The organism is Streptomyces sp. CB02980 (genome assembly GCF_014451325.2).
GTDB lineage: Bacteria > Actinomycetota > Actinomycetes > Streptomycetales > Streptomycetaceae > Streptomyces.
Genome location: NZ_JACSCH020000030.1, coordinates 1 through 57,671, shown reverse-complemented (window position 1 = coordinate 57,671; position 57,671 = coordinate 1). Strand labels below are relative to the sequence as shown.

At 73.7% G+C, this 57,671-nt stretch carries 46 protein-coding genes (1 of these 46 running past the window's edge); 27 read left to right on the top strand and 19 right to left on the bottom strand.

What is annotated here, in order from left to right:
• The 3 genes from E0F75_RS38115 to fxsA form a co-directional block, all read left to right on the top strand.
• Positions 1 to 635 carry the 3' end of an amidohydrolase gene (locus tag E0F75_RS38115; protein WP_229315599.1) on the top strand. It extends 1,009 nt beyond the left edge of the window, so 635 of the gene's 1,644 nt are visible here — the last part of the coding sequence; the start codon falls outside the window, past its left edge; the stop codon is at positions 633 to 635.
• A 535-nt stretch (positions 636 to 1,170) separates the two neighbouring features.
• Positions 1,171 to 1,947: a polyprenol monophosphomannose synthase gene (locus tag E0F75_RS38110; RefSeq protein ID WP_229315598.1), complete on the top strand. Its 777-nt coding sequence runs from the start codon at positions 1,171 to 1,173 to the stop codon at positions 1,945 to 1,947.
• Between the two features lie 74 nt (positions 1,948 to 2,021).
• Positions 2,022 to 2,615, top strand: a complete 594-nt coding sequence (fxsA, locus tag E0F75_RS38105; RefSeq protein ID WP_229315597.1) for an FxsA family membrane protein — start codon at positions 2,022 to 2,024, stop codon at positions 2,613 to 2,615.
• Positions 2,616 to 2,732: 117 nt separating this feature from the next.
• On the opposite strand, the gene E0F75_RS38100 is transcribed toward fxsA, so the two are convergent.
• The 4 genes from E0F75_RS38100 to E0F75_RS38085 form a co-directional block, all read right to left on the bottom strand.
• Entirely contained in the window at positions 2,733 to 3,107 is a 375-nt protein-coding gene (locus E0F75_RS38100) for an RNA polymerase-binding protein RbpA (RefSeq protein ID WP_015032218.1), read from the bottom strand.
• Positions 3,108 to 3,362: 255 nt separating this feature from the next.
• The gene (locus tag E0F75_RS38095; protein WP_229315596.1) at positions 3,363 to 4,724 is read right to left on the bottom strand and encodes an MFS transporter; all 1,362 of its coding nucleotides are present in this window, start codon (positions 4,722 to 4,724) and stop codon (positions 3,363 to 3,365) included.
• Positions 4,725 to 4,794: 70 nt separating this feature from the next.
• A complete protein-coding gene (locus tag E0F75_RS38090) occupies positions 4,795 to 5,559 on the bottom strand; it encodes a glycerophosphodiester phosphodiesterase (RefSeq protein WP_229315595.1) in 765 nt (254 codons plus the stop codon).
• Positions 5,556 to 6,224, bottom strand: a complete 669-nt coding sequence (locus tag E0F75_RS38085) for a YitT family protein (protein WP_374115510.1) — start codon at positions 6,222 to 6,224, stop codon at positions 5,556 to 5,558. The genes E0F75_RS38090 and E0F75_RS38085 overlap by 4 nt, the downstream gene beginning before the upstream one ends.
• A 103-nt stretch (positions 6,225 to 6,327) precedes the next feature.
• Between E0F75_RS38085 and E0F75_RS38080 the strand changes: the two genes are divergently transcribed.
• Positions 6,328 to 7,827 (top strand): PLP-dependent aminotransferase family protein, encoded by a 1,500-nt coding sequence (locus E0F75_RS38080; protein WP_229315593.1) that lies wholly within the window; start codon positions 6,328 to 6,330, stop codon positions 7,825 to 7,827.
• A 79-nt stretch (positions 7,828 to 7,906) separates the two neighbouring features.
• On the opposite strand, the gene E0F75_RS38075 is transcribed toward E0F75_RS38080, so the two are convergent.
• Positions 7,907 to 9,532, bottom strand: a complete 1,626-nt coding sequence (locus E0F75_RS38075) for an ATP-binding protein (RefSeq protein ID WP_229315592.1) — start codon at positions 9,530 to 9,532, stop codon at positions 7,907 to 7,909.
• 37 nt (positions 9,533 to 9,569) lie between these two features.
• Positions 9,570 to 9,764: a hypothetical protein gene (locus tag E0F75_RS38070; protein ID WP_015032212.1), complete on the bottom strand. Its 195-nt coding sequence runs from the start codon at positions 9,762 to 9,764 to the stop codon at positions 9,570 to 9,572.
• 308 nt (positions 9,765 to 10,072) lie between these two features.
• Between E0F75_RS38070 and E0F75_RS38065 the strand changes: the two genes are divergently transcribed.
• The 6 genes from E0F75_RS38065 (at position 10,073) to E0F75_RS38040 (ending at position 19,472) form a co-directional block, all read left to right on the top strand.
• Positions 10,073 to 10,465, top strand: coding sequence for an ankyrin repeat domain-containing protein (locus tag E0F75_RS38065; protein ID WP_229315591.1), 393 nt, complete (start codon positions 10,073 to 10,075; stop codon positions 10,463 to 10,465).
• Positions 10,466 to 10,721: 256 nt separating this feature from the next.
• On the top strand, positions 10,722 to 12,137 hold the full coding sequence (locus E0F75_RS38060; protein WP_229315590.1) for a HEAT repeat domain-containing protein: 1,416 nt from the start codon (positions 10,722 to 10,724) through the stop codon (positions 12,135 to 12,137).
• A 243-nt stretch (positions 12,138 to 12,380) separates the two neighbouring features.
• Positions 12,381 to 13,502 (top strand): glycosyltransferase family 1 protein, encoded by a 1,122-nt coding sequence (locus tag E0F75_RS38055; protein WP_229315589.1) that lies wholly within the window; start codon positions 12,381 to 12,383, stop codon positions 13,500 to 13,502.
• On the top strand, positions 13,499 to 14,677 hold the full coding sequence (locus tag E0F75_RS38050; protein ID WP_229315588.1) for a glycosyltransferase: 1,179 nt from the start codon (positions 13,499 to 13,501) through the stop codon (positions 14,675 to 14,677). The genes E0F75_RS38055 and E0F75_RS38050 overlap by 4 nt, the downstream gene beginning before the upstream one ends.
• Positions 14,674 to 15,840 carry a GDSL-type esterase/lipase family protein gene (locus tag E0F75_RS38045; protein ID WP_374115508.1) on the top strand — a complete coding sequence of 389 codons (1,167 nt, stop codon included), beginning with the start codon at positions 14,674 to 14,676 and terminating at the stop codon, positions 15,838 to 15,840. Before E0F75_RS38050 ends, E0F75_RS38045 begins: the two co-directional genes overlap by 4 nt.
• A complete protein-coding gene (locus tag E0F75_RS38040) occupies positions 15,837 to 19,472 on the top strand; it encodes a hydantoinase B/oxoprolinase family protein (protein ID WP_229315587.1) in 3,636 nt (1,211 codons plus the stop codon). Before E0F75_RS38045 ends, E0F75_RS38040 begins: the two co-directional genes overlap by 4 nt.
• Before the next feature lie 136 nt (positions 19,473 to 19,608).
• On the opposite strand, the gene E0F75_RS38035 is transcribed toward E0F75_RS38040, so the two are convergent.
• The 3 genes from E0F75_RS38035 to E0F75_RS38025 are packed head-to-tail and all read right to left on the bottom strand — an operon-like array spanning position 19,609 to position 21,934.
• Positions 19,609 to 20,502, bottom strand: coding sequence for a biotin-dependent carboxyltransferase family protein (locus tag E0F75_RS38035; RefSeq protein ID WP_229315586.1), 894 nt, complete (start codon positions 20,500 to 20,502; stop codon positions 19,609 to 19,611).
• Positions 20,499 to 21,149 (bottom strand): allophanate hydrolase subunit 1, encoded by a 651-nt coding sequence (locus E0F75_RS38030; protein ID WP_229315585.1) that lies wholly within the window; start codon positions 21,147 to 21,149, stop codon positions 20,499 to 20,501. Before E0F75_RS38030 ends, E0F75_RS38035 begins: the two co-directional genes overlap by 4 nt.
• Positions 21,146 to 21,934: a LamB/YcsF family protein gene (locus E0F75_RS38025; protein WP_229315584.1), complete on the bottom strand. Its 789-nt coding sequence runs from the start codon at positions 21,932 to 21,934 to the stop codon at positions 21,146 to 21,148. The genes E0F75_RS38030 and E0F75_RS38025 overlap by 4 nt, the downstream gene beginning before the upstream one ends.
• Positions 21,935 to 22,054: 120 nt before the next feature.
• Between E0F75_RS38025 and E0F75_RS38020 the strand changes: the two genes are divergently transcribed.
• The 5 genes from E0F75_RS38020 (at position 22,055) to E0F75_RS38000 (ending at position 30,666) form a co-directional block, all read left to right on the top strand.
• Complete coding sequence (locus E0F75_RS38020; RefSeq protein WP_229315583.1) at positions 22,055 to 22,765, top strand: GntR family transcriptional regulator; 711 nt, start codon at positions 22,055 to 22,057, stop codon at positions 22,763 to 22,765.
• Positions 22,766 to 22,845: 80 nt separating this feature from the next.
• A complete protein-coding gene (locus E0F75_RS38015; protein ID WP_229315582.1) occupies positions 22,846 to 24,390 on the top strand; it encodes a hypothetical protein in 1,545 nt (514 codons plus the stop codon).
• Positions 24,387 to 24,962 carry a hypothetical protein gene (locus tag E0F75_RS38010; protein WP_229315581.1) on the top strand — a complete coding sequence of 192 codons (576 nt, stop codon included), beginning with the start codon at positions 24,387 to 24,389 and terminating at the stop codon, positions 24,960 to 24,962. The genes E0F75_RS38015 and E0F75_RS38010 overlap by 4 nt, the downstream gene beginning before the upstream one ends.
• On the top strand, positions 24,959 to 25,885 hold the full coding sequence (locus E0F75_RS38005; protein ID WP_229315580.1) for a hypothetical protein: 927 nt from the start codon (positions 24,959 to 24,961) through the stop codon (positions 25,883 to 25,885). Before E0F75_RS38010 ends, E0F75_RS38005 begins: the two co-directional genes overlap by 4 nt.
• An 80-nt stretch (positions 25,886 to 25,965) precedes the next feature.
• Positions 25,966 to 30,666, top strand: coding sequence for a hypothetical protein (locus E0F75_RS38000; protein ID WP_229315579.1), 4,701 nt, complete (start codon positions 25,966 to 25,968; stop codon positions 30,664 to 30,666).
• Positions 30,667 to 30,805: 139 nt separating this feature from the next.
• Here E0F75_RS38000 and E0F75_RS37995 read toward each other — a convergent pair whose 3' ends face one another.
• Entirely contained in the window at positions 30,806 to 31,174 is a 369-nt protein-coding gene (locus E0F75_RS37995; RefSeq protein ID WP_229315578.1) for a hypothetical protein, read from the bottom strand.
• Positions 31,175 to 31,609: 435 nt separating this feature from the next.
• On the opposite strand from E0F75_RS37995, the gene E0F75_RS37990 reads away from it, so the two are divergent.
• From E0F75_RS37990 to E0F75_RS37975, 4 genes are read left to right on the top strand one after another with little or no spacing between them, the layout of a single operon-like run.
• Positions 31,610 to 34,594 (top strand): nitrate- and nitrite sensing domain-containing protein, encoded by a 2,985-nt coding sequence (locus E0F75_RS37990; RefSeq protein ID WP_229315577.1) that lies wholly within the window; start codon positions 31,610 to 31,612, stop codon positions 34,592 to 34,594.
• A complete protein-coding gene (locus E0F75_RS37985; RefSeq protein ID WP_229315576.1) occupies positions 34,591 to 35,034 on the top strand; it encodes a roadblock/LC7 domain-containing protein in 444 nt (147 codons plus the stop codon). Before E0F75_RS37990 ends, E0F75_RS37985 begins: the two co-directional genes overlap by 4 nt.
• 11 nt (positions 35,035 to 35,045) lie before the next feature.
• Complete coding sequence (locus tag E0F75_RS37980; RefSeq protein ID WP_229315575.1) at positions 35,046 to 35,498, top strand: DUF742 domain-containing protein; 453 nt, start codon at positions 35,046 to 35,048, stop codon at positions 35,496 to 35,498.
• Positions 35,479 to 36,084: an ATP/GTP-binding protein gene (locus E0F75_RS37975; protein ID WP_229315574.1), complete on the top strand. Its 606-nt coding sequence runs from the start codon at positions 35,479 to 35,481 to the stop codon at positions 36,082 to 36,084. The genes E0F75_RS37980 and E0F75_RS37975 overlap by 20 nt, the downstream gene beginning before the upstream one ends.
• A gap of 220 nt (positions 36,085 to 36,304) precedes the next feature.
• Here E0F75_RS37975 and E0F75_RS37970 read toward each other — a convergent pair whose 3' ends face one another.
• The 3 genes from E0F75_RS37970 to E0F75_RS37960 form a co-directional block, all read right to left on the bottom strand.
• A complete protein-coding gene (locus E0F75_RS37970; protein ID WP_308189650.1) occupies positions 36,305 to 37,492 on the bottom strand; it encodes a lipid-transfer protein in 1,188 nt (395 codons plus the stop codon).
• The gene (locus E0F75_RS37965; protein ID WP_229315573.1) at positions 37,489 to 37,953 is read right to left on the bottom strand and encodes a Zn-ribbon domain-containing OB-fold protein; all 465 of its coding nucleotides are present in this window, start codon (positions 37,951 to 37,953) and stop codon (positions 37,489 to 37,491) included. The genes E0F75_RS37970 and E0F75_RS37965 overlap by 4 nt, the downstream gene beginning before the upstream one ends.
• An 83-nt stretch (positions 37,954 to 38,036) precedes the next feature.
• Positions 38,037 to 38,858, bottom strand: coding sequence for a M15 family metallopeptidase (locus E0F75_RS37960; RefSeq protein WP_229315572.1), 822 nt, complete (start codon positions 38,856 to 38,858; stop codon positions 38,037 to 38,039).
• Here E0F75_RS37960 and E0F75_RS37955 point away from each other — a divergent pair.
• From E0F75_RS37955 to E0F75_RS37940, 4 genes are all read left to right on the top strand, one after another.
• Entirely contained in the window at positions 38,857 to 39,417 is a 561-nt protein-coding gene (locus E0F75_RS37955) for an NUDIX domain-containing protein (RefSeq protein WP_229315571.1), read from the top strand. The two genes, E0F75_RS37960 and E0F75_RS37955, sit on opposite strands and share 2 nt — an antisense overlap.
• Before the next feature lie 87 nt (positions 39,418 to 39,504).
• On the top strand, positions 39,505 to 39,834 hold the full coding sequence (locus E0F75_RS37950) for a hypothetical protein (RefSeq protein WP_229315570.1): 330 nt from the start codon (positions 39,505 to 39,507) through the stop codon (positions 39,832 to 39,834).
• Between the two features lie 70 nt (positions 39,835 to 39,904).
• On the top strand, positions 39,905 to 40,672 hold the full coding sequence (locus E0F75_RS37945) for an AAA family ATPase (RefSeq protein WP_229315569.1): 768 nt from the start codon (positions 39,905 to 39,907) through the stop codon (positions 40,670 to 40,672).
• A gap of 6 nt (positions 40,673 to 40,678) precedes the next feature.
• Positions 40,679 to 42,712, top strand: a complete 2,034-nt coding sequence (locus tag E0F75_RS37940) for a hypothetical protein (protein WP_229315568.1) — start codon at positions 40,679 to 40,681, stop codon at positions 42,710 to 42,712.
• A gap of 115 nt (positions 42,713 to 42,827) precedes the next feature.
• Here the strand turns inward: E0F75_RS37940 and E0F75_RS37935 are convergent, their stop codons facing one another.
• The gene (locus E0F75_RS37935) at positions 42,828 to 45,242 is read right to left on the bottom strand and encodes a TIM-barrel domain-containing protein (RefSeq protein WP_229315567.1); all 2,415 of its coding nucleotides are present in this window, start codon (positions 45,240 to 45,242) and stop codon (positions 42,828 to 42,830) included.
• Between the two features lie 215 nt (positions 45,243 to 45,457).
• Here E0F75_RS37935 and E0F75_RS37930 point away from each other — a divergent pair, with 215 nt between their 5' ends.
• Complete coding sequence (locus E0F75_RS37930; RefSeq protein WP_229315566.1) at positions 45,458 to 47,428, top strand: acetoacetate--CoA ligase; 1,971 nt, start codon at positions 45,458 to 45,460, stop codon at positions 47,426 to 47,428.
• A gap of 90 nt (positions 47,429 to 47,518) precedes the next feature.
• Here E0F75_RS37930 and E0F75_RS37925 read toward each other — a convergent pair whose 3' ends face one another.
• Together E0F75_RS37925 and E0F75_RS37920 are read right to left on the bottom strand one after the other, a co-directional pair.
• A complete protein-coding gene (locus E0F75_RS37925) occupies positions 47,519 to 48,622 on the bottom strand; it encodes a CU044_5270 family protein (RefSeq protein WP_229315565.1) in 1,104 nt (367 codons plus the stop codon).
• Entirely contained in the window at positions 48,619 to 49,455 is an 837-nt protein-coding gene (locus E0F75_RS37920) for an RNA polymerase sigma factor (protein ID WP_229315564.1), read from the bottom strand. Before E0F75_RS37920 ends, E0F75_RS37925 begins: the two co-directional genes overlap by 4 nt.
• A 143-nt stretch (positions 49,456 to 49,598) precedes the next feature.
• Between E0F75_RS37920 and E0F75_RS37915 the strand changes: the two genes are divergently transcribed.
• Complete coding sequence (locus tag E0F75_RS37915) at positions 49,599 to 51,212, top strand: serine protease (protein WP_229315563.1); 1,614 nt, start codon at positions 49,599 to 49,601, stop codon at positions 51,210 to 51,212.
• A 113-nt stretch (positions 51,213 to 51,325) separates the two neighbouring features.
• On the opposite strand, the gene E0F75_RS37910 is transcribed toward E0F75_RS37915, so the two are convergent.
• Positions 51,326 to 52,645 (bottom strand): aminotransferase class I/II-fold pyridoxal phosphate-dependent enzyme, encoded by a 1,320-nt coding sequence (locus tag E0F75_RS37910; protein ID WP_229315562.1) that lies wholly within the window; start codon positions 52,643 to 52,645, stop codon positions 51,326 to 51,328.
• Between the two features lie 46 nt (positions 52,646 to 52,691).
• Here E0F75_RS37910 and E0F75_RS37905 point away from each other — a divergent pair, with 46 nt between their 5' ends.
• On the top strand, positions 52,692 to 53,978 hold the full coding sequence (locus E0F75_RS37905) for an MFS transporter (protein ID WP_308189649.1): 1,287 nt from the start codon (positions 52,692 to 52,694) through the stop codon (positions 53,976 to 53,978).
• A gap of 24 nt (positions 53,979 to 54,002) precedes the next feature.
• Positions 54,003 to 54,902 (top strand): hypothetical protein, encoded by a 900-nt coding sequence (locus tag E0F75_RS37900; RefSeq protein ID WP_229315561.1) that lies wholly within the window; start codon positions 54,003 to 54,005, stop codon positions 54,900 to 54,902.
• 71 nt (positions 54,903 to 54,973) lie between these two features.
• On the opposite strand, the gene ptsP is transcribed toward E0F75_RS37900, so the two are convergent.
• Together ptsP and E0F75_RS37890 are read right to left on the bottom strand one after the other, a co-directional pair.
• Complete coding sequence (gene ptsP / locus E0F75_RS37895; RefSeq protein ID WP_229315560.1) at positions 54,974 to 56,644, bottom strand: phosphoenolpyruvate--protein phosphotransferase; 1,671 nt, start codon at positions 56,642 to 56,644, stop codon at positions 54,974 to 54,976.
• Positions 56,645 to 56,724: 80 nt separating this feature from the next.
• Entirely contained in the window at positions 56,725 to 57,174 is a 450-nt protein-coding gene (locus E0F75_RS37890) for a PTS glucose transporter subunit IIA (protein ID WP_229315559.1), read from the bottom strand.
• Positions 57,175 to 57,671: the final 497 nt, after the last annotated feature.

Sequence of the window (57,671 nt, the reverse complement as noted above, 5' to 3'; positions counted from 1 at the left end):
CCGCCGTCGTCGAGGGGGTCAGGGCAGCCGCCGAGAAGCTCGGCCTGGCGAGGATCCGGGCCGCCCGGCACCGCGTCGAGCATGTCGAGATGCTCACTCCCGAGACCATCGCCGCCTTCGCCGAGCTCGGCCTCACCGCCTCCGTCCAGCCCGCGTTCGACGCGCTCTGGGGCGGCGAGGAGGGCATGTACGCCGACCGGCTCGGCGCCGAGCGGGCCCGCACCCTCAACCCGTACGCGGCGCTGCTGCGCGCCGGTGTCCCGCTGGCCTTCGGCTCGGACAGTCCGGTGACCCCGCTCGACCCCTGGGGCACCGTCAGGGCCGCCGCGTTCCACCGCACCCCCGAGCACCGGATCTCCGCCCGGGCCGCCTTCACCGCCCACACCCGGGGCGGCTGGCGGGCCGTGGGCCGGGACGACGCCGGGACGCTCGTCCCCGGCGCACCCGCCGACTACGCGGTCTGGCGCACCGAGGAGCTGGTCGTCCAGGCCCCCGACGACCGGGTGGCCCGCTGGTCCACCGACCCGCGCTCCGGAACGCCCGGTCTGCCCGATCTGTCCCCCGGAGTCGATCTCCCCGTGTGCCTGCGGACGGTCGTGCACGGACAGCCGGTGTTCGTAAGGCCGAACGAGTGATGTAGGGATATGTCCCACTCGGGACACCCCTTCCGCACGCTTGTCCCCGACCTGCGGATCTTCCCCTCCGGCCTGGCCTTTTGGGAAGTCTTCGCAGGTCAAGCGGGTGTTGACAGTCGACCGTCGGGGGCGGGTAGGTTCTCCGCGTCCACCACAGGACGTCCGACCGGACAGCATCTCCACGCATGCGCCGAACGCCGCCCGCGCCTCGGCCGCGAGGGAAGGTTTCTCCGGCGGAAGGTGCGACCCGGGTGGGGCCCGGACGTTCAGTAGACAACGGCTTTCGGTCGATCCGCCGCCAGCGGATCCCGGGTCGGACCGAAGGACGACGGGCCCCGCACCGCACCTCACACGTGTGGACGACCCCGCCGGGCCCCCGTCTCACCTGCGGCCCGGCCCCGCCCGGCCGCCGCCTCGCCCGCGCCTCCGGCCCCGCCCGGCCGCCGTCCCGCCCCTCACAGTCGACCCGCCGCGCCGGAGCACTCCGGGGACCTCGCTATGGTGGGGGTCTGTGTATGTATCCGAAGGGGCAGTAGTGAACGACGGTGGCCAGAGGCGTTACGGCCCGCTCGGCAAGGCCTTGGTGATCATTCCGACCTACAACGAGGCGGAGAACATCAAGCCGATCGTCGCGCGGGTACGGGAAGCCGTACCCGAGGCGCACGTCCTCGTCGCCGACGACAACAGCCCTGACGGCACGGGCAAGTTCGCGGACGAGATCGCGTCCGAGGACGACCATGTGCACGTCCTGCACCGCAAGGGCAAGGAGGGGCTCGGCGCCGCCTACCTCGCCGGCTTCCGGTGGGGCATCGAGCACGGCTACGGCGTCCTCGTCGAGATGGACGCCGACGGCTCCCACCAGCCCGAGGAGCTCCCGCGGCTGCTCACCGCCCTCAAGGGCGCGGACCTCGTCCTCGGCTCCCGCTGGGTGCCGGGCGGCCGCATCGTGAACTGGCCGAAGTCCCGCGAGTTCATCTCCCGTGGCGGCAGCCTCTACTCGCGCGTGATGCTCGACGTGCCGATCCGCGACGTCACCGGCGGCTACCGGGCCTTCCGCAAGGAGACCCTGGAGGGCCTGGGCCTGGAGGACGTGGCCTCGGCCGGCTACTGCTTCCAGGTCGACCTGGCCCGTCGAGCCGTCGCCGCCGGCTTCCATGTCGTCGAGGTCCCGATCACCTTCGTGGAGCGCGAGATCGGCGACTCGAAGATGAGCCGGAACATCGTGGTCGAGGCGCTCTGGCGGGTCACCGGCTGGGGCCTGTCGGCGCGGGCGGAGAAGGTCGGCAGGATGCTCGGCCGCAAGGCCTCCTGACCCCCTGCCGGTCGCGTCCCGTACTGATCCTTCCTTTACGACGTTCCGGCGGGGTGCCAGGCACACTGGGGACCATGACGACCGGCGCAACGCCTCCCCTCGCCCCCAAGCGCTCACGCGCGCGTACCCTCCTTCCGCTCGCCGTCGCCGCCTGGCTGGTCCTCGAGATCTGGCTGCTCACGGTGGTGGCGGACGCGGCGGGCGGACTGACCGTCTTCGCCCTGCTCGTCGGCGGCATCGTGCTCGGTGCCGCCGTCGTCAAGCGGGCGGGCCGCCGTGCCTTCCGCAACCTCAGCTCGACCTTCCAGCAGGCCCAGGCCGCCGCGCAGACCGGCACCGTGCCGTCGGCGCCCGAGCGGACCGGCGCGGAGGACCGCAACGGCTTCCTGATGCTCGGCGGTCTGCTCCTCATGCTCCCCGGTCTGGTCTCGGACGTCCTCGGCCTTCTCCTGTTGATCCCCCCGGTCCGCTCGCTCCTCGGGCGGTACGCGGACAGGGCCGCCGAGCGCCGGATGGCCGCCGCGCCTCCCGGCAGCCTCCAGGATGCCTTTCAGCAGGCTCGTATCCACCGCCCGGACGGCAAGGTCGTCCAGGGTGAGGTCATCCGCGAGGACGCCGCTCAGGGCCCTCGTCGGGCCGACGAGCCCCGCCCGCCCCTGACGTCCTGATTCCATCCGTGTCCCGCTCCCTCACGGCGGTGGGGGAGCGGGACACGGAAACGCCGCGGGGCCCGGTACACAGTTCGTGTACCGGGCCCCGCGGCGTTGTACTAACCGGTGCGTCCGCTAGGCGGACTTGCGGCTGTCGCGCGGATGCACGGCGATGTTCATGGCGCCGGAACGCAGGACGGCCAGCCTCTCGGCGAGGACCTCCTCCAACTCCTCGCGGGTGCGTCGCTCCATGAGCATGTCCCAGTGCGTACGCGCAGGCTTGCCCTTCTTCTCCTCAGGTCCGTCCCCGTCCACCAGAAGTGCCTGGATTCCGCAGACCTTGCATTCCCACTCCGGCGGAATTTCCGCTTCCACCGAGAAGGGCATCTCAAAACGATGGCCCTTCTCGCATGCGTACTCCACGGCCTGGCGCGGGGCCAGATCGATGCCGCGGTCGGTCTCGTAGCTCGTCACCACGAGGCGCGTGCCGCGAAGAGCTCGCTCACTCATGAATCGTGCCTCCCGGGCTTGTCGCCCACAGGACAGGTGTCGCTGTCGTCGTTATCCGGTCAACGTCCGGTCGGCGGTAAAGATTCCCGTGCCGGGTCATGCGTCGCCCGTCGTGCCGCCCCTTGTTGTACCCACCAGTGCCCGTTTTGTCACATCTGACGGCAGATGTGACCCGGTGTCTTCACCAAAGCAGCACGCAGTAACGGTCCGCCTGGCAGGCCAAACGCGTACACTACCGCCCTTTCGCTGCCACGTCTAAATACGGTCAGGTATCGGGTTCCCGGCGGCTTCCACCGCGCGCCGCACCGGCACCCGGGCGAGCAGGACGAAGCCGACCACGAAGAAGATCACCAGGGAGATGATGGCATCCCGGTAGCTCCCGGTCAGCTGATACGCGAGACCGAACACGAGTGGACCCAGCCAGCTGAGCCCCCGGTCGCTCATCTCGTACGCCGAGAAGTACTCCGCCTCCTTGCCGCGCGGCACCAGATGCGAGAACAGCGAGCGCGACAGAGCCTGGCTTCCGCCCAGTACAAGGCCGATCGCGGCCGCGAGACAGAAGAAGAACACGGGCGCGCCGGCCGGCAGGAGGTAGCCCGCCACCAGGATCAGCGTCCAGACCGCGAGCGATCCCAGAATCGTCCGCTTGGCGCCGTACGACCGGGCGAGTCGCCCCATGCCGAGCGCGCCCGCCACCGCGAGCACCTGTACGAGCAGGACGGCGGTGATGAGCGTGGTCTGGTCGAGCCCCAGCTCCTCCGATCCGTACACGGAGGCCTGCGAGATCACCGTCTGCACGCCGTCGTTGTAGACGAGGTAGGCGAGGAGGAAGGAGAGCGTCAGCGGATGCCGCCGCATGTCCTTGAGGGTCTCCCGCAGCTGCCGCCAGCCGCTGCCGGCCGCGCCCCGCTCCCGGACCGCCGGGCCGAGCCGCCGGTCCCGAAGCCGCCGCAGCGGAATGACGGTGAACGCACCCCACCACACACCGGCCGAGGCCAGGCAGATCCGCACCGCCTCGCCCTCCGTGAGACCGAAGGAGTCGTGGCCCGAGTAGAGGACCAGGTTCAGGACGAGGACCAGCGCACCCGACGTGTAGCCGAACGCCCAGCCGCGCGAGGAGACGGCGTCCCGCTCGTCCGGCTCCGAGATCTGCGGCAGATAGGCGTTGTAGAGCACCATCGAGACCGACAGGGAGGCGTTCGCCACGATCAGCAGGAACGTGCCCAGCAGATACCGGTCGCCCGCCAGGAAGAACATGCCGGCCGTCGCCGCAGCCCCCAGATAGGCCGCGGCCGCGAGCAGCGGCTTCTTGCGGCCCGTACGGTCCGCGACCGCGCCGGCCAGCGGCATCACCAGGATCGCGACCACGAGTGAGGCGGACACGGCGTACGCGAAGAGCGAGCCGGCCCGCACGGGTATGCCCAGCGGGTGCACGAAGCCCTCGGCGTCGGACGCCGCGCGCGCCACCGAGGTCAGGTACGGGCCGAGGAAGACGGTGATCACGCTCGTCGAGTACACCGAGCACGCGAAGTCGTAGAAGTACCAGCCCCGCTGCTCCCGCTTGCGTTCGGCGGGATCGGTGGCGTACTCCTCCGGTTCGGTGGTTCCAGCGGTCAAGGCCGCGCCCCCTCGTTCGTCCCCGTGCACGGTCCCGGTGATCCGGGCCCGGTGTCACCGGGACGCGCGCTCAGGCCCACTCACCCCGCTCGGTCAGCACCGAGCGCAGCGTCTCCAGTTGATCGGTCATGATGCCATCGACCCCGAGGTCGAGGAGAGCGTTCATCCGGGCCGGATCGTTCACCGTCCACACATGGACCTGGAGCCCGCGCGCGTGCGCCTCCCGGACGAAGCGGCGGTCCACCACGGGGATGCCGCCCTGCCGCTCGGGGACCTGGGCGGCGATCGCCCCGGCCCGTACCGCCGCCGGGATGCCGAACGAGCGCAGCCGGAGCCCGATCACCCCGCGCACCCCGAACGAGGTCGCCAGCCGGGGGCCTGCCAACTGCTGGGCCCGCGCGATCCTGGCCTCGGTGAACGAGCCCACGCAGACCCGGTCCCAGGCGTCCTTCTCGCGGATCAGGTCCACCAGCGGACGCAGCGCCGACTCGGCCTTGAGATCCACGTTCCAGCGGGCCTCCGGGAACTCGTCCAGGAGGTCGGCGAAGAGCGGCAGCGGTTCCTTGCCCGCCACGCGGGCCTCCCGCACCGCCGCCCACGGCAGGTCGCCGATCCGGCCCGAGGCGTCCGTGACCCGGTCGAGGGTCGCGTCGTGGAAGGCGACGAGAGCCCCGTCCGACGTCGTGTGCACATCGGTCTCGAAGTAGCGGTAGCCCGCGGCGGCGGCCCGGCGGAAGGCGGCCGCGGTGTTCTCCAGGCCGTTCGCCGTGCCGCCGCGATGGGCGAACGGGAGGGGCGTGGGATGGTCGAGGTAGGGGTGGCGTACGCGAGTCACCGCCGCAGTATGGCGCCTTCCGGTGTCGCGGGGGCGACCGCGGTGCTTCCGGACTCCGGCTCGGGAACGGCGAACCAGCGAAGGAAGAACTGGGCGAGGGGCCCGATGGCCAGCGCGTAAAGCACCGTGCCGACGCCGACCGAGCCGCCGAGCAGGAAGCCGGTGGCGACCACCGCCACCTCGATCGCCGTGCGTACCAGCCGGATCGAGCGGCCGGTGAGCCGGTGCAGACCGGTCATCAGGCCGTCGCGCGGGCCGGGGCCGAACCGCGCCGCGATGTACAGGCCGGTCGCCACCCCGTTGAGGACGATGCCGGCCACGAGAAGCGGGATCCGCCCCGCCAGGCCGTGGACGTCCGGAACGAGCGCCAGGGTGCCGTCCATCGCCAGGCCGATCGCGAACACGTTGGAGACCGTGCCGAGCCCCGGCCGCTGCCGGATCGGGATCCACAGCAGCAGCACCACGGCCCCGACGATGATCGACACCACGCCGATGGTCAGGCCCGTCTTCTCGGCGAGGCCCTGGTGGAGCACGCCCCAGGGCTCCAGGCCGAGACCGCTGCGCACCAGCAGCGCCGAGCTGACCCCGTACAGCGTCAGCCCCACGTAGAGCTGGACGAGCTGACGGGTGAGGTGCCGGCCGTGGCGGCCGGAGGCGATGGACAAGGTTCTTCCCCCCAGGGTGGTGGTAGTGGACTGGCTCATGACACTCTGTGGCGATGGAACGGGTGCCAACCATGGCCAATTCGAGGAAGGTGGACTGATTTCGATGGCCCAGTGGACTTCGGCGGTAGGACCGGCTCAGCTCGCCCGGCAGCTCCAGGCGCAGCAGCCGCGGCCCGCCGGACCCGGGACGCGGAAGCCGCCCGCCTACCGCGCACTGGCCGACGGGATCCGGCTGCTCGTCCTGGAGGGCCGGGTCCCGGTCGCCGCCCGGCTGCCCGCCGAGCGGGAACTCGCCCTCGCCCTGACCGTCAGCCGTACGACGGTGGCCGCGGCCTACGAGGCGCTCCGCGCCGAGGGCTTCCTCGAGTCGCGCCGGGGGGCCGGCAGCTGGACCGCCGTACCGGCCGGGAACCCGCTGCCCGCGCGAGGCCTCGAACCGCTGCCCCCGGAGGCGCTCGGCTCGATGATCGACCTCGGCTGCGCGGCGCTGCCCGCGCCCGAGCCCTGGCTCACCCGCGGCGTCCAGGGCGCCCTCGAGGAACTGCCCCCCTACGCCCACACGCACGGCGACTACCCGGCGGGGCTGCCCACGCTGCGGCAGATGCTCGCCGACCGGTACACCGCGCGAGGCATCCCCACGATGCCCGAACAGATCATGGTCACGACCGGTGCCATGGGGGCCATCGACGCCATCTGCCACCTGTTCGCGGGCCGCGGCGAGCGCATCGCCGTCGAGTCCCCGTCGTACGCCAACATCCTCCAGCTGATGCGGGAGGCCGGGGCCCGGCTCGTGCCCGTCGCCATGTCCGAGGGGCTCGGCAGCTGGGACCTGGGCCGCTGGCGGCAGGTGCTGCGCGACGCGGCACCCCGCCTCGCGTACGTGGTGGCCGATTTCCACAATCCGACCGGCGCCCTGGCCGACGAGGACCAGCGCCGGCAGCTCGTGGACGCCGCCCGCTCGGCCGGCACCGTCCTCGTCGTCGACGAGACCATGGCCGAGCTCCGCCTGGACGACGACCTGGAGATGCCCCGGCCGGTCTGCGCCTTCGACCCGGCCGGCTCCACCGTCCTCACGGTCGGCTCGGCCAGCAAGGCCTTCTGGGCGGGCATGCGCATCGGCTGGGTCCGGGCCGCGCCCGACGTCATCCGTTCCCTGGTGGCCGCGCGCGCGTACGCCGACCTCGGCACGCCCGTCCTCGAACAGCTCGGCGTGAACTGGCTCATGCGCACCGGCGGCTGGGAGGAGGCCGTCACCCTCCGCCGCGACCAGGCGCGGGAGAACCGGGACGCGCTCGTCGCCGCGGTCCGCAGGGAGCTCCCGGAGTGGGAGTTCTCGGTGCCGCGCGGCGGTCTCACCCTCTGGGTCCGCACCGGTGGCCTCTCCGGCTCCCGGCTCGCCGAGGCGGGGGAGCGGGTCGGCGTCCGGGTCCCCTCGGGCCCCCGGTTCGGCGTCGACGGGGCCTTCGAGGGCTTCGTCCGGCTGCCCTTCACGGTCGGCGGACCGGTGGCCGACGAGGCCGCGGCCCGGCTGGCCGCCGCGGCCCGGCTGGTGGAATCGGGCGCGGGCGGGGGCACCGAACCGCCGCGTTCGTTCGTGGCGTAGCCGCCCGCGCGATCGCGTCACGCCAAGAGGCCGGTACGGACCTGGGGTCCGTACCGGCCTCTTCGCGCGCGCGTGGTGCTCAGCCCTCCGCGGGGACGGGGGCGTGCAGCGGGGCGGGGCCCGGGTCCGGCTCGGCCCGGGGCGCCGGCGCCGGTTCGGGGCTCTTCACGGTGACCGTCTCGATCGCCATGGTCGTCTCCGCGCGGCGCTCCGGGAGGAGTTCGAGCACCGCCTGCCGGTGGGCCTCGCTCGTCGCGTCGTCGTACGGGTCGGGGGTCGCCGGCACCTGGAGGCGCAGCACCGGTCCGGTGCCCAGGCGCGCGTAGCCGCGGCCCGCGGGGACCTGGGGCGTCGGGGTGGTGTGCGGCTCGGTGCCGAGGACGGCGGCGATCTGGTCGGGTGTGGCGGGGCCGAGCACGATCCGGGCCCTGGTGTGGCTCCGTACCGCCTCGCTCAGGGTGTCCGCGCTGTCGAACTGCTCGGCGACCACCACCGTGACCTGGGCCGCGCGGCCGTGCCGCAGGGGCACCTGGAGCAGCTCCTGCGGGTCGGGACGGCCGTCGGCGGCCGCCAGGTCGCCGAGGACGCCCGGCCGGTCGAGCAGGATCCAGAGGGGCCGCCGGGTGTCCTCGGGGGCCGGCCGGCCCGCCTGCCGGGCCCGGTTGGCGGCGATCAGCCGTCGCTCCGTCTCGTGCGCCGCCCACTCCAGGGTGGCCAGCGAGCCGGAGAGCCCGCACTCGACGGCCAGGACGCCGTCACGGCCGGTGAGACAGGCGTACTCGCCGGTGCCACCGCCCTCGACGATCAGCACGTCGCCGTGGGGGAGGGCCTGGAGCGCGATCGAGCGCAGCAGGGAGGTGGTGCCGCTGCCCGGCTGGCCGACGACCAGCAGATGCGGCTCGGTGGAGCGGGGGCCGGTGCGCCAGACCACGGCCGGCGCGTCCTCCGTACCGTCCGAGGCGACCACGGGCACGGTCCGCTGCACGGCGTCCGCGTCGGTGAAGCCCAGGACGGTCTCGCCCGGCACGGTGACGAAGCGCTGGGCTGCGATGGTGGTGGGCAGGGCGGGCAGCACGCTCATGACGAGCCGGTTGCCCTCCTCGTCCCAGTCGAAGCGGTACTCACGGCCGCGCCCGGACTTGGCGTGCAGCAGCTGTTCGATGCGCGCGCGTGCGGCGGGCTCGCCGTCGGTGAAGTACGGAGGGTAGGCGATCTTCAGCCGGGTGGGACGCCCGTCCTCGTCGAAGGCGTACTCCGTGAAGGCGCCGCTCCAGTCGCCGCCGTGGGCGAAGAGCGGTGCGGGGTCCTCCGGGACGGAGAAGTACGGCACGAGGGCCTCGTACAGGCCCTTGAGCCGGGCGATCTCGGTGTCGTCGGGCCCGGTCTTGACGACCGGGCGCTCGCGTCCTCTCCACGCGGCCGCGGCCATGAGCGTCACGAGCGCGAGGAGCGGACCGTAGGGCATGAGCGCGACGACCAGGACGCAGGCCGCGACCAGGAGCAGCGTCGGTCCACGCCGTTCCTTGGGGGTCGCGGCCCACTTGGCTCGCGCGGACGCGGCCAGCTTCCGCAGACCACGGGAGACCGTGATCAGTGGATGGAGCACGTCGGTGGCACTGTCGGCGGCCGTGCGCGCGATCTCTCGACTACGAGCGATCTGTGCGCTGCCGCTGCTCAGAATGCGGGGGAGTGGTCGCCGGGCCACGAAGTACTCCTGAGGTGGTGGAAGGGGCGGAAGGGCGTCAGAACTTGATCCCGCCCAGGAGGCCGGCGAGGCTCTGCCCGCCCGCCGTGATGCTCGGGGCGATGGCCGTACCCGCGAGGTAGAAGCCGAACAGCGCGCTGACGAGGGCGTGCGAGGCCTTCATCCCGTCCTTCTTGAAGAACAGGAAGCAGATGATGCCGAGCAGGACCACGCCTGAGATGGACAGGATCATTGGTTGTTCTCCTGGTTGAGGGGACAGTCACCATGAGTCCTTCCAAGTTCACAGCAAGTATCTATGTGACTAAAGGTGCATTAGAGTGAAAAACAGGCGATTTCACTTGACCGGCGGACGTCGAACGGGCTGTCGAGTGGCGAAATGTCCGGCGTGCGCTAGAGGAGCGGCCGACGGCGGACTGCCGTGATCTTTGCCTCGGCCGGGCGCGGTCATGTCACCGAACGGGCAGTACCCTGTCGATTCACTCGTACGGCCGCGCTTGCCGTGCACAGGTCGACAACGCAGGAGAAGGGCGGGCCCACCCGATGAGCGAGACTCCGGACCCCGAGGTCATCGAGCTGGCGTCCAAGGTCTTCGACCTCGCCCGCACCGGGGACGCCGACGCGCTGGCCGCCTACGTCGACGCGGGGGTCCCCGCGAACCTCACCAACGACAAGGGCGACTCCCTCGTGATGCTCGCCGCCTACCACGGCCATGCCGCAGCGGTCTCCGCCCTCCTCGCGCGCGGTGCCGACGCCGACCGCGCCAACGACCGCGGCCAGACCCCGCTCGCCGGAGCCGTCTTCAAGGGCGAGGACGCCGTCATCCGTGCCCTCCTCGCCGGCGGCGCAAATCCGGAAGCAGGGACTCCGTCCGCGGTCGACACCGCGCGGATGTTCGGCAAGGCCGAACTGCTCGAGCTCTTCGGATCCCGGTGAACGGGCGCTGAACCCCAGGTGAGAGCGGCGTCGTAAATGTGGTCGCGGTGGCGAAATGGGTGGGTCATCATGACGTCGGGCCCGGCAAAACGGGCCACCGACGAGAGGCTGAGGAAGATGGTCACTGGCAGGCGATGGACGACGAGCGGCCCGACATGTTGCCGCACGGCCTAGGCGTACGGGCGATGTACCGCCCGACCCGGGTCTTCCCGGTATCCCCCGGTCGTGTCGACAGCTTGATGTGAGGCGTCTCCCCATGTTCGATCCAGTCATAGCGCCGAGCGGCACCCTGCTCGGCCTGCTGCAGCGGGGCCGCGGCGACGGCACCCTGCACGCACTCGCCGCGCCACGCGCCGAGGCCCTCGCGGCCCTCAACCACTGCGTTCTCGACGACCCCCGCCACGACTGGCAGGTCGAGAACCGCTCCCTCTACTACGCCCGTCTCTACCTGGACCTCCACGGAGGTCTCGACGAGATCGAGGCGCATCTCTTCGGCGCCGAGGACATCCTCGACACCGAGGAGTCCAGGACCGGGCTCGCGCTCGCCGTCCTCGGGCACCTCGCCTCCTACGGACGCCAGGACGCCCTGCTGCTGCTCCGGCGGTACGCGGCGACCGGTACCAACTGGGCCTGGGCCCTCGACGAGCTGGCGCTCCGCGACGACGACGCCGGCCTCCGCGCGCTCGCCGTTCCCGTGCTGGCCCGCTTCCCGGCCGACGCCGAGGGCGACGCCGAGCTGGCCGGCGTCGTACGGGACGCCTTCGAGCCCCGCCCGTGGCGGCTGTGGGCCGAGGACCAGCGCGACGCCGTCGGCGCCCGGGTCAGGGCCGCCCAGGAACAGGGCTCCTTCGACCGCTGGCAGCGCCAGATGCGCCCCGCCGGGCCCCGACCCGGCTGGAGCGTGCGCGCCGTCCTCGACTGGGCGCAGGAGGGATACGAGCGCGGAGCCGTGCTGTACGGCCCCGCCGCCCGCTGCCTCACCGCCGTCGCGGGACCCGAGGACCGGCCCGAACTCCTCGCCGCCGCCAGGCACGGCTCGGTGGGAGCCCGGGGCGCCGCCCTGCACCACCTCGCCGAGTCACGTGACCCGGCCGTCCTCGACCTCGTCGAGGCCGCCGCCGACGGCGACTCCCGCGAGGTCGCCGAAGCCGCCATCGCCGCGTACCGCCGCATGTGCGGAGAGGACGCCGTCGCCCGCGCCCGCGCGTGGGTCCGCCGGACCGACGCCCTCGGTGCGGCCGCCGCCGACGTCCTCGCCTGCCGTGGCACCGCCCAGGACTCCCCCTCCGTCCTCGGCGCGCTCCGCGACACCATCCGCTCCGAAGGCCCCGACGCGCCCGCGCTCGGCGGGCTCGTGGACGGCGCGGGCCGCCTCGGCATCGCCTGCGCGGCCCCCGTGCTGCGCCACGTCTACCGCGAGACGGCCTCGTCCCAGCTCCGCGGGCGCGTGGCCCGCGCCCTCGCCGCCACCGACCCCACCTTCGCGACCGGCTTCGCCGTCGAATGCCTCTGGGACTGCGAGGAGACCACCCGCGAGGTCGCGGCCCAGCACGCCGAGACCGGTGACGTGCGCGTCGCCGAGCGATTGCGCCGCCTCGCGGCGGACCCGGCCGAGGAGGTCGAGGTCCAGACCGCGGTACGCAACCGCATAGGGCCGGACCTCCAGGTCTGACGCGGCCCGGTCGAGGTCCGGCCCCACCGGTCGGACCCGGTCGTCCCCCGCCACCCGGCTCCGGGGCGGCGCGGCCCCCGGCGGAGAACCCGCCGCGCGAGGCCCCGCCCCGGAGGACCGGTGACCCGGGCGCCTGATCGTTCTCGGCCGCCCGCACGCCCCGCGCGAAACGCTCATGGGACGTTCCCTCCCCGTCCAGATCGACGTTGGCGGGGACACGCCGAACGCGACGACAACACCCGTATGCGTGTCGTCATCGTCACCGAATCCTTCCCTCCCGACGTCAACGGTGTGGCGCACTGCGCCCTGCAGACCGCGCGCCACCTCGTCCGGCGGGGCCACACCCCGCTCGTCATCGCCCCCGCCGTCGCCGACCCGGCCGCGGACGCCGACGCCCCCTGTGCCGTCGTCCGGGTGCCCTCCCTCCCCCTTCCCGGCTATCCGCAGGTACGCGTCGCCCTGCCCAGCCGTCGCGTCGCCGCGGCCATCGCCGCCCACCGCGCCGACCTCGTCCACCTCGCCGGACCGTTCGTCCTCGGGGTGCGCGGGATGACGGCCGCCACCCGGCTCGGCATCCCCGCCGTCGCCGTCTACCAGACCGATCTCGCCGGCTACGCCCGCACCTACGTGGGGACCGGCGAGGGCGCCGCCTGGCGCCGCCTCCGCGCCGTCCACGGGGCCGCCGACCGCACTCTCGCCCCCTCCTCCGCCGCCGTCCGCGACCTGGAGGCCCACGGCATCGGCCGCATACGGCTCTGGGGCCGCGGGGTGGACACCGTCCGCTTCCGCCCCGAACTGCGCGACGACGCCCTGCGCGGGGAACTCGCCCCGAACGGCGAGCTCCTCGTCGGGTACGTGGGCCGCCTCGCCCCCGAGAAGCGCGTGGATCTCCTCGCCGGAGCAGGAAGGCTCCCCGGCGTACGGCTGGTGGTCGTCGGGGACGGGCCGAGCGGGCCGGCGCTGCGCGGCGCCCTCCCGGACGCCCGGTTCCTCGGCCGCCGCACCGGAGCCGACCTCGCCCGGATCTTCGCCTCGCTGGACGTGTTCGTCCACACCGGCCCGTTCGAGACCTTCTGCCAGACGGTCCAGGAGGCCATGGCGAGCGGTGTCCCGGTCGTCGCCCCGGCCGCCGGCGGCCCGCTGGACCTGGTCGACCACGGTCGCACCGGACTCCTCGTACCCCCGGGGGACCCGGAGGCCCTGCACGAGGCCGTCGCCTCCCTCGCGGCGTCGCCCGACCTGCGGGCCGCGTACGGCCGGGCCGGCAGGGCCACCGTCGAGGGCCGTACCTGGGAGGCCCTCGGCGACGAGCTGATCGGGCACTACCTGGAGGTTCTGCGGGAGCGGACGGTGGTGGCGGCATGAGCGGCGCCGGCGGCGGGCTCCGCATCGTGCGGCTCGCCAACTTCGTGACCCCCACGTCGGGCGGCCTCCGCACCGCTCTCGACCAGCTCGGCCGGGGCTACCAGGAGGCCGGACACGAAGCCGTCCTCATCGTCCCTGGCGATGTCGCGAGCGACGTCCGCACCGAGCAGGGCCGGGTCGTCACCCTCCCCGGCCCGGTGCTGCCCGGCACCGGCGGCTACCGGGTCCTCGCCGACCGGCACCGGGTGCGCCGCCTCCTCGACGACCTCGCGCCCGACCGGATCGAGGTCTCGGACCGTACGACCCTGCGGTGGACGGGGGAGTGGGCGCGACGGGCCCGCGTGCCCTCGGTGATGGTCTCCCACGAGACCGCGGACGGCGTGCTGCGCACCTGGGGCGTGCCGTCCGCCCTCGCGGCCCGCGCGGCGGACCGGCTGAACCGCCGCACGGCCTGGGCGTTCGCGCGGATCGTCTGCACGACCGAGTGGGCGGAGCGGGAGTTCGTACGGATCGGGGTGCGCAACGTCGTACGGGCCCCGCTCGGTGTGGACCTGGAGCGCTGCCGGCCCGGCCGCCGCAGCGCCGTCCTTCGCGCCCGGCACGCGGACGGGGAGCGGGTGCTGCTCCTGCTCTGCTCGCGCCTCTCCGTCGAGAAGCGGCCCGGAACCGCCCTGGACGCCCTCGCCGAGCTGCGGGACGCGGGCGTCGGGGCGGCGCTCGTGGTCGCGGGAGACGGGCCGTTGAAGGGCGCCCTGGAGCGGCGGGCGCGCGAGCGGCGGCTTCCGGTGCGGTTCCTCGGACACGTCGCCGACCGCGAGGCCCTGGCGGACCTCCAGGCGGCGGCCGACGTGTGTCTGGCCCCGGGGCCCGCCGAGACGTTCGGTCTCTCCGCCCTGGAGGCCCTCGCCTGCGGGACCCCCGTCGTCGTCAGTGCCTCCTCCGCGCTCCCGGAGGTCGTCGGCGCTGCGGGGGCCGCCGCCATGGACACCCCTGGAGCCTTCGCCTCCGCCGTACGGGGTCTCCTCGCGGAGCCGGAGGCCGACCGCCGCCGCGCCGCACGCGCGCGTGCGGAGGTCTTCACCTGGGAGCGCTCCGTCAGCGCCTTCCTCCGGGCCCACGACGCCCTCCCGGCCGCGGAGTCGCGGCTCCCCGAGCCCGAGGAGGTACGGCGATGACACCGGACCAGACGTCCGTGCCGGTCGCGGTTCCCGCCCGGGCACCGGTCCCGGCACTCCCTGCCGTTCCGGCGCCCGTCCCGGTCGAGGTCCGGGTGGAGGCCAAGGAGACGGCTCCGGCCGTGGGCGAGGCCCAGGGGGAGGCGAGGGCACCGGCCCCGGTCTCCGTGCCGCTCCTCCCGGCCCAGGTTCCGGGGCCCGACCGGGGGCCGGCGTCCGTCCGGGGGTCGGCGTCCGTCCGGGGCGGCGTCGTCCCGCGCGCCGCCCCGGACGTCCCGCCCGCCCCCGCGCGCGTACCCCCGCCCCGCCCCCGTACGGCTCCCGCCGGCACCGTCAGGTTCGTGGTGCTCGGGGACTCGCTCAGCGAGGGCGTCGGCGACCGGGTGGACGGCGCCTGGCGGGGGTGGGCGCCGCTGCTCGCCGACGGGCTCGTGGCCGAGGGGCAGGAGACGGCGTTCCTGAACCTCGCCGTCAGCGGGGCTCTCAGCGGCGACGTCGCCGACCGGCAGGCTGCCCGCGCCCTCGCCTTCCGCCCGCATCTCGCCTCCGTCGTCGTCGGGGTCAACGACACCCTGCGCCGCACCTTCGACATCGGGCTGCTCGCCCGCCACCTGGACCGCGTCTGCGCCGACCTCGACGCCTCCGGAGCCGTACTCCTGACCGCCTGTCTGCCCGACCCGGGCCGGATGCTCGGCCTACCGCCCCCGCTGGCGCGCCCGCTCGCCCGCCGCCAGCGGTCCGTCAACGCCGTCGTGCACGCCCTCTCGGCCCGGTACGGGGCCGTCCACCTGCACCTCGCCGACGACTCCTGGACCGAGGACCGCACGCTGTGGAGCGCCGACCGGCTGCACCCAGGCGAGCGGGGCCACCGGGCCGTCGCCGAGGGCTTCCACCGGCTCCTCGCCGACCGGGGACTCGCCCACGGCACCCCGCCCGCGCGGGAGCCCGCCCAGCCGCCGCCGAGCCGCGCGGAGGCCGTGCTCTGGCTCGCCACCGCCGGCACCGGCTGGCTCCTCCGGCGCAGCCGCGACCTGCTCCCGCAGCTGGTGCTGCTCGCCGGTGCGGAACTGCGCCACTGGGCCGACGGCACCGGCACCGCCCCCCTCGACGCGCGCGCGGACGACGCCCTCGCCGCCGCCCTCGCGGCCACAATGGGGAGATGAACGGGCGCTGGGAGTTCTGGATCGACCGGGGCGGCACCTTCACCGACGTCGTGGGCAGACGGCCCGACGGCCGGCTCGTCACGTGCAAGGTGCTCTCCCACGATCCCACCCGGCGTCACGACGCCGCCGTCGCCGGAATCCGCCTCCTCCTCGGCCTCGGGCCCGGCGAACCCGTCCCGGCCGACCGGATCGCCGTCGTCAAGATGGGCACCACCGTCGCCACCAACGCCCTTCTGGAGCGGAGGGGCGAGCCGACCGTCCTCCTCGTCACCGAGGGCTTCCGGGACGCGCTCCGCATCGCCTACCAGAACCGGCCCCGCCTCTTCGACCGCCACATCGTGCTCCCCGAAGCGGTCTACGCGCGCGTGATCGAGGTCCCCGAGCGGGTCGACGCCCACGGCCACGTGGTCCGGCCCCTGGACGAGCCGGCCGTCGCGGAGGCGCTCGCCGCCGCCCACCGCGACGGACTCCGCTCGGCCGCCGTCGTCCTCCTGCACGGCTACCGCCATCCGGCGCACGAGGCCCGGATCGCGGCGATCGCACGCGACACGGGCTTCACCCAGGTCAGCTCCTCGCACGAGGTCAGCCCGCTCATCAAGCTCGTCCCGCGCGGGGACACCACCGTCGTCGACGCCTACCTCTCGCCGATCCTCCGCAGGTACGTCGACGAGGTCGCCCGCGAACTCGCCGGAATCCGCCTCATGTTCATGCAGTCCAACGGCGGACTGCGCGAGGCGGCGCACTTCCGGGGCAAGGACGCCGTCCTGTCCGGACCCGCCGGGGGTGTCGTCGGCATGGCCCGCACCTCGGCACAGGCGGGCCACGACCGGGTCATCGGCTTCGACATGGGCGGCACCTCCACCGATGTGTCGCACTACGCCGGCGCCTTCGAGCGTGAACTCGGTACACAGGTCGCCGGCGTGCGGATGCGGGCGCCGATGATGAGCATCCACACCGTCGCGGCGGGCGGCGGGTCCGTGCTGCACTTCGACGGACGGCGCTACCGCGTGGGCCCCGACTCGGCGGGCGCCGTCCCCGGACCCGCGTGCTACCGACGGGGCGGACCGCTCACGGTCACCGACGCCAACGTCATGCTCGGCCGCGTCCAGCCCGCCCATTTCCCCGCCGTGTTCGGCGAGAGCGGCGACCTGCCCCTGGACGCCGACGTCGTACGGGAGCGGTTCACGGCCCTCGCGGAGGAGGTCGGCGGCGACCGCACCCCAGAGGAGGTCGCCGCGGGCTTCCTGGAGATCGCCGTCCTCGACATGGCCAACGCCGTCAAGAAGATCTCCGTCCAGCGCGGCCACGACATCACCCGCTACGCCCTCACCAGCTTCGGCGGCGCGGGCGGTCAGCACGCCTGCGCCGTCGCCGACGCCCTGGGGGTCGACACCGTGCTCGTCCCCCCGCTCGCCGGAGTGCTCTCCGCGTACGGCATCGGTCTCGCCGACGCCACCGCCATGCGGGAGCGGTCCGTCGAGGCGGAGCTCGACGCGCCCGGCACCCCCGCGCGCGTGACGGCCCTCTGCGCCGAACTCGCCGACCGCACGCGCGCGGAGCTCCGCGCCGACGGCCTGCCGGACGAGGCGGTCACGACCCACGCGCGCGTACTCCTGCGGTACGCGGGCACCGACGCGAGCCTCCAGGTCGACCTCGCGTCCCCGGACGACCTGAAAGCCGCGTTCACGGCGGTGCACCGCGCGCGGTACGCCTTCACCATGGACCGGCCGCTCGTCGTGGAGGCGGTCTCCGTGGAGGCCGTCGGACGGGCGGGGCCGCACGGTCCCGTCCCTACCGATCCCACCGCCGATCCCGTCGCCGACGCGCACGAGCAGCCGGCGGAACGGGTCGGCAAGCCCGCCCCCCACGCCACCGTCCGGATGTTCAGCGCCGGCACACCCCACGACGCCCCCCTCCACCGGCGCGCGGACCTGCATCCCGGCAGCGCCGTGGACGGGCCGGCGATCGTCGCCGAGGCCGACGCCACGACCGTCGTCGACAGCGGCTGGCAGGCCACCGCGACCGACACCGGACATCTCCTCCTGCGCCGCGTCACCCCCCGCCCCGCGCGCGTGGCGGCGGGCACGGACGTGGACCCCGTCCTCCTGGAGGTCTTCAACAACCTCTTCATGGCCATCGCCGAGCAGATGGGCGTCCGCCTGGAGAACACCTCCCAGTCCGTCAACATCAAGGAACGCCTCGACTTCTCCTGCGCGCTCTTCGACGCCGAGGGCAACCTCATCGCCAACGCGCCCCACATCCCCGTCCACCTGGGTTCCATGGGCGAGTCCATCAAGGAGGTCCTGCGACGACGCGGCGCCGACCTGCGCCCCGGCGACGTGTACGCGATCAACGACCCGTACCACGGCGGCACCCATCTGCCCGATGTCACGGTCGTGACGCCGGTCTTCGACGAATCAGGCGCCGAACTCCGCTTCCTCGTCGCCTCACGCGGCCACCACGCGGAGATCGGCGGGATCACCCCCGGCTCCATGCCCGCCTTCAGCCGGACCGTCGACGAGGAGGGCGTCCTCTTCGACAACTGGCTGCTCGTACGCGACGGACACCTGCGCGAGGCCGAGACACGGGCCCTGCTCACCGGCGCCCCCCACCCCTCCCGCGACCCGGACACCAACCTCGCCGACCTCCGCGCCCAGATCGCCGCCAACGAGAAGGGCATCGAGGAACTGCGCCGGGCCGTCGACGAGTTCGGGCTCGACGTCGTACAGGCCTACATGAGACACGTCCGCGCCAACGCCGAGGAGTCCGTGCGCCGCATCGTCGCCCGCCTGGACGACGGCGCGTACCGCTACGAGACCGACGGCGGCGCGGTCATCCAGGTGGCCGTCCGCGTCGACCGTGAACGGCGCTCCGCCGTCCTCGACTTCACCGGCACCTCCCCACAGCTGCCCGGGAACGCCAACGCGCCCACGGCCGTCGTCATGGCCGCCGTCCTGTACGTCTTCCGCACCCTCGTCGACGAGGACATCCCGCTCAACAGCGGCTGCCTGGAGCCGCTGGAGGTGCGCGTCCCGCCCGGCTCCATGCTCGCGCCGGAACCGCCGGCCGCCACCGTCGCGGGGAACGTCGAGACCTCCCAGGCCGTCACGGGCGCTCTCTACGCCGCCCTCGGCGTCCAGGCCGAGGGCTCCGGCACGATGAACAACGTCACCTTCGGCAACGCGCGCGTGCAGTACTACGAGACGGTCGCCAGCGGCTCCGGCGCGGGCGACGGCTTCGACGGCGCCGACGCCGTCCAGACCCACATGACCAACTCCCGGCTCACCGACCCCGAGATCCTGGAGTGGCGCCACCCGGTCAGGGTCGACGCCTTCGCGGTACGGGAGGACGGCGGCGGGCGCGGCCGCTGGCGGGGCGGACACGGGGTGGAGCGCCGCATCCGGTTCCTGGAGCCGATGACGGTGGCCCTCCTCACCGGACACCGCAGGATCCCGCCGTACGGCATGGCGGGCGGAGCACCGGGCGCCCTCGGCGAGAACCTCGTGGAACGCGCGGACGGCACCGTCGAGCGGCTCGGCGGCGCGGCCACCACGGAGGTGGGCCCCGACGACGTCCTGGTCCTGCGCACCCCCGGCGGCGGTGGCTACGGCCCGCCGCCCGAGGAGGAGTGACGACCGACGCGGGGCCGCCCGGTCCGCCCGGTCCGGCCGGTCCGGCCGGCCCCGGCACGTCGGCCGGACGTGCTGCTCGCTCACATGGGCCCGACGCGCTGCTCGCTCGCACCGGCCGGACGCGCCCAGGACGCGCTCAGCGCACCGGTGTGAACCGCACCGGGGTACCCGGCACCGCCTGCGCCGCCGCGCCCAGATCCACCTCCCGCACCACTCCGACCACCGGATAGCCCCCGGTCGTCGGATGGTCGGCGAGGAACACCACGGGCCGCCCGTCCGGCGGCACCTGGACCGCACCCAGGACCATGCCCTCGCTCGCCGGCTCGCCGTGGCGGGACCGTTCGAGGGCCGGGCCCTCAAGGCGCAGTCCGATGCGGTTGCTCGCCGACGACACCCGGTACGCGCGCGCGACGAGGGTCCGGAGCGCCGCAGCCGTGAACCAGTCGTCGCGCGGCCCGAGCCGGACCCGCAGGACGAGTTCGTCGGGCGGACCGGGCCACGGGGGAGCGTCGACCGAACCCCGTACCGCTGTCGCCGTGCCCGTGCCCGTGCCCGTGCCCGTGTCCGGTCCCAGGGGCAGGACCGTCTCCTCGGCCGCCGGCGGCGGACCCAGGCCGGACAGCAGGTCCGTGGAGCGGCTGCCCAGCACCGGCTCGACGTCGATCCCGCCGCCGACCGCCACATACGCGCGCAGCCCGCGCGTGGCCGCGCCGATGTCCAGGACCGACCCGGCGGGCACGCGGACCGCGGTTCCCCAGGCGGCCGGGCGCCCGTCCACCCGTACAGGGCAGGGCGCGCCGCCCACCGCCACGGTGACCGCGCAACGCGGCCGCAGGGCGCAGCCGTCGACGGTGGTCTCCAGGACGGCCGCGGTCTCCGGGTTGCCGACGAGCCGGTTGACGAGGCGTACGGCCGCCGGGTCGAGAGCGCCGGACCGGGGCACCCCGAGATGCGCGTAGCCGGTACGTCCCAGGTCCTGCACGGTGGTCAGCGCCCCGGCCCTGACCACGACGACGGCCCGGTCGGTCATCGTCCGCCCCCGGTGGTGGCGCCCTCCGCCGTGAAGCGGACCCGTGTGCCCGGAGTCAGCAGTGCGGCCGGCTCCCGGCCGGTGTCCCAGAGCACCACGTCCGTCGTGCCGATCAGCTGCCAGCCACCGGGGGAGGAGCGCGGGTACACGCCCGTGTACGGCCCTGCCAGGGCGACGGAGCCTGCCGGGACGGCCGTACGCGGAGTGGCTCGCCGAGGCACCCCGTACCGCTCGTCGAGTCCCGTCAGATAGCCGAAGCCCGGAGCGAACCCGCAGAACGCGACCCGGAACTCGGCCGCCGCGTGGATCCGTACCGCCGCCTCGACGGACACGCCCCACAGGGCGGCGACCTCGGCGAGATCGGGCCCGTCGTAGCGGACCGGTATCTCGATCGCCCCGCCCACGCGTGCGGGGATCGGCCCCACCTCCCAGCCGCTCAGCTCGGCCGCGAGCCGGTCCGGGTCCGCCACCCCGTCGAGGAGCACCGTCCGCGCCGCCGGCACGATCTCCCGCACGCCGGGCAGCGCACCGGCCGCCCGGCGCCGCAGCAGCTCCGCGTGGAACGCCTCCGTCTCCTCGCCGCCTGCCAGCTCCACCAGGAGCGCCCGCTCGCCCACGCGCAACGCGCGCGGGGCCGTGGAGCTCACGCGAAGGCCTCCACCCGTACCCCGGAACCCAGGAGGCGCTCCCGGACCCGCCGTGCGAGGTCCACCGCGCCCGGGGTGTCGCCGTGCAGGCACAGCGACCGCGGACGCACCGCGACGGAACTGCCGCAGTGCGCCGTGACCACCCCGAACCGGGCCATGGCCACCGACCGTTCCACCACGGCGTCAGGGTCGCTGACGACCGCCCCCGCCTGCCCGCGCGGCACCAGAGTGCCGTCCGCCCGGTAGGCCCGGTCGCCGAAGGCCTCGGGGACGACCGGGAGCCCGGCCTCCGTCGCGGCCTCGTGCAACCGTGACCCCGGCAGCCCGAGCACCGGCAGCGTGCGGTCCGCGAGCAGGACGCCCTCGACGACCGCGGCGGCCTGCTCCTCGTCCCGGACCACCCGGTTGTAGAGCGCGCCGTGCGGCTTCACGTACGCCACGCGCGCGCCGGCCGCCCGCGCGAAGACCTCGAGGGCGCCGATCTGGTACGCCACCTCGGCCGCCAGCTCCGCGGCCGGTACGTCCATCGAGCGGCGCCCGAAACCGGCCAGGTCCCGGTACGAGACCTGGGCCCCGATCCGCACCCCGCGCGCGGCGGCGAGCTCGCAGACCCGCCGCATGGTGGCCGCGTCCCCGGCGTGGAAGCCGCAGGCCACGTTGGCGCTGGTGACAACGGACAGAAGCTGCTCGTCGTCGGTGAGCGTCCAGCGTCCGAAGCCCTCACCGAGATCGGCGTTGAGGTCGATCAGGGCCTCGGCCGGGCTCTGGTCCGGGGGAGTGCGCATCTGCACCTCGCAGAAGGGGGGAGCCGTGCCGGGGCGGCACGGGGGACCGTACGATGCCGTCAACGTAGAGGATTGTTGAACGATCCGACAAGATGACGACACCTGACGACAGGGGGCGCCGTGACAGCGAGTGAAGCCGGGGACCTGACCGACGACCGCGTGCTGCTCGGGCGCACGAGCACGGCGGAGCGGGTCGCGGACATCCTGCGCACCCGGGTCGCCGAGGGTTACTTCCCGCCCGGCACCCGGCTCTCCGAGGAGGGCATCGGCGGCGCGCTCGGTGTGTCCCGCAACACTCTGCGGGAGGCCTTCCGGCTCCTCGCCCACGAGCGGCTGCTCGTCCACGAGCTCAACCGCGGGGTCTTCGTGCGGGTCCTGGCGGTCGACGACGTGGACGACATCTACCGCACCCGCCGGCTCGTCGAGTGCGCCGTCGTACGGGGGCTCGACGAGCCCCCGTACGCCCTCGACGCGCTCGCCGTGGCCGTGGTGGCGGGCGAGAACGCCGCCCGCGCGGGCGACTGGCAGGGCGTCTCCACGGCCAACATCCACTTCCACCGGGAGCTCGTCGCCCTCGCGGGCAGCGCCCGCACCGACGAGCTGATGCGGGGCGTCCTCGCCGAGCTCCGTCTCGCGTTCCACGTCGTCGACGACCCGCGGGTGCTGCACGAGCCGTACCTGGCGCGGAACCGCGAGATCCTGGACGCCCTGCGAGCCGGTGAGCGGACCTCGGCCGAAAGGCTCCTCGTCCGCTACCTCGACGACTCCCGCACCCGCGTCGCCACCGCGTACGCGAAGGCCGTCGACACCCCGGCGGGCCCGGCGGACTGACCGCCCCGAGGCCCCGATCGGGGCCGGTCGCATCTGCGCCGTTTCGACCGTTGTCAGTTCGAGGACCTAATCTGTCCACCGTGACTTCGCCTGCCTCGACGGACCTCGTTCCGCCCCAGCTCAGCGCGGGGCCGCGGCCCGCGCAGGGTCCGGCCGCCGACGAAGGGCTCGCGCGGCGCCTCCGCGCGCTCGCGTGCACCGCTCCGCTGCACGACCTGGACGCGCGCAAGGCGAACCTGGCGGGCGAGTACACGGTCTACGCGATGGCCGAGGTGGCCCTCTCGGCCATCGACCTCATCACACTGAACATGGACTTCGACACCGGCGCCGACCACGAGCAGATCGTCTCCCGCCTGCTGCCCCGCGTCGCCGCACAGGCCCCCACCCGCCCCGCCGCCGAGCACGAGCGCGTGGCCCGCTGGGTCCTGGAGAACCTGATCAACGTCGGCAGCGTCGACCGCGGCTTCCGCGCCGTCTACGGCACGTTCGGCACCGACGGCGTGTACGTCCGCAGGGACTACGACTTCAAGCTCATCGAGGAGGTCCCGGGGTACGGCGGCGGCGTCTACCTCCGGACCACCGACGAGGCGGTCAACGTCCTGGTCGGCGCTCTCGACACCGACGTCACCAGCGCCCAGATCGCCGCCGAGGTGAAGCTGGAGGTCCTCATCAACCGGGGCCGCCTTGCCGACGCCCAGCTCGCCGCCGAGCAGGCGCGGTACCGGACCGTGCAGTACGCCGAGACCCTCCGCAAGACCCTGGAGGCCACCCGCCGCAACGTGCGCGCGGTGGACTGGCTCAACACGGTGCCCGACATGATCGCCGAGGCGCTCGACCACGTCGCCGACCGCTACCGCCACGAGAACGCGATCCTCACCAACATCCGCAAGGCCCGCGACGAGGCCGAGGCCACGTCCGACGCGAAGACGGCCGAACACAAGCGGCGCGCCGCCGAGCTCGTCGACATAGTGAAGGACTGCATCCGGCGCCACACCCAGCTCCAGTCCCGCCTCCTGGACGCCGGGCCCCTCTTCCGCGCCGAGCAGGACCGGCAGGCCTTCGCCGCGCCCACGTCGTACACCGGCCTCGACCTGTACGGCCAGCTCGTGGCGCCGACCCTGCCGCTCCCCGTCGAGCAGGCCGCCAGGGTCACCGACGCGTTCTTCGCGCGCGGCACCGGTCTGCGCACCCCGGCGTCCGTCCGGCTCGGCGACCTCGTCGACCTGCTGCTGACCCCGCCCGTGGAGCGCGAGCACCTCGGCGCCGAGATGCCCGAACCCGACCTCATCGCCACCCCGGACGACTCCCGCTTCAGCGAGGAGCAGCTCGCGAGCGCCATGCGGCTGCTCGACCTGGAGCACGACGCCCCGCGGCGCCTCTCCGGCCTGCTGGCCGAGGCCCGCGAGCTCGACGGCGACCTGCCGTACCTCGTGGCCCTCCTCGCCGTCCACGCGGCGAGCCCCCCGGTCGGCACGGCCTACCGCCAGGGCGAGGAGCGCCTCCTCTTCGCCGTCGACGACGGCACCCCGCTCGACGACCCGGAGTTCGGCGGCGCCGACCTCATCGTCGGTACGGCGCTGCTCGACGCCGCGGGCATGGCCGCCGGCCGCACGGAGGCCTCGTGACCCTCGTCCCGCCCGTCCCCGTCCCCGCGGCCGTGACCGTGGCCCCGGACGACGCTGCCGTGAACAGCGCCGCCGTGACCAGCACTGCCCCGGACAGCACCGTGGTGGACCACACCGTCACAGAGCCGGAGCCGGAGTCGGTTTCCGTCCCCGCGCCGGAGCCCGCCCCCGAGCCGGTCGGCCCCACGGCCACCCCCGGCCCCCGCCTCCGCCACGTCCGGATCGACCCCCCGGCCGGCGCACGAGGCGAGGCGGGCGACCCGTCCCCGCGAGTCCCCGGCACACCGCCCCGCTTCGGGGTCGTGGCGGTGCCCCAGCCGTCCCGCACGACGTCCGACCGGCGCAGCGGTACCCCGTCCGTGCGTCCCGTGCGCCTCACGGACACCACTGCCGCGCCCGTCGGCCTCCCCGGTGCCACCGAGCGCCCCGCGGCCGTCACCCCGGTCCCGCTGCCCGTACCCCGCCCCGCCACACCGGCCGGCCCCGTCACAGCCGTCGACCCCGCCGGACCCGTCACCACCCCCGCCGACCCCCCACCGACCGAGAGCCGTACCGAGGAGCCCCAGCCGTGAGCGAAACCCACGCCGAGTACGCCGACGCGTGGGGCGAGCAGGAGCCCCCGCAGCCCCCGGCCGCCTCCACGGGCGGCGGCTCCGCGCCCGCCGTCACCCCCGCCGACGCCTCCGACGCGGCCCGCCTCGTCTCCTTCGGGCTGCAGCCCAAGCTGCTCCCCGCCCGCGACGCCGAGTACGCGGAGCTGCTGCGCCGCTACCGCGAGGACCCCGCCTTCGGGCGCCTCGCCGACGCCGTGGCGACCGGTCTCGGGCTCATCGTCCTCGAGGTCTCCCCCCGCGCGGGGATGGCCGTCACCGCCGGCGAGGACTCCGTCTTCGCCGTCCGCATGGGCGACTACGCGCGCCGCGCCTCCACCGACTCGGCCGACCGCTTCCTGCACGGCCTGGCCCATCTCGCCGTCGCCGCCATGGCCTTCCCCCGCCCCGAGGACCTCGCCGACGACGCGTACATCGGCCGTCTCACCGTCAACGGCGTCGACGCGTTCGTACGGCAGGCGTGCCTGCGTCTGGAGCAGCGCGCCGAGGAGCAGGGCGAGAACACCGACCCCGCGTCCGACGCCCCCGGCCTGGAGGCCGCCTGGCGGATCTACGCCCGCCGCAGCGCCACCGGCGCCACCAAGGACGCCCGCCGCCTCGCCGGATCCACCACCGGCATCGTCGGCAAGGCGGCCGCCTTCCTCACCGACTCCGGCTTCCTCCAGCGCACCGGGGACGAGGGCGGCGGCTCCTACCGCACCACCGCCCGCTATCAGCTCCAGGTCCGCGACATGGCCGGCTCCGCCGCCATGGCCGAGCTCCTCGAACTCGGCGTCGTCCCCGTCAGCGACGGCTCCGCCACCCTCCTGCCGCCGCCCGAGGGCGACGACCTGGAGATCGCGGCCGACGCGGGCCTGCCCTTCCACGCGCCACCGTCGGCCTGACCGCCCCGAGTAACCGTCGGCGCAACCGCCCGCCCGCGTAACCGTTCTTCCCGAGCACGAGAGCACGAGAGTCCCTCGCCATGTACGAGCTGTCCCGGGTCCGCCTGTACTCCATCGGTCCCGCCGGTGCGCGCTACGCCGACACCGTCCTGGACCTGCGCGGGGTCGGCGCGCCCGTGCCCCACCCCGCCCCCACACAGGCGGAGTTCTTCGCGGAGGAGCCGGTCGGCCCGCCGCGCCGTCCCGCCCCCGCGGGCGTGCTCTTCCTGGAGAACGGCGGCGGCAAGTCCGTCCTCCTCAAGCTGATCTTCTCGGTCATGCTCCCGGGCCACCGCAACACCCTGGGTGGCGCCAGCTCCGGCGTGCTGCGCAAGTTCCTCCTCGCCGACGACTGCGGGCACGTCGCCCTGGAGTGGCAGCACACCCTCACCGGTGAACTGGTCGTCGTCGGCAAGGCAAGCGAGTGGCGCGGCCGGCAGGTCTCCTCCGACCCGCGGAAGTTCGCCGAGGCCTGGTACTCGTTCCGCCCCGGCCCCGGACTCAGCCTGGACAACCTCCCCGTCGCCGAGGCGACGTCCGTCCGCGCGCCCGTCGAGGGCGCCTCCGGCGCGACCGGCCGCCGCCGCACCATGAAGGGCTTCCGCGACGCGATCACGGAGGCGGGCAAGGCGTACCCGCACCTGGAGGTCTACTGGGAGGAGATCCACGACCGCTGGAACGAGCACCTCGGCGAGCTCGGACTCGACCCGGAACTCTTCCGCTACCAGCGCGAGATGAACGCCGACGAGGGCGAGGCGGCCGGCCTCTTCGCGGTCAAGAAGGACTCCGACTTCACCGACCTGCTGCTGCGGGCCGTCACCGACACCCGGGACACCGACGGTCTCGCCGACCTCGTCGGAGGCTTCGGCAACAAGCTCGGCCGCCGCGCCGAGCTCACCGCCGAGCGCGAGTTCACGGCCGGTTCCGTGGACCTCCTCAACCGGATCGTCGAGGCCGCCGGGACCCGCTCCACCACGCGCGACATCCACACGGCGGCCGAGCGCCGCACCCGTACCCTGGCCCGCCGGCTCTCCGCCCGCGCCGCCGTGGAACGCGCGCGTGGAGCCGAACTCGCCCAGCAGGTCACCTCCGCGGGACACGCCGTCGCCGAGGCCGAGACCGCCCGCGGGCGCGCCGCCCTCATCGCCGCCGAACTCGCCTACCGGCACGCCTCCCTGGCGCTGACCGCCGCCGAGAAGGGCGCCGCGTCCCAGCGCCGCGAACTCACCGACGCCCGCACCGTGCACTCCGCCTGGCAGGCGGCCGAGGTCGTCCTCCGCCACCGCGCCGCCGGCGACCGCTCCGCGCGCGTGGCCGCCGCCATCCGCGAGGCGGAGCGGGATGCCGCACCGGCGCTCGCGGCCCGCGCCGAGGCCGCCGCCGACCTCGTACGGGCCCTCTCCTCCGCCGCCGAGGAGGGCGAGCGCCACGCGGCCGAGGAGGAGGAACGCTCCACCGCCCTCCAGGAAGCCGGCGAGACCGCCCACCGCGACGCCACGGCCGCCGCGACCGAGGCCCAGCGGGCCCGTAGCGAGGCCGGGCACCTGCGCCAGCGTCTCGCCGAGGTCGAGCAGGAGACCGCCGAGGCCGTACGGGCCGGCTGGCTCGACGACACCGCGCCCGACGCCGACCCCGCCCGCGCCGCGCTCGCCGCGAGCGACGCCGAGAAGACGACGGTCGCCGCCTGGGACACCGCGCGCGAGGCAGCCCGTACGGCAGCGGACCGCGCGCGTGAGGCCGCCGGGGCCGAGGCCCGCGCCGAACTCGCCGCGGCCCGCGCCGCGGACGCCGCCGAGGCCGCCGGGAACGCCTACGACGCGGAGCGCCGCGCCGCCGAGCTGCTCGCCGGCGAGCAGCGCCTCGCCGAACTCCTGAGCCTCCCCGCCACCGGTTCGCACCGCCCGAGCACCGGCTCGCCCCTGCCCGGACAGCGCGCCGCCACTCCCGGCGCCGACCCCGGGGAAGCCGCCGGCATGGACACCGGCGGCGAGCCCCAGGGCCCGCTCACCGTCACCGAGTTCGACCGGTACGCCGACGACCTGCGCGGCATGCTCGACCAGGCCGTCACCTCCGCCGAGCGCCAGCTCTTCGAGCTGCGCACCGCCGCGGCCGACGACTCCCGCATCCTCGGCGCCCTCGGCGACGGCGGCCTGCTGCCGCCGGGCCCCGACGTCCTCGCCACCGTCGAGTACCTCGGCGAGCACGGCATCCCCGCCCTCCCCGGCTGGCGCTACCTCGCCCAGGCCGTCGACCCCGGCGACCACGCACGCGTCCTCGCCGCCCGCCCCGAGCTGGTCGACGGCGTCGTGATCACCGACCCCGTCTCGTACGGCCGGGCCCGCGAGGTCCTCGGCACCGCGGCCCTGCTGCCGCGCTCCGCCGTGGCCGTCGGCACGGCCGCCGCCCTGCTCGCCCCCGTACCGGCGCAGGACACCGCGGACGACAGCAGCGTCCACAGCGTCTTCCTCGTCCCGCCGAACCCGGCCATGCACGACGAGCACGCGGCCGACGAGGAACGGCACGCCCTGCGTGCCCGCGCCACCGCCCGCGACGAGGAGATCCGCACCCTCGCCGCCCGCCTCGCCGGCGACCGCTCCCTCGCGGCCCGGATCGGCTCCTGGCGCGCCGACTGCCCGCCCGGGATGCTCGCCGAACTCGCGGCCGTCGCCACCACCGCGGGGGAGACCGCGGAGGCCGCGACCGCCACCCTCGACGAGGCCCGCACCGCGCGCGCGGAGGCCGACGAGGCCGCCGCCGAAGCCGCCCAGGTACGGGACGAGCGCCAGGAGGCGGCCCAGCGCGCCCGCCGGGTCGCCGACGCCCTCGCGGGCCTCGCCTTCCGGCTGCGCGAGCGGTCCGCCTGGCAGGCCAAGCTCCGTGAACTCGCCGACGACGCCGCCGAGGCCGAGGCCCGTGCCCAGACCTGCCTGGAACGCGCGCGTGCCGCCGACGAGGACCGCCGCGCGACCCAGCGCTCCGCCGACGACGCCCACCGCACCGCCCGCGCCCTGCGGGCCGAGCGCGCCGAGATCGCCGGCGCCCCCGACACCCTCCCCGAGGGTGACGCGCCCGCGCCCCGCGCCGCGCTGCCCACCCTGCGCGAGGCCTACCGGGCCGCGTCCCAGCTGTACGAGAAGGTCGGCGTCGGCGCCGACCTGCGCGCCGAGCAGGCCCGCGCCGAGGGCGACGAGTCCGCCGCCCTCGCCGAGCTCGACCGCCTCACCAACAAGGTCCGCACCCGCGCCGAGCAGCTCCTGGAGTCCACGGACGGCGCCGACGGCCCGTCCCGGCAGGCCGCCGCCGCCCGCGCCGAGTCCCTCGTACAGATGCTGGAGACCCGCGCGTCGGAGGCCAGCGAGAAGCTCGGCCGCCTGCGCGGCGAGGCCGAGCGGCTCGCCCCCGAGGACGGCGGGGAGCACACCGAGCTGCCCGAGGACCTCGTCCCCGCCGACGCCGAGCGGGCCCAGGCCCTGCTCCGTACCGCCACCGCCGAACTCGCCTCCCGCACCGACGCCCTGGAGGCGGCCCGCGCCGCCCACACCGGGCTGCTCCGGGACCACCGGGCCGCCGAGGACGCGGCGGGCGGCTTCGACGAGACCGCCGCCCTGCTGCGGGACCTGCTCCGCGACCACACCGACGAGGAGCGGGAGGAGACCGAGCCGTACCCCGGCAGCCTGGAGGAGGCACGTACGACGGCCGCCGAGGCGCGCCGCTCGCTGCGTTCCTGCACGGCCGAGCTCTCGGCGGCCGACGCCGCCGTGCGCGAGGCGAGCGACATCCTCGTACGGCACGCCAACTCCACCCGGTACGAGCAGGTCCGCACCCCGGCCCGCCAGCAGATCCGCGAACTGCCCGCGTCGGCGCTGCCCGAGCACGCCGCCAAGTGGGCCGAGGCCTTCGCACCCCGACTGCGGGTCCTCACCGACGAGCTGGAGCAGCTGGAGCGCAACCGCGACTCGATCGTCGACCGGCTGCGCGGCCTGGTGGAGTCCTCGCTCGCGACGCTCCGCTCGGCACAGCGCCTCTCCCGGCTCCCCGAGGGCCTCGGCGAGTGGTCGGGCCAGGAGTTCCTGCGGATCCGGTTCGAGGAGCCGGACCAGGCCACCCTCGCGGAGCGGCTCGGCGAGGTCGTCGACGAGGCGACCCGCGCCGCCGTCAAGAAGAACTCCGACCTGCGCCGCGACGGCATGTCCCTGCTGCTCCGCGGAGTCCAGGCGGCGCTCGAACCCAAGGGCGTATCCGTCGAGATCCTCAAGCCGGACGCGGTGCTGCGCGCCGAGCGGGTGCCCGTCGGGCAGATGGGCGACGTCTTCTCCGGCGGTCAGCTGCTCACCGCGGCCATCGCCCTGTACTGCACGATGGCGGCGCTCCGCTCCAACGACCGGGGCCGCGACAAGCACCGGCACGCGGGCACCCTGTTCCTGGACAACCCGATCGGCCGCGCCAACGCCACGTACCTCCTGGAGCTCCAGCGGGCCGTGTCGGACGCGCTGGGCGTGCAGCTCCTGTACACGACGGGGCTGTTCGACACGACCGCGCTCGCCGAGTTCCCCCTGGTGATCCGGCTGCGCAACGACGCCGACCTGCGGGCCGGCCTCAAGTACATCAGCGTGGAGGAGCATCTCCGTCCGGGTCTGCCGCAGACCGCGGCGGAGGGCGAGACGATCCACGGCGAGATCACGGCGACGCGGATGTTCCGCCGGCACGCGTCGGACGACCCGAGCCGACCGGCGGCCCTCTAGGGGGTGTCTTGCCGATCAGGCCGGGCTTGCGGCCCCTAGGGCCTGTCCGGCGGATCAGGGGCGGACAGGCCCTAGCGCACAAGTGAGCGGCCCGGCTCCCTCGACAGGGGGCCGGGCCGCTCACCTTCGTTTCGCCGGGTCAGGCCGCCTCGGACAGCGACGCCGTCTCCGCCCGGCCCTCCCCGCGCTTCGCACGGAGCGACGGACGCGCCGTGCTGCTCGGCTCCGACACCACGCCGTTGCGCTGGCGCCACACCTGACGGGTGATCCAGATGTCGAGCACGCTCCAGGTGGCCACGACGGTGGAGACCACCGCGCTGACGGTCACCGGGAACGCCAGCCATGAGCCCGTCACGGAGCTGAAGAACGCCACGACTCCCTGGACGAGCGTCACCGATGTGAGCATCACGGCCCGTACGGCGGAGTTGCGCACCGGGTCAGGCATCCGCCGTCGCGCCCGGTCGTCCTCCACCCACAACTGCCCGGCCGACCGCGCCTCGTGTTCCATTGTCCTGTCACTCCCCACCACTGACCGTCTTCAGGAACGGTTGCCCGTCTTGAGCGCCTATACACGGACAGAACCCGCCCCGTACTTATTGACGCACGAGTGAGGGAAAAGGTTTCGTCCGACCTGGGATGAACGTGAGCGGGATGGGACCGGAACGAATAATTCCAGCCATCTCCGCAGGCCGGAGAAATGGCGCATCGTCAGGTGTCCTACGCCACATTGACCAATCCCAACTCCCCGAATACCAGGACATCTCATGATCAAGACTCACTCGACAGGCTGAAAACAGCCCGGACATGCCTTCGGGATGGCCGTGATGCAGTAGTAGGCTCACGCCGCCGTTTGTTGAATCTCAAGGTTGACGCCGCGTGTTGACGCCGGACGTCACGAACGTGAAGGACCTCCGGGGCCACGGAGGTCGAGCTGGGGGAGGCCATGCGCTTTCGCGGGAAGTCCATCCGCCGGAAGATCGTGGCGTTGCTGCTCGTACCGCTCGTCTCCCTGACGGGCCTGTGGGGGTTCGCCACGGTCCTCACCGGACGCGAGGCCGACCAACTCCTCGACGTCGGCTACATCGTCGACAAGGTCGGCTACCCCCTCGAGGACACGGCCCGCGTCATCCAGCTCGAACGGCGCCAGTCCCTCATCTACCTCGCCGATCCCCGGGGCACCGACGCCCTCGGCTCCCTCGACGAGACCCGCCGGGCGACCGACCGTCAGATCGCCCGCATCCGCGCCAACGCCGCCGACCCCGGTGTACGCGAGGAGATGCGGCCCGTCACCGCCCAGCGGCTCACCTCCCTCCTCGAAGCGCTCGAAGGCATCGCCTCGCTGCGCCGCTCGGTGGAGAAACGTGACATCGGCCGGATGCAGGCCCTCGAGTTCTACAACCGGCTCGTCGACCCCTGCTACAGCTTCCTCGTCACCCTCCACGCCCTCGAGAACGTGGAGATGGACAAGCAGGGCCGCGCCCTCGTCGGCATCACCCGCGCGCGTGAGCTGCTCTCCCGCGAGGACGCGCTCGTCCTCTCCGCGCTCGTCGCGGACCGGGTCACCGCCCGGGAGATCCGCGAGATATCCGACCTCGTCGCCAACCGCGAGCAGTTCTACGAGGTCAACCTCGAACTCCTGCCCACCGCCGAGCGCGCCCGCTTCGAGAAGTACTGGCGCAGCCCCGACAGCCGGCCGCTGCGCACCGCCGAGAACGCGATCATCGAAGAGGGCCCCACCGACAGCCCGCGCGCCGTCACCCCCGCCTACTGGCAGGACAACGCAAGCCCCGTCCTCGACGACCTGGCCAGGGAGAACACCGCGGCCGGCGACCGCTACCAGGACCGCGTCCAGCCCGCCGCGTACAGCGTCCTCCTCAAGGTCGGAGTCGCCGGAGTCCTCGGCTTCCTCGCCCTGCTCGCCTCGATCGTCATCTCCGTCCGCATCGGCCGCGACCTCGTCCGCGACCTGCGCCGCCTCCAGAAGGAGGCCCAGGAGGTCTCCGGCGTACGTCTGCCCAGCGTGATGCGGCGGCTCGCCGCGGGCGAACAGGTCGACGTCGGTACCGAAGTCCCGCACCTGGGATACGGACAGGACGAGGTCGGCCAGGTCGGCCAGGCCCTCAACACCCTCCAGCGCGCCGCCGTCGAAGCAGCCGTGAAACAGTCCGAGCTGCGGCGCGGCGTCTCCGAGGTGTTCGTCAACCTCGCCCGCCGCAACCAGGTCCTCCTGCACCGCCAGCTCACCCTCCTCGACACCATGGAACGGCGCACCGAGGACACCGACGAGCTCGCCGACCTCTTCCGGCTCGACCACCTCACCACCCGCATGCGACGGCACGCCGAGGGCCTCGTCATCCTCTCCGGCGCCGCACCCTCCCGTCAGTGGCGCAAGCCCGTCCAGCTCATGGACGTGGTCCGCGCCGCCGTCGCCGAGGTCGAGGACTACGAGCGCATCGAGGTCCGCCGACTCCCGCGCCTCGGCGTGGGCGGCCCCGCCGTCGCGGACCTCACCCACCTCATCGCCGAACTCCTCGAGAACGCCACGGTGTTCTCGCCCCCGCACACCGCCGTCCAGGTGCTCGGCGAGCGGGTCGCCAACGGCTTCACGCTGGAGATCCACGACCGAGGCCTCGGCATGAACCCCGACGCCCTGCTCGACGCCAACCTCCGGCTCGCCGAGACCCCCGAGTTCGAGCTCTCGGACACCGACCGGCTCGGCCTCTTCGTGGTCAGCCGGCTCGCCCAGCGCCAGAACGTCCGTGTCTCGCTCCAGACCTCGCCGTACGGCGGGACCACCGCGGTCGTCTTCATCCCGGCCGCGCTCCTCACCGACGCGCCCGAGACCCAGGGCGCCGGCTTCCGCCTCGACCGCAAGACCCTGGAGCGCACGAGCCCGGACGACGCCGGGACCGCCGCCGACGGCGTCCTGCCCAGCCGCCGCCCGGCGCTCGCCAGGGTCCCGGACGTGACCGAGGCACCCGGCCCGCTCGACGGACCCGTCGAGCTCGAGGGGCCGCTCGGCAACGAGGAGTTCGACGTACTGCTCGACGGCGCGGCGGACCTCCTCGACACCGAGAGCGAACGCGGCGGCCTCTTCCGGCCCCGTGCCCGGCGCCGCTCCGGACTCGCGCCCGCGGGCGAACAGCACCAGCAGGCCACGGACCGGACGAACGGCGACGGCGAGGAGGAGAAGCCCGCCGACGCGGGCGTCCTCGGCCCCGTACCGCTGCCGCGCCGTCGCACCCCGACCCTCGTCGTGGACCACGGCCGCCGCCTCGACGAGCCGGACCGGGGCCGTGGCATCGACGGACCGGACCGGAGCCGGGGGGCCGACGGGCCCGACCGGGCCCACGCGCTCCCCGACCTGGACCAGCCGCTCAACGGCCGCGCGCACCCCGCCCCCGGCCGGGTGACCGAAGGCTTCGGCCGGGTGACGGACGGCCCCGGCGTCGCGGACCACCACGCCTACGGCACCGGACAGGACGAGCGGCCGGTGCCCCCGAGCGGAACCGGTCGGCCCGGCGACCAGCCCGTACCCCCGCGCGGCACCGGCCGGCAGCACGGTCTGCCCATCGCCCCGCGCGGCACCGGCCCGACCCTCGTCCCCGTACCGCCGGAGGGTCCCGTGCCGCCGCCGGCGAGCCCCGAGCCGTTCGGCGGACTGCCCCGCCGCGTCCGTCAGGCCAGCCTCGCGCCCCAGCTGCGCGCGACCGACGGCCCGGCCGAGCGCGGTACGGGCAGGCGCGCCGACGCCCGTACGAGCGGCGGCGCGGCGCCCGCGGACGCCGACTCCTTCGAGCGTGACGCCGAGGAGGTACGCGCGCGCATGGCCGCCATGCAGCGCGGCTGGCAGCGCGGGCGAGAGCAGAACGCCGACCCTGACGACCCGACAGCACCTGGAACGACACCCGAGGGGGACGGTCGATGACCGCACCGAACGCCGCAGCATCCAGCACCACCGCCGGACACGGCAACGGCGAGCTGAACTGGCTCCTCGACGAGCTCGTGCAGCGCGTCGCGTCCATCCGGAAGGCCCTGGTGCTCTCCAGCGACGGCCTCCCCACCGGTGCGTCCCAGGACCTGACCCGGGAGGACGGGGAGCACCTGGCCGCCGTGGCCTCCGGCTTCCACAGCCTCGCCAAGGGCGTCGGCCGTCACTTCGAGGCGGGCAAGGTCCGTCAGACGGTCGTCGAGCTGGAGGACGCCTTCCTCTTCGTCACGGCCGCCGGTGACGGCAGCTGCCTGGCCGTGCTCGCCGACGCGGACTCCGACGTCGGCCAGGTCGCCTACGAGATGACGCTGATGGTGAAGCGGGTCGGGGTCCACCTCGCGACGGCACCCCGGACCGGGCTGCCCGCGGGAGGGTGAGTGGGGACGGCATGAGTGACGCAGCCGAGCGGAACCAGCTGAACCAGGCGAACCGGCACACGGAGTCGGACCAGAGCCCCACCCCGGCCCACCACCACTGGTTCGACGACGAGGCCGGGCCGGTGGTCCGTCCGTACGCGATGACCCGCGGCCGGACGAGCGCCGCCACCCGCCACCGGCTCGACCTGATCGCGGTGGTCGTGCCCGAGCCCGCCGCCGACGACCCCGGCCGGGACCAGACGCTCTCCCCCGAGCACGTGGAGATCGTCGAACGCTGCTCCGAGCAGCCCCAGTCGATCGCCGAGCTCGCCGCAGGACTCGACCTCCCCGTCGGGGTGGTCCGGGTGCTCGTCGGTGACCTCGTCGAGGACGAACTCGTCCATGTGACCCGCCCCGTTCCGCCGGCCGAGCTGCCGGACGTGAGCATTCTCCGCGAGGTGATCAATGGCCTTCGGGCGCTCTAGCCGCAAGAAGCCGTACGTCGAACCGGTGACCCTGAAGATCCTCGTCGCGGGCGGGTTCGGGGTCGGCAAGACGACGCTGGTGGGCGCGGTCAGCGAGATCCGGCCCCTGCGGACCGAGGAGATCCTCAGCGAGGCGGGGCGGCCCGTCGACGACCTGCACGGCGTCGAGACCAAGACGACGACCACGGTCGCCATGGACTTCGGCCGGATCACCCTGCGCGAGGACCTCGTCCTGTACTTGTTCGGCACCCCCGGCCAGGACCGCTTCTGGTTCCTCTGGGACGAGCTGGCGCAGGGCGCGCTCGGCGCGGTCGTCCTTGCGGACACCCGCCGGCTGGAGGACAGCTTCGCGGCCATCGACTACTTCGAGCGGCGCGGCATCCCGTTCACGGTGGCCGTCAACTGCTTCGAGGGTGCCCGGCGGTTCCCCGCGGAGAGCGTGCGCGGGGCGCTGGACCTGGACCCGGAGGTCGAGCTCCTGATGTGCGACGCGCGGGACCGCGAGTCCGTGAAGAACGTCCTCGTCGCCGTCGTCGAGCACGCGCTCGTCCTCGCGGACCGGAGCCACGCGACGGCGGCCCCCTGACGTGACCGCCTGAGGCGGCCCCGCCGCGGTGGGGTCACCTCAGGCAGAGGGGCCTCGTCGTGGTGGGGTCACCTCAGGCACAGGGGCCTCGTCGCACTCCTGAAGCCCTACCGGCCGAGGGACCCCGGCCCACCGCAGAGGTCCCTCCGCCCGAGGACCCTCGACCAGAGGTCCCTCCGCCCGAGGACCCTCGACCAGAGGTCCCTCCGCCCGAGGACCCTCAGCGCACCGCCACCACCGCGGACCCGTGCCCGAACAGCCCCTGGTTCGCGGTGATGCCGACCCGCGCCCCCGGCACCTGCCGGTCGCCCGCCGTACCCCGCAGCTGCCAGGTCAGCTCGCAGACCTGGGCGATCGCCTGGGCGGGCACGGCTTCTCCGAACGAGGCCAGCCCGCCGCTGGTGTTGACCGGCAGGCGCCCGCCGAGCGAGGTCGCCCCGTCCCGCAGCAGCTTGGCGCCCTCGCCGACCGCGCACAGCCCGATGTCCTCGTACCACTCCAGCTCCAGTGCGGTGGACAGGTCGTAGACCTCCGCGAGGGAGAGGTCCTCGGGCCCGATCCCCGCCTCTTCGTAGGCGGCGCTCGCGATGGAGGCGCGGAAGGAGTGTGCGGCCGGCGCGAGGGCCACCGCCGAGTCGGTCGCGATGTCCGGGAGGTCGAGCACCGCCTTGGGGTACGTGGGGGAGACCGTCGACACGGCCCGGACCCGCACCGGGTCGGAGTGCCCGTGGCCGCGCGCGAACTCCATGCTGGACAGCACGAGCGCGGCGCCCCCGTCCGAGGTGGCGCAGATGTCGAGGAGCCGCAGCGGATCGGCGACGACGGCCGAGGCGGCGACCTGCTCGGCGCTCACGCGCGCGCGGTAGCGGGCGAGCGGGTTGAGCGCGCCGGCCGCCGCGTTCTTCACCTTGACCTGGGCGAAGTCCTCGGGAGTGTCCCCGTACAGGGCCATCCTGCGGCGTGCGTAGAGCGCGAAGTACGCGGGATTGGTGGCCCCGAGCACCCGGAACCGCAGCCAGTCCGGGTCGTCGGGACGCTCGCCGCCGGCCGGGGCGAGGAAGCCCTTGGGCGTCGCGTCCGCGCCGACGACCAGGACCACGTCGGCGAGCCCGGCGAGGATCTGGGCCCGTGCCGTCCCGATCGCCTGGGCGCCCGAGGCGCAGGCCGCGTACACGCTGGTGACGCGCGCCCCCTGCCACCCGAGGGCCTGCGCGAACGTCGCCCCGGCCACGTACCCCGGGTATCCGCACCGCATGGTGTTCGCGCCGACGACGGAGCCGACGTCCGACCAGTCCAGGCCGGCGTCGGCGATTGCGGCGCGGGCGGCGGCCGTCCCGTAACTGATGAAACTCCGACCCCACTTGCCCCAGGGGTGCATTCCCGCCCCGATGACGGCGATGTCGTTCACGACCGCTCCTCCCGCACGACGGGCCGCCAGTTCCAGGTGGTCCAGATGTGCTCGTCGTCCTCGTTGAGGACCCCGGGCACCACCTCGACCTCCGTCCCGATCGCCAGATCGGCCGTCGTCACCCCCGGCGCGGCCTGCCCGAGGACCACCATGGCCTCGGCCGCCAGCTCGACGGCGACGAGGGTGTACGGCTCCCAGGGCGCGTCCGGATCGGAGACGTACGGGGCGGGCGGACGGTAGCGCCCGTCGGTGTACGACCAGACCCGGCCGCGCGGGGAGAGCGGGAACTCGGCGAGCTCCCCGCCCCCGGGGCAGACCGGATTGCGGCAGCCGTCGTCCGCGCGCGGGAAGAAGACCGAGGCACAGACCGTGCAGCGGGTTCCGAGCAGCCGGAACTCCGCCTCCGGCACGGAGTCGTCGGTGAACCACCCGGCCACCACCGGTGTGCGTGTCCGTGCCATCGAGGCCTCCCGTGCCTACCGTCGACCACCCTGAGCTGACGAACCGTCAGAAGTGTGGCACGGGAGCCCCGCGGGCGAAAGCTTCAGTGACCGGCCACCGACCTCCGCGCCACCGGGAAGTCGAAGAACGTGCTGGGGAACGGCTCCGGCTTGAAGGTGAAGTGCCACCACTCCTCCGGCAGGTTCACGAAGCCCTGCTCGACGAGCGTGCTCTTGAGCAGCTGCCGATGGGCTCGCTGCCCACCCTGGATCCGGGGATCCTCGGTGTGCGAGAGCGTGTCGAAGCAGTCGTACCCGGTCCCCATGTCCACGGAGTTGTCCGGGAACCGCTCCGCGCGCGGCGCGTAACACTCCGTCAACGTCTCTCCCGGTACGTACGCGCGCGTGGGCACCGCCGGCAGCCGGACGATCGTCAGATCCACCGTCGAGCCCCGGCTGTGCCCGGACTTCTCCGCGATGTAACCGTCCGCGAACAGCCTCGACTTGTCGACGAGCGGATAGAACTCCCCCTTCATCCGCTCGTCCGCCAGGTCCTTCGCCCAGCGCACGAAGTGGTCGACGGCCCGCTGCGGCCGGTAGCAGTCGTACACCTTGAGCGTGTAGCCGCGGGCGAGGAGACGCACCTGCGCGCGGTGCAGGGCCTCGGCCGCCGGCCGGGTCAGGATGCACAGTGGCTGCCGGTAGCCGTCCACCGGCTCGCCCACGAAGTTGTGTGCCGTCGTGTAGCGCATCTCCTGAATGATCGTCCGGTCCACCGAGCCGAGAGCCACGAACTCCCGTGGCGCCTTCGGCTCCGGCGCGGCGGACGCCGGGGGAGCGGGGGCGGCGACGGCGCCCGTGACGGCGAGCAGTCCGGCCGCGGCCGCGGCGGCGAGGGTACGGAAGGCGGAAGCAAGTCCTGTCATGCGCACCGTCTATCAGTTCCGGCAGCGCCGGGAAAGGGTGATCGCATACGGTCGGCCCGTGAAGGACTCCCACTGCACGTTCTGCGGCGCCGCCCACCCGGCCGAGGCCGGCTGGCCGCGCACCTGCCCCGCCTGCGGCAACACCGCCTACCGCAACCCGCTGCCCGTCGCCGTCGCCCTGCTCCCCGTCACGGACGGAACGGACACGGGCCTCGTCGTCATCACCCGCACCATCGAACCCGCGCGCGGCGAGGTCGCCCTGCCCGGCGGCTTCATCGACCACGGCGAGGACTGGCGCGCCGCCGTGGCCCGCGAACTGCGGGAGGAGACCGGGATCGTGGCCTCCGCCGAGGAGGTGCGCCTCGCCGACGCGCTGAGCTCGTCGGCGGGCCACCTCCTCCTCTTCGGCCTCCTCCCGCCCCGCCCGGCGGCGGCGCTCCCACCCTCGGTCCCGACGGACGAGACGAGCGGCCACCACGTGCTCCACGCACCCGAGGAACTGGCCTTCCCGCTCCACACGGAGGCGGTACGGAAGTGGTTCGCCGGCGCCTACGGGTGAATTCGACTGAGGTGTCCCGCAGCCGAGTTGTGGGGATGCTCGTCGTGCCGACGCCACGGGAGACGCCGGCAGACGGGAGAGCGCCTCATGAATGTCGGATGGCCGGAGGCCGTGATCGCCATTGCCACGGCGGTGGCGATCGTCACGATCTTCTTCCTGCTCCGCCGCCGGCTCCGCAAGGCCTCCGTGCGCATGCCCGGCGTGCACGCGGGCTTCGAGGCCGGCGAGGAGCAGCGTCCCCTGACCGACCAGGAGCTGCAGGCCCACGACTCCCTGCTGAAGGACTCCGAGTTCACCATCCGGAAGGGCGCGCGGACGGCCTTCTTCCGTTCCAAGGTGAAGAACTCGACCGTGCGTGTCACGGACTCCTCCGACCCGGAGGAGACGAGCGACGGCCCCGGCCCGGCCGTCGGCTGAGGCCGGCCCACGGCACACCGGCGACATCGGGCACGACGACGAGACCGCATCGGGAACGGGGAACCACTGGGTGTCGAGGCCAGAACACGTCCACGTGGACCGCGCGGAGCAGCTGGCGGACGCGGCGTCCGTCGCCGCCGGGACCAGAGACCGCCAGGCCCTCTTCTTCGAGGGACCGGCGGAGATCGGCAAGACCTCGCTGCTCCTGGAGATCCACCGTCGGCACGTGCCCGCGGGTGTCTACCTCGTCGACCTGGAACGCGTGGTCGAGAAGACCGACATCCTGAGCGAACTGGCCCGGCAGGCGCGGCGCCAGGACGTCCCCGTCGACGGCTACCAGACGGTGCGCGCCCGGTTCGCCCAGGCCGGCTCCCTGAGCGTGAACGACATGCGGGCGCGGAACTCCTCCATCAACATGGTCGTCAATGTGTTCAAGGACCGGAAGCTCCAGCTGGAGGCCATGAGCGACGCACTGCTGGACACCCTGACCGGGCCCTCGCGCCGCCCCGTGATCTGCCTGGACGGCTTCGAGCACTGCGAGGCGCCGATGCGTGAGTGGCTCGGCACCCACCTGCTGCCGGACCTGCTCAGCAGACGGGGCATCAGTGTGTTCGTGGCGGGACGCCATGTGCCCAGACTGGCCCAGCCGCACGCCTCCGTGGTGCGCACCATGGCCCTGCCGCCCTTCGACGTCGACACCGTCGAGGAGTGGATCACCACTCTCGGCTTCGACAGCCTCAAGGGACAGGGCACGAAGATCCACACGAATCACGGGGGCGTCCCCGGTCTGCTGCGTGAGTTCTTCGACCTCCATGTCGAACCGTCCGGGACCAGGTGAGGCCGAGTGAACCACGACCCCGCGATCCGCGCCCTGGAGCTTCTCGACCGGCTCCCCGGCGCCGAGCGGCGCCTGATCGAGGCCCTGTCCGTGCACGACGTCCTCGACCGGCAGATCATCGGCTACACCGCACGGGCCCTTGCCCTCGACATCGGGGCCGAGCAGGTCGCCGCCCATCCCTTCGTCCGACCGGACGCTCTCTCGGGCGTGCGCGCCGACGACGAGGAGCGGTACGTCCTCCAGAGGGGCTTCCGGACGGCCCTGATCGACCGGCTCCGTGCGCAATTCCCCGAACGCCACGACCGGGCCCACCGGCTGGCCTCCGTCTACTACCACGAGCCCCTCGAACCCCTGCGGACCGACCGGCTCGACCGGTACGTGAAGGAACTGCGCCACCTCGCCGCCGTCCGGCCGGAGGCCGCCGTCACCCGCCTCGCCTCCTTCGCCCACTCCGCCCTCCTCGGCGGACACGCCGAAGCCGCCGGCCGAGCCGCGACCGCCGTGACCCGCCTGCACCCGCCGGCTCCCGAAGCGTCCCTCGTCGCGGGCACGGTCAAGGCCGTCGCGGAGATCCTCAGCGCCCCGGACAACGCCGACCACCACACCGTCATGGCCCTGGACCGGCTCCTCTCGGAGCATCCGCTGCCCCAGGACCGCGCCGCCATGCGGATCGTCATGCTCGGCTCCGACCTGGTCGCCTACTACACCGAACGTCGCACCCCCTCGCCCTCCCTGACGGCCGCCGTCATGCCGGCGGCGGTCACCACGGTCGACCCGACGGGACTCCCCGCCGGCCGAGGGTGGGACGAGTTCCACATGGTCAGGGAGCTGCGCGAGATCTCCGCGACGATCACGACCCGCACCCATCGGCTGGCGTTCACGGAGAAGAACGTCGCCCACCACGAGGTCAGGACGAAGCTGAGCGCCGTCATCGGAGCAGATCCCCACGGAGCCCCCAGACGGCCCGTGATCGTGGACCTCGTTCCGTGGCACCACGACACGTTCCTGGACGGCCTGCACCTCAGGGATCGCAACGGCCGCCCCGTCAACATGATGACGTCGACGGACGTGAAGACCCACGTGGCGCGAGAGGTCCATCAACTGCTCACCTCCGGGGGAGAACCGGAGTCCGACAGCGGAGGAGCGCTGGTCCGCCGCCTCCACGCCCTCGCGTGGACCTCCGAGACCGACGAGATCACCGCGGTGCTCCAGCGCGCCGCCGAGAGCGGCTCCCTCGGGGACGCGGTCCGGGAGCGCATCCGCGGGCTCATCCGCTACATGCCGGTGGTGGCGCTCGTCGACACGCATCCGGGGATGTCGTCGGAGGTGACCTACGCGTACGACGAGCCGTGCGAGGTGAGGAGAACGGGCTGGGGCGCCGTCAGCGTCTCCACCCACCTCCGCCTTCCCCCGGAGGTACGGCAGAACAGACTGGACGTGGTCACCCCCGCGGGCCTGGAACTCGCCGGACCGCCCAGGACGAGAGGTGAGGCCGACATCCGGCTTCTGAGCGGCACCGACGCCCCCGGCGGCGTGCGTGAGTTCTCCCTCGACATCGCGGCGTACGCGGAACACGGCGACCGGCTCAGCACGGTCGTGGTCGACCTCCCCTTCGTCGTTCCGCGCGCCCTGTTCTCCCGCACCCTGCTCACCAGCACGGTCTGCACCCTCATCGCACTCGCCTCCGGCCTGCTGTCCTTCGTCGTGGACCCCTCGATCTGGCCGCAGATCGTGTCCCTCCTGGCGGCCGGCGGCCTCGGCGTGGACAACATCCAGAAGATCCGCCGCGCCGGCGAAGCCGAGGTCGTCGACCTGCGCACCCATGCGGAGAAACCCCTGAACCGGGTGAAGTTCGTCAGCATCGGCATGGCCCTCGGCGCGGCCCTGATGGCGAACCTCGGCAACGGCGCCGGGCAGATCCTCTCCTTCGCCGCCGCCCTGACCTGCGCCGTGCTGTCAGGCATCGTCTTCCTGAGGATGCTCCGGCGCAGGGAGCGCTGGGAGCGCGACCCCCGGGAGTCCCGCCTGCTGGAGGGCTGATCCGACCCGGGGCGAACCGAACCGGACCCAACCGAACCGGACCCAACCGAACCGGACCCAACCGAACCGGACCCAACTGAACCGGACCCAACTGAACCGGATCGAACCGAGCGGATCACACCCCCCGCACCCGCACCGGCAGCCCCGCCTCCTCCACCCCGTCGTCCGTCACCCGCTCCACGACCACCCGGCCGTCCACGAGCCGCGACTGGTACCGCTCGATCTCGGCCGTCTCCCAGCCGTCCCCCGTGTCCCGTACGACGAGCCCGCCGCCCGTCCGCCCGGCGGCGGGCGCCCACACCTCCAGGGCCGGTTCGCCGTCGTCGTCCCGCACCGCGAGCACCGCCCCCGCCCGCGCCAGGACCGGCACCCGGGAGAGCGGCGCGTCGAGCAGCACCTGCCCGGGACCCTCGTACGCCTGCCCCGTCGCCGTGTCGTACCAGCGTCCGCGCGGCAGCCGCACCGCCCGCCGGTCGGCGCCCCGGGTCAGGACCGGCGCCACGAGCAGCGCGTCGCCGAGCAGGAACGCGTCCTCGCAGTCGCGCAGCACCCGGTCCTCGGGCGTCCCCCACCACAGCGGGCGTACGTACGGCGCGCCCGTCATCCGGGCGAGCCGGGCCAGCGTCGTGAAGTACGGCCGCAGCCGCTCCCGTTCGGCCAGTGCCTCGCGCGCGTGCTCCAGGACCTCCGGACCGAACTCCCACGGTTCGCGCCGCCCCGCGTCGATCGCCGCGTGGGTGCGGAACAGCGGCAGCCATGCCCCCAGCTGGTACCAGCGCAGGAACAGCTCCGGTGTCGGAGTGCCGTCGAAACCGCCCACGTCGGGCCCCGAGTACGGCACCCCGCACAGCCCGAGTCCCAGGACCAGCGCGAGCGAGGCCCGCAGCCCCGGCCACCCGGTCGACACATCGCCCGACCAGGTGCCCCCGTACCGCTGCATCCCCGCCCAGCCGGAACGCGAGAAGAGGAAGGGCCGCTCATCGGGCCGCAGCCGGCGGAGCCCCTCGTACCCGGCCCGCGCCATCGTGAGGCCGTACACGTTGTGCGCCTCGCGGTGGTCGCCGCCCCGGCCGTCCAGGTCGTGCCGTGCCGAGCGCGGCAGCGTCGTGTCACCGAAGGGCGCGAAGGACACCGGCTCGTTCATGTCGTGCCACACCCCGGCGAAGCCCTGCCCGAGCCGCTCCTCGTACAGCTCGCCCCACCACTCCCGTACCGCCGGATCGGTGAAGTCCGGGTAGGCGCACTCGCCCGGCCACACCACCCCGTGGACCTCGTTGCCCCGCGCGTCCCGCACGAAGGCCCCCGCCGCCCGCCCGCTGTCGTAGACCGCGTTCCCCGGCTCGACCTTCACCGCCGGATCCACGATCGACACGAGCCGCACGCCCTGCTCCCGCAGCTCCTTCGCGAGCCCCGGCAGATCGGGGAAACGCTCCCGGTCGACGGTGAACACGCGGTGCCCGTCGTAGTGGTCGATGTCCAGGTGGACGGCGGACAGCGGCAGCCCCCGCTCCCGGTATCCGGCCACGATCCGCCGCACCTCGCGCTCGCTGGCGAACCCCCAGCGCGCGTGCTGCGGTCCGAGCGCCCAGTCCGGCGGCAGCGCCGGAGCTCCGGTGAGCGCCGCCCAGCCGTGGAGTACGCGCGCGGGGGTGCCGACCACCACCCAGCAGCGCAGCGGACCGCCGCCCATCCGGACCTCGCTGGTTCCCGGCCGGTCGTGCCCGGACCCCGCGCCCTCCTCACCCTCGGCGAGGGTGACCCGGCCGTCCCAGGAGTTGTCGTGGAAGGCCAGATGCGTCCCCGCGTCCGAGACGACGAACTGCACGGGCATGGTGAGGTAGAGCGGATCGTCCCCGGGGCCGAAGCTCCCCTTGGGGTCCGTGTTCCAGAGGCGGTACGAGCCGTCCCGCAGCCGCGGCCCCGCCGACCGGCCGCCAAGCCCGAAGAACCGCGCGTCCGCCGGCACCTCACTGCGCTGCACCCAGCGCGCCGACCCACCGGAGGAAGCCGCGCCGGCCGCCGGCCGGGCACCTGGAGCCGGCTTCGCACCCGGAGAAACGGCCTGCGCCACCGGCTCCCACCAGCGCGGCGGCAGGTCCCGGCGCAGCATCACCCCGCCCGGCGTCCGGATCTCCACCGCCCCGTGCCGGGACACCGCCACCGTCACCCGCTCCGACACGATCCGCCAGCCGCCGTCCGTGTCGGGCTCCAGAGAAGCCCGCAGGTCCGGCTCCGGCGCCTCACCGGCCAGGGCGTACGAGGGAAGCGGCTCGGCCCCGTCCCACCCCCAGAACACGGTGCCGCCCGACGACACGCAGATCCGCAACGAGGACCGCGCGAACCGGATGGTCCCTCCACCGGGCGCGGCCGCCGCGCCCGCCACCGGCCCCGGTACCCGGGCCCGCTCCGCCCCCCTCGGCGGCAGCCCCCACGCGTCCGTACGACGCTGCCGCCACGCCGCCCGCACCGTCTGCAGTCCCCGCACCGAGCCGAACACCTTCATCGAACGCACCAGTTCACGACCGTCCATGCAGCTCAGCCTGCCACTCACCCGGGGCGGAACAGGCTCCGTTCAACTGGCGTTCACCCGTGGTGGGAGCACATATTCAACTGCCCGACCATGGGCGGGCAGACCTGGTGCGAAAGACGATCACATGGCATCGTCCTGTCAGCCGCGTCACGCGCACACCCCAGCACGTGCGCGGGACACACGCCGACCCCGCGTATAGCCAGGGAGCCGCCCCAATGACATCAGCGCAGACCGAGCCGCTCTGGCAGCCGGACGAGGAACGCATCGCCACGGCCGCCGTGACCCGCTTCCAGACGTGGGCCGCCGAACACCACGGCGCCCCGGCCGAGGGCGGATACCCGGCGCTCCACCGCTGGTCCGTCGACGAGCTCGAAGCCTTCTGGCAGGCGGTCGTCGAGTGGTTCGACATCCGCTTCTCCACCCCGTACGAGCGCGTCCTCGGCGACCGCTCGATGCCCGGCGCCGACTGGTTCCCCGGAGCCACCCTCAACTACGCCGAGCACGCCCTGCGCGCCGCCGACGAGCGCCCCCATGACACGGCCCTGCTCCATGTGGACGAAACACATGAGCCCATGCCGGTCACCTGGGCCGAGCTGCGCCGCCAGGTCGGCTCCCTCGCCGCCGAACTCCGCGCCCTCGGCGTACGGCCCGGAGACCGGGTCAGCGGTTACCTGCCCAACGTCCCGCAGTCCGTCGTGGCCCTCCTCGCTACGGCCGCGGTCGGCGGTGTGTGGACCTCCTGCGCCCCCGACTTCGGTGCCCGCAGCGTCCTCGACCGCTTCCAGCAGGTCGAGCCCGTCGTCCTCTTCACCGTCGACGGCTACCGCTACGGCGGCAAGGAGCACGACCGCCGCGACACCGTCGCCGAACTGCGCGCCGAGCTCCCGACCCTCCGGGCCGTCGTCCACATCCCGCTGCTCGGCACCCCGGCCCCCGAGGGCACCCTCGCCTGGGGCGACCTCGTCGCCGGCGACGTCGAGCCGGTCTACGAGCAGGTCCCGTTCTCGCACCCGCTGTGGGTCCTGTACTCCTCCGGCACCACCGGCCTGCCGAAGGCGATCGTCCAGTCCCAGGGCGGCATCCTCGTCGAGCACGTCAAGCAGCTGGGCCTGCACTGCGACCTGGGCCCCGAGGACGTGTTCTTCTGGTACACCTCCACCGGCTGGATGATGTGGAACTTCCTCGTCTCCGGCCTGCTCACCGGAACGACCGTCGTCCTGTACGACGGCAGCCCCGGCTACCCCGACACCGCCGCCCAGTGGCGCATCGCCGAGCGCACCCGCGCCACCCTGTACGGCACCTCAGCCGCGTACGTGATGGCCTGCGCGAAGGCGGACGTGCACCCCGGCCGCGACTTCGACCTCTCGTCGGTGAAGTGCGTCGCCACCACCGGCTCCCCGCTGCCGCCCGACGGCTTCCGCTGGCTCCACGACGAGGTCCGCGAGAACCTGTGGATCGCCTCCGTCAGCGGCGGCACCGACGTGTGCTCCTGCTTCGCGGGCGCCGTCCCCACCCTCCCGGTCCACATCGGCGAACTGCAGGCGGCCGGCCTCGGCACCGACCTCCAGGCCTGGGACCCCTCAGGCAAGCCCCTGATCGGCGAGGTCGGCGAACTCGTCGTCACCAACCCGATGCCGTCCATGCCGATCCACTTCTGGAACGACCCCGACGGCAGCCGCTACCGCGACAGCTACTTCGAGATGTTCCCCGGCGTCTGGCGCCACGGAGACTGGATCACGATCACCGACCACGGCTCGGTCGTCATCCACGGCCGCTCCGACTCCACCCTGAACCGCCAGGGCGTCCGGATGGGGAGCGCCGATATCTATGAGGCCGTCGAACGCCTTCCGGAGATCCGCGAATCCCTCGTGATCGGCCTGGAGGAGCCGGACGGCGGCTACTGGATGCCGCTCTTCGTCCACCTCGTCGAGGGCGCCACCCTCGACGACGATCTGATCGCCCGCATCAAGCGGACGATCCGCACGGAGCTCTCCCCGCGCCACGTCCCCGACGAGATCATCGAGGTCCCGGGCGTCCCGCACACCCTCACGGGCAAGCGCATCGAGGTCCCGGTCAAGCGCCTCCTCCAGGGCACCCCCCTGGCCAAGGCCGTCAACGCCGGCTCGGTCGACGACCTCGGCCTCCTGCACTTCTACGAGACCCTGGCGGCCGACCGCCGCCGCTGAGCGCACGGCAGGGCCCGCCGATCCGACCGGATCAGCGGGCCCTGCCGTTTCCGGTCAGCCCTTCGGCTCAGCTCGGCCCACGCCGTCGGTTCAGCCCTTCGGCAGCACGCCGGCCGCCGGGGCGGACGCCTTGGCGAGTACCGCCGACACCCCGAGGACCGTCCCGGCCCGGCCCGCCGAGGTGGTCTCGGTGAGGACGGTGCGCTCACCGAGGAACGCCGACGTCGTCCGGTCGAAGATCCACTGCGTCTGCTCGCCGTGGGCGGTACGGGCCACGGCGACGCCCTCACGACCGGCCGCGTCCTTCGCGGACGGCAGGAGGGTCACCCCGGGGATCCGCGCCGCCGCCCCGTACAGCGCGGCGGTGACCTTCGGCGGGGCCCAGGTCTCGGCGAGCAGGGTCCCGATCGCGGTGAACGCCCGCTGATCGGCGTCGCCCTCGCCCGCGCGCGTCTGCTCCCGGATCAGGCGCAGCAGCGCGTCCGGATCCGTGGGCAGTGTCGCCACGTACGTGTGGGTCGGGTTCGTGACAGAGGGCGCCGCCGCCGCGAGGGTGGTCTTCCGGGGTGTGGCCCCGGGACCGTCCAACTCGTACACGGGCAGCTCGGCGCCGAGTTCCGTGTCGGCGGCACCGGGCTCGCGCAAAAGCCCCGGGCGGCTGCCGTCGACGGAGAGCCACACCTCGCGCCGGTGCGCGGGCGGCAGCGTGGCCGGACCGCCGGCCGCGTCGCGCCCCGCGTGGGCGACGAGGCTCTTGACGTAGACGTACCCGCCGGGCCGGGCGTCCGGCGCGGGAGCGGCGGCCGCGGCCAGCGCGGCACCGGACAGGATGCGCACGGCCTCCGGGGCTGCGGGCTGCCCGGCCGAGACACGGCCCGGAGACCCGGTGGGTCCCTCCTGCGGCGCGAGCACGACGGCACCGGCCACGACCGCGCAGGCGACGACGGGCGCGGCGATCCAGCCGAGCCGCAGCTCGCCGCGCGACCGGCGCTCACGAGACGGGTGGGCCACGGCGCCGGCACCCGAGGCGAGGGCGGTCCGCAGGACGGTGTGCCGCAGCTCGCGGTTCCGCTCCGGCGCGAGCTCGGGCACCGGCGGCGGGGGCAGCAGCTCGGCGAGCTCGGCCCGCAGCAGCGCGTCCGCGTTCGCGTCGGCCTTGCGGTGATGCGGCGTACGGGGGGCGAAGGCGTTCATGCCTGGTTCTCCGGGATCGATCGGGGCACGAGGGCAGGACGGACGGTGGACGGCGCCGAATCGGCTCGGCTCACGGCATCGGGTGCGGCGGCCCGCCCCACGGAATGGGGGGAGGCGGTCGGGCGCACGGCATGGGGGGAGGCGGTCGGGCGCACGGCTTCGGAGCCCGCGGCCGGGCGCGTCGCCGCAGGGGCGGCGGCCGTACGGGGACGGGTGCCGGCGGTGGGCCCGGCAGCCGGCCTCACGACTCCGCCGGGCGACCGCACCGCGGCAGCCGCGGCCCGTTCCTCCCGGCGCGCCGCCCGCAGTTCGGCGTCGGCGAGTTTCCGGAGCCGTTCACGCGCCCGCGACAACCGGGACCGAACCGTCCCGACCGGAACCCCCAACGCCTCCCCGGCGGCCGCGTAGTCGAGCCCGGCCCACACGACGAGCGTGAAGACCTCCCGCTCACGCCGCCGGAGCTTGCCGAGAGCGGCGCGGGCGGCCCGTATCTGCTCCCCGTCGGTCATCCGGGCGAGGACGTCGTCGGCGAAGTCCGGCAGGACGCCCCGCTCGGGCATCCGGGCCAGCGCCGCGTCCCGCCGCCGTGCCTCGCGGGCGGACCCGCGCATGATGTTGGTCGCGATGCCGAGCAGCCAGGGGCGCAGACTGCCGCCCTCGGCGTGCACCTTGCCGCGACAGCGCCAGGCCTCAAGGAACGCGGCGGAGACGACGTCCTCGGCCGCCGCCCGGTCCCCGCACACCCGGAAGGCGTAGTGGTACAGCACGCGTGCGTGCTCGTCGTACGCCTCGCCGAGCGCGGAGGGATCCCCGGCGCGGAAACGATCTCTCATAGGTGATTCCACACAAGGCACTGGGCGACGGTTCGTCCGGGTTCCCGTGACCCCCGCCACACCGCGTACCGGCCCTGACCAAGACGTGCGCCGATGTGGCCCAGGTCACCGGAACGCCGAGCCCGCGACGCGCAGTGCTGGACATGAACGATTCCTCGACACCCAGCGGTACGTCCCGGGGCGCGACCCGCCGCACGGCCCTCCGCACCCTGGCCGTGGCCGCCGTACTCGCGAGCACCACCCTCTCCGCCCTGCCCCCGACGGCGAGCGCCTCGGCCGCGGCACCGGAGACGTACACGCTGACCATCCGTCATCTCGATCGCGCGGGCGCCTCCACCGGTGACTACCGGACGAACGTCACCGGCATCTCGGGCCCCGGCGCCGACGCCTCCGCCTCGCCCTACGACGCGTCCGGCACGGTCACCGTCCGCCTGCCCAAGGGCCGCTACCTGCTCGACTCCACCCTGACCGGCGGCGGCAAGGACAAGGCCACCGGAACCGACTGGGTCGTCCAGCCCCGTCTGGACCTCGACCACGACACGACGGTCACCGTCGACGCCCGTACGACCGAGCCCGTGGACGTCCGCCCGCAGGAGTCCGGCGCCCGCTACCTGCACAGCATGGCGTACGTCGAGGCCACCCACGCGGGCACGACCCGTTCCGCGAACATCATGATGTCGAGCGCGGACCTGCGCGTGGCCCACCTCGGCCCCGCCGCCGAGTCCGGTTCCGTCAAGGAGTGGATCGACACCTACTGGTCCGGCGCCGGCTCCGACTACGCGCTCGGCTACGTCTTCACCTCCGCGCGTGCCCTGACCGGCCTCGTCCGCCACCCCGCGGCCACCTCCCTGGCCACCGTCAAGGTCCGCGGAGCCGCCCCGCAGGGCGCGACAGGAAGCGGGTTCGTCGACATCCAGCCCAGCGCCGGCCCCACCGTCGGCCTCGCCCGGCCCCTCCAGCCGCCCGGCACCGCGACCTTCCTCGTCACCCCGGAACGCGGCCTGTGGGACGTGGGTTACGCCGGACCCGCGGCTCCCGAGACCCCGCCCAACCGCTACTCCGCCGACGGAATCGCGGTACGCGCGGGTGCCACCACCACCCACACCTTCGACAACGCCGTCTTCGGCCCGGCGCTCGACACGGCACCCGGCGCCCGCCCCGCCGGCATCCGCGACGGCGACCGGATCGCCCTCGACATCCCGCTGCTCGCCGACGGCGAGGGTCACGCCCCGACCGCCCCGCGCTTCCACGGCGCCACCACCACACTCCACCGCGACGGGGTCCTGGTCGGCACCAGGCAGGGGGACCCCGGCCGGGCCACGTTCACGACCACCCCCGGACGGTCCTCGTACCGGCTGACCGCCACGGCGACCCGCGGCGAGGGCCCGGCGACCCGCGGACGCGTCACCGCCGCCTGGACCTTCACCTCGGCCGCCGCGTCCGGCCCCGCCGCCCTGCCCCTCAGCACCGTCCGCTTCGCCCCGGCCCTCGACCTCGACGGAACCGCCCCGGCGGGGACCCCGGTGCACGTACCGGTCACCGTCCAGGGAGCGGCCGCCGAGACCGGGGTCCGTTCCCTCACCGTGTCTCTGTCGACCGACAACGGCACGACCTGGACCCGCGTCCCCGTCGCGAACGGCCAGGCGGGCTTCCGTACCCCCGGCCCCGGCGGGTCCGTCTCGCTGCGCGCCGAACTCACCGACACCCGGGGAAACACCCTCACCCAGACCCTGACGAACGCCTACCGGACGCGATGACCTGACGAGACCGCGACCGAGCGCTCCGGGAAGGGACCACCCTCCCCGGAGCGCTCACGCGTGCCCGTCGCCACAACCCCCTGGCACGGGCCCCCACGCCGTCCTTTGCGGCGTCAACCGCCGTACGTCGCCTGCGCGTCCCCCAGGACCTCCGCGAAATCCGCCGCCAGACGCGGCGCGTCGTCGGGAGCGAGCGTCGACGTGGTGATCCGCACGGCCGGCGGGGCGGCGATCCGGAACCGCGCCCCCGCGGCCACCCACCAGCCCTGCGTCCGCAGCCCGTTGACGAGCGCCGACTCGTCCCGCACCGGCACCCACACGTTCAGCCCGCTCGCCCCGACCGCCCGGATCCGATACGCCCCGAGGGCGTCGATCAGGGCCGCGCGCCGCTCCGTGTACGCCGCCTCGCCGTCGGCCACGAGCGCGCGTACCGCGCTGTCGCGGAAGAGGCCGACCACCGTCTCCTGGAGGACGTGACTGACCCATCCCGAGGTCATCAGCATCCGCCCGTCGTGCCGCCCGAGCGTGATCGCGTCGCACGCCACCCCGGCCCAGCGCAGGTCGATCCCGAGGTGCTTCGACACGGTCCGCACCTGCGCCCACCGTTCGAGCCCGGCCGCCGCCAGTGTGTGCGCCGCGGCGCCGCCGACGTCCGCGTTGTGGTCGTCCTCCACGACGAGCACCTCGGGGAAGTCCCGGAGCACCGCCACCAGTTCGTCCCGCCGCGACCGGGTGAAGAACGCCCCGGTCGGACACTGTCCCCGCGGACTGCACACCACCGCGCGCACTCCGCCCCGCAGCGCCGCCCGCAGAGACTCCGGTACGAGCCCCTCGTCGTCCACGGTCACCGGGACCATCCGCAGCCCCAACGCGGGTACCAGGTCGAGCAGATGGTGGAAGCCCGGATCCTCCACGGCCACCGCGTCACCGGGCCGCAGCTCGGTCGAGAGCAGCCGTGCGATGCAGTCGAGCGCCCCGTGCGCGAAGGTCACGTGCCGGGTCGGCACCCCGTCCCGCGCGAACCACTGCCGGGTCACCTCCTCGAGCGCCGCGAGCCGCGGCGCGGCGCGATGGGACCCGTACACCGCATTGACCGACGACGGAGGACGCAGCACGGGGAGGAAGGCCGGGTCGGGATGGCCGCCTGCCAGGTCCACCAGGCCCTGGGGGACCCGCGGCGGACGCCGGGAGGCCACCGACGGCACCTCCGCGACCACCGTCCCGCCCCGGCCCCGCGTGACGATCAGGCCGCGCTGCCGCAGGTCCTTGTAGGCCGTCGCGACCGTCCCCGGGCTCACCCCCAGCTCGTCGGCGAGTCGCCGCACGGGCGGCAGGGCGTCACCGGGGGAGAGCCCGCCCTCGGTGACACCCCACTCCACGGACGCGGCAATCCCCTTGGCCGTCGTGCCTTCGATCGAATATTGTGCTGCCACGTAATGAAGTATGTATCAATACAAAGCAGTTGGCAAGGGGGACCCATTGAGCCGCTCCACCCACTCCACCCGAACAGCCCTCAAGGACCGAATCCCCGGCGGCCGGGACGGCCGCCGCATGCTCGTCATCGGCTTCATCGACAAGTGCGGCACCGGACTCTGGTCCACGGCCATGGCCCTCTACTTCACGTTCGTCACCGGCCTCGACCTCGGCCAGGTCGGCCTCCTCATCGCCGTCTCCGGCGCCGCCGGCATCGCCGGCGCCCCCCTCGGCGGCCGGCTGGCCGACCGCTTCCCCCTCGTCCGCGTCATCATCTGCACCCAACTGCTCCGCGCCGCGGCCCTCCTCGCCCTCCTCGCCACCGACGACTACCTGCTGCTCGTCCTCTTCTCGGCCGCCGGCGCCCTCCCCGACCGCGCCACCAACGTCCTCACCAAGCTCTACGCCGCCCGGGTCGCCGGCCCCGACCGCGTCCGCTACCAGGCCATCAACCGCACCACCTCCAACATCGGCTGGACCCTGGGCGGCCTCGGCGCCGCGGCGGCCCTCGCCGTCGGCAGCACCACCGCCTTCCAGCTCCTCCTCGTCGGAGACGCCCTCTCCTACCTCGTGATGGCGGCGCTCACCCTCCGCTGCGCCGAACCCCCGGCCCCCGCCGCCTCCCGGATCGCCGCCGCGTCCACCGACGCCACCCCCACGGCCAAGCCCTCCAACCCCTGGCGCGACCGGGGCTTCCTCGGCTTCACCGCCGCGGACTCGGTCTTCTTCCTCCACGACTCGATCCTCCAGGTCGCCCTGCCGCTCTGGATCGTCCACGCCACCGACGCCCCCGTCGGCCTCGCCCCGCTCCTGATGGTCGCCAACAGCGCCCTCGTCGTGATCTTCCAGGTCCCGCTCTCGCGCTTCGGCTCCTCCACCGAAGCCGCCCGCCGCCTGCTCGCGCCCCTCGCGGTCCTCTTCACCATCGGCACGCTCGCCCTGACCGTCTCCGCCCTCGGCGGCCGGACCCTCTCCATCGCCGCCCTGATCACCGCGGCCGTCGTCCTCACCTTCGCCGAGATGATCCACACCATCGCGTCCTGGGAGATCTCCGTCGCCCTCGCCCCCGACGACGCGCAGGGCGCCTACCTCGGTGTGCACGGCCTCGCCCAGTCCACCCAGCGCTTCGTCGGTCCCCTCCTCATGACCGGCCTCGTCTCCGCCGGCCCCCTGGCCTGGCCCTTCCTGGGCGCCGCGCTCGTCGCCACCAGCGCGGCCCAGAACCGCCTCGTGCGCCGACGCCTCCCCGAACCGTCACTGTCAGTGGCGAAGGTTACGGTGAGTGAGCATTGATCGGACCGCATTCCAGGGGGAGACATGACACGGACCGGCACCACCCCAGCGAACCTCCGCCGCGCCCTGCGCCGCGAAGTCCCCAGCACCGTCGGCCTCCTCGCCGACGAGCACGACTTCACGGCCATGCGCCGGTACCGCACCTTCGCCTTCGACGACCACACCACCTACCTCCGCCAGGTCGAGGCCCTCCTCAGGACCCTCGCCACCCAGGGCGGCCACACCACCGTCACCCTCTTCGACCCCGAGGAGTACGCGGCCTACTGCGCCGAAGCCGCCCTCGACCCCGACCACCCCACCAGCCGCAGCCGCTTCACCGCCCACCTCGCCGCCACGGGCGCCCAGATCACCTACACCGGGCAGCCCCTCAGCACCCTCCTCCCCGAGCTGGTCGACACCGCCGTCCGCCACGCCACCTGGGAGTACGCCACCACCGTCCTCGCCACCGCGGGCGACTGCGCCACCTGCGGCAAGGACATCGGCAGGGCCGCCTTCGAGCGCGCCGCCCGGCTCCTCGCCCGACTCCTGGACGCCGCCGGCCCCGGCACCCACCACCTCGTCTGCAGCGTCCCGGCCGCCGACGACCAACTCCTCGCCGTCCTCCACGCCGACGGCACCACCACACCCACGGACGTCGAGGACGTCGCAGCCGCCGAGTTCACCGCCGTCCTCGCCGCGGGCATCGTCCTCGGAGCACCCGGCGGACTCGTCCTGCGCACCACCACTCCCGGCGCCCGCGACCGACTCCACGGCTGGCGCCTCACCGGCGGCACCCTCACCCCGCTCACCGAGGCCCAGGTCTTCGCCGCCTACTGCACCGACGCCCGCACCGGAGAACCCCTCTCCCCGGAACCGGGCGTCGACCACCGGGCCGGCTTCCCCCTCACCCCCGACCCCGACGACGACTGGACCACCCACCACTGACCCCGCACACGCCGAAGGGGCTCCCCGCCGCCTCGGTGACGGAAAGCCCCTTCGTCAAGCACCCCCGGGAATCACTCCCCGGACAGCACCGCCTGCGCGGCCACGCGCGCCTCGTGCGCCGTGTCCGCGGCACGCGCCGCGGCCGCGGCACGCTCGCACTGCGCCAGCGTGTACTTGGCCAGCGTCGCCCGCACATACGGAATCGAGGCAGCACCCATGGAAAGGGAGGTGACACCCAGACCCGTCAGCACACAGGCGAGCAGCGGGTCGGCGGCGGCCTCGCCACAGACACCACAGCTCTTGCCCTCGGCCTTCGCCGCCTCGGCGGACAGCGCCACCAGGTCGAGCAGCGCCGGCTGCCACGGGTCCTGGAGCCGCGACACCGCACCGACCTGACGGTCGGCCGCGAAGGTGTACTGCGCCAGGTCGTTGGTGCCGAGCGAAAGGAACTCGACCTCCTGGAGGATCGAGCGCGCCCGCAGCGCGGCCGAGGGAATCTCGACCATCGCACCGAACTTCGCCCGCAGCCCCGCCTCACGGCACGCGTCGGCGAAAGCCTTCGCGTCCGTACGGTCGGCCACCATCGGCGCCATGACCTCGAGGTACACCGGGAGCCCCTCGGCCGCCTTCGCCAGCGCGGTCAGCTGGGTCCGCAGCACATCCGGGTGCTCCAGGAGCGACCGCAGACCCCGCACACCGAGCGCCGGGTTCGGCTCGTCCGCCGGGGTCAGGAAGTCCAGCGGCTTGTCCGCACCGGCGTCGAGCACCCGCACGACCACACGGCCCTCGGGGAACGCCTCGAGCACCTTGCGGTAGGCCTCGACCTGCTTCTCCTCGGACGGAGCCTTCTCGCTGTCGTCCAGGAAGAGGAACTCCGTACGGAACAGACCGACACCCTCGGCACCGGCCTCCACCGCCGCCGGCACGTCCGCCGGACCACCGACGTTGGCCAGCAGCGGCACCTTGTGCCCGTCCGAGGTGGCGCCCGGACCGCTGGACGTCGCCAGCGCGGCCTTGCGCGCGGCGGCGGCCTTGGTCAGCTCCGCCTTCTTCTCCTCGCTCGGGTCCACGAAGATCTCTCCGGTCGAACCGTCGACCGCGATCATCGTGCCCTCGGCGAGCTCACCCGCGCCCGGCAGCGCCACAATGGCCGGCACACCCAGCGCCCGCGCGAGAATCGCGCTGTGGCTGGTCGGCCCGCCCTCCTCGGTCACGAAGCCGAGCACCAGCGTGGGATCGAGCAGCGCCGTGTCGGCGGGCGCCAGGTCCCGCGCGATCAGCACGTACGGCTCGTCACTGTCCGGCACACCCGGCATCGGAACACCGAGGAGGCGCGCCACGATCCGGTTCCGCACGTCGTCGAGGTCGGCGACCCGCCCGGCCATGTACTCACCGGCACCGGCGAGCAGCTCGCGATAGTGCGAGAAGGCGTCGTAGATACCGCGTTCGGCCGTGCTGCCCACGGCGATACGGCGGTCCACATCGGCGATGAGCTCCGGGTCCTGGGCGATCATCGCCTGGGCCTCGAGCACGTGCTGAGCCTCGCCGCCGGCCAGGTTGCCGCGCGCATTGAGGTCGGCGGCGACAGCCTCGACGGCCTGACGGGCGCGCCCCTGTTCGCGCTCCGCCTCGTCCGCCGGAATCTGCTTGGCCGGCGGTTCGAGAACCGCCGTGCCCATGTGCCGGACCTCGCCGATCGCCACACCGTGGCTGACGCCGACGCCTCGCAGCGTTGTCTCCATCTCACCCGTCTCCGATAGAGCGGCGGCACGTGCCGCCGCGTTGAATGTCGAACTCGCGGTCGTCACGGGGACGATCCGGCTCAGCTCCAGCCGAAGAGCTGGTCGCCGGCCTTCACGTCGCCGTCCTCGACGACCTGGGAGAGCGAGTCCGCAGTGGCCTCGAGGGCCACGATGGGACAGATGGGGGACTTGCCGGCGGCCTCGACCGCGGCGGGGTCCCAGCGCACGACGGCCTGTCCGCGCTGGACGGTGTCGCCCTTGTTCACGAGGAGCTCGAAGCCCTCCCCGTTGAGCTGAACGGTGTCGATGCCGAGGTGGGTCAGCACACCGTGGCCCTCACCGTCGACGACGACGAAGGCGTGCGGGTGCATGGAGACGATGACCCCGTCGATGGGGGAGACGGCCTCCGAAGGCTCACGTACGGGATCGATGGCGGTGCCGGGCCCGACCATCGCACCGGAGAAGACCGGGTCGGGAACTGCGGCGAGACCGATGGCGCGTCCGGCAAGCGGCGACGTCACGGTTGTCATGGGAAGCCTCCCAGGGGCGGAGATTGTGTGGCGCCGTCACTACCTGTCCTGGACGGCGTACTGTTCAGAAGCGTAAGTCATAAGAAGTCCTAGTTCCGCACGAGACGTACCAGTTGGGCGGAGCTAGGGACTACCGGAAACGATTTGCCTCAGCTGACGGTGGGATGTACTGTCGTACTCCTGCCTGACCCCAACGCGGCCTTGAGTCGCGGGTCGGCAGCACCTATCAAGCCAGATCCTAACCCCAGTGGTCTACACCTCTGCATGCTCGCAGGGATGTGGTCGGGGGGACCGAGAAAGCCTGGTAATGTTCAACTCCGCCGGGAACGGAAAACACGAAAGTGAATTCCTGCCCCGCAAACCCGCTCCAGCGGGTGGCAGAAACGGGAAATCGGATCTGCTAGGCTGGAAACACGAAATACCGAAGGGAAGCCCGGAGGAAAGCCCGAGAGGGTGAGTACAAAGGAAGCGTCCGTTCCTTGAGAACTCAACAGCGT

Excerpts from the sequence above, each read along its gene's own strand:
- fxsA (WP_229315597.1), top strand. The coding sequence starts at position 2,022 with ATGACGACCGGCGCAACGCCTCCCCTCGCCCCCAAGCGCTCACGCGCG.
- E0F75_RS38100 (WP_015032218.1), bottom strand. The coding sequence starts at position 3,107 with ATGAGTGAGCGAGCTCTTCGCGGCACGCGCCTCGTGGTGACGAGCTAC.
- E0F75_RS38080 (WP_229315593.1), top strand. The coding sequence starts at position 6,328 with ATGGCCCAGTGGACTTCGGCGGTAGGACCGGCTCAGCTCGCCCGGCAG.
- E0F75_RS38070 (WP_015032212.1), bottom strand. The coding sequence starts at position 9,764 with ATGATCCTGTCCATCTCAGGCGTGGTCCTGCTCGGCATCATCTGCTTC.
- E0F75_RS38065 (WP_229315591.1), top strand. The coding sequence starts at position 10,073 with ATGAGCGAGACTCCGGACCCCGAGGTCATCGAGCTGGCGTCCAAGGTC.
- E0F75_RS38060 (WP_229315590.1), top strand. The coding sequence starts at position 10,722 with ATGTTCGATCCAGTCATAGCGCCGAGCGGCACCCTGCTCGGCCTGCTG.
- E0F75_RS38055 (WP_229315589.1), top strand. The coding sequence starts at position 12,381 with ATGCGTGTCGTCATCGTCACCGAATCCTTCCCTCCCGACGTCAACGGT.
- E0F75_RS38050 (WP_229315588.1), top strand. The coding sequence starts at position 13,499 with ATGAGCGGCGCCGGCGGCGGGCTCCGCATCGTGCGGCTCGCCAACTTC.
- E0F75_RS38045 (WP_374115508.1), top strand. The coding sequence starts at position 14,674 with ATGACACCGGACCAGACGTCCGTGCCGGTCGCGGTTCCCGCCCGGGCA.
- E0F75_RS38040 (WP_229315587.1), top strand. The coding sequence starts at position 15,837 with ATGAACGGGCGCTGGGAGTTCTGGATCGACCGGGGCGGCACCTTCACC.
- E0F75_RS38035 (WP_229315586.1), bottom strand. The coding sequence starts at position 20,502 with ATGACCGACCGGGCCGTCGTCGTGGTCAGGGCCGGGGCGCTGACCACC.
- E0F75_RS38025 (WP_229315584.1), bottom strand. The coding sequence starts at position 21,934 with ATGCGCACTCCCCCGGACCAGAGCCCGGCCGAGGCCCTGATCGACCTC.
- E0F75_RS38000 (WP_229315579.1), top strand. The coding sequence starts at position 25,966 with ATGTACGAGCTGTCCCGGGTCCGCCTGTACTCCATCGGTCCCGCCGGT.
- E0F75_RS37995 (WP_229315578.1), bottom strand. The coding sequence starts at position 31,174 with ATGGAACACGAGGCGCGGTCGGCCGGGCAGTTGTGGGTGGAGGACGAC.
- E0F75_RS37990 (WP_229315577.1), top strand. The coding sequence starts at position 31,610 with ATGCGCTTTCGCGGGAAGTCCATCCGCCGGAAGATCGTGGCGTTGCTG.
- E0F75_RS37985 (WP_229315576.1), top strand. The coding sequence starts at position 34,591 with ATGACCGCACCGAACGCCGCAGCATCCAGCACCACCGCCGGACACGGC.
- E0F75_RS37980 (WP_229315575.1), top strand. The coding sequence starts at position 35,046 with ATGAGTGACGCAGCCGAGCGGAACCAGCTGAACCAGGCGAACCGGCAC.
- E0F75_RS37975 (WP_229315574.1), top strand. The coding sequence starts at position 35,479 with ATGGCCTTCGGGCGCTCTAGCCGCAAGAAGCCGTACGTCGAACCGGTG.
- E0F75_RS37965 (WP_229315573.1), bottom strand. The coding sequence starts at position 37,953 with ATGGCACGGACACGCACACCGGTGGTGGCCGGGTGGTTCACCGACGAC.
- E0F75_RS37955 (WP_229315571.1), top strand. The coding sequence starts at position 38,857 with ATGCGCACCGTCTATCAGTTCCGGCAGCGCCGGGAAAGGGTGATCGCA.
- E0F75_RS37960 (WP_229315572.1), bottom strand. The coding sequence starts at position 38,858 with ATGACAGGACTTGCTTCCGCCTTCCGTACCCTCGCCGCCGCGGCCGCG.
- E0F75_RS37950 (WP_229315570.1), top strand. The coding sequence starts at position 39,505 with ATGAATGTCGGATGGCCGGAGGCCGTGATCGCCATTGCCACGGCGGTG.
- E0F75_RS37935 (WP_229315567.1), bottom strand. The coding sequence starts at position 45,242 with ATGGACGGTCGTGAACTGGTGCGTTCGATGAAGGTGTTCGGCTCGGTG.
- E0F75_RS37930 (WP_229315566.1), top strand. The coding sequence starts at position 45,458 with ATGACATCAGCGCAGACCGAGCCGCTCTGGCAGCCGGACGAGGAACGC.
- E0F75_RS37925 (WP_229315565.1), bottom strand. The coding sequence starts at position 48,622 with ATGAACGCCTTCGCCCCCCGTACGCCGCATCACCGCAAGGCCGACGCG.
- E0F75_RS37920 (WP_229315564.1), bottom strand. The coding sequence starts at position 49,455 with ATGAGAGATCGTTTCCGCGCCGGGGATCCCTCCGCGCTCGGCGAGGCG.
- E0F75_RS37915 (WP_229315563.1), top strand. The coding sequence starts at position 49,599 with ATGAACGATTCCTCGACACCCAGCGGTACGTCCCGGGGCGCGACCCGC.
- E0F75_RS37900 (WP_229315561.1), top strand. The coding sequence starts at position 54,003 with ATGACACGGACCGGCACCACCCCAGCGAACCTCCGCCGCGCCCTGCGC.
- ptsP (WP_229315560.1), bottom strand. The coding sequence starts at position 56,644 with ATGGAGACAACGCTGCGAGGCGTCGGCGTCAGCCACGGTGTGGCGATC.
- E0F75_RS37890 (WP_229315559.1), bottom strand. The coding sequence starts at position 57,174 with ATGACAACCGTGACGTCGCCGCTTGCCGGACGCGCCATCGGTCTCGCC.